The sequence below is a fragment of the Anaeromyxobacter sp. SG17 genome, from assembly GCF_022690695.1.
GTDB lineage: Bacteria > Myxococcota > Myxococcia > Myxococcales > Anaeromyxobacteraceae > Anaeromyxobacter > Anaeromyxobacter soli.
In genome coordinates, this window is the sequence record NZ_JALCYX010000034.1 from 1 (window position 1) to 45,616 (window position 45,616).

General features: G+C 73.8%; 38 protein-coding genes. 14 read left to right on the forward strand and 24 right to left on the reverse strand.

Translation table 11 applies throughout. The annotated features are described in order from the left end of the window. Positions 1-688, forward strand: a 688-nt coding sequence (locus MNY60_RS13670) for a helicase SNF2 (protein WP_242360812.1), incomplete at its 5' end; no start/stop codon positions are given. A gap of 50 nt (positions 689-738) precedes the next feature. Here the strand turns inward: MNY60_RS13670 and MNY60_RS13675 are convergent. After that, complete coding sequence (locus MNY60_RS13675; RefSeq protein ID WP_242356047.1) at positions 739-1,083, reverse strand: histidine triad nucleotide-binding protein; 345 nt, start codon at positions 1,081-1,083, stop codon at positions 739-741. Positions 1,084-1,098: 15 nt separating this feature from the next. Continuing rightward, on the reverse strand, positions 1,099-1,548 hold the full coding sequence (gene dtd / locus MNY60_RS13680; RefSeq protein ID WP_242340425.1) for a D-aminoacyl-tRNA deacylase: 450 nt from the start codon (positions 1,546-1,548) through the stop codon (positions 1,099-1,101). A gap of 195 nt (positions 1,549-1,743) precedes the next feature. Here dtd and MNY60_RS13685 point away from each other — a divergent pair, with 195 nt between their 5' ends. Together MNY60_RS13685 and MNY60_RS13690 are read left to right on the forward strand one after the other, a co-directional pair. Continuing rightward, the gene (locus MNY60_RS13685) at positions 1,744-2,769 is read left to right on the forward strand and encodes an arginine N-succinyltransferase (RefSeq protein ID WP_242340424.1); all 1,026 of its coding nucleotides are present in this window, start codon (positions 1,744-1,746) and stop codon (positions 2,767-2,769) included. A 91-nt stretch (positions 2,770-2,860) separates the two neighbouring features. Further along, a complete protein-coding gene (locus tag MNY60_RS13690) occupies positions 2,861-3,628 on the forward strand; it encodes an ion channel protein Tsx (RefSeq protein ID WP_242340423.1) in 768 nt (255 codons plus the stop codon). A 74-nt stretch (positions 3,629-3,702) separates the two neighbouring features. On the opposite strand, the gene MNY60_RS13695 is transcribed toward MNY60_RS13690, so the two are convergent. Further along, positions 3,703-4,299 (reverse strand): class I SAM-dependent methyltransferase, encoded by a 597-nt coding sequence (locus MNY60_RS13695; RefSeq protein ID WP_242356045.1) that lies wholly within the window; start codon positions 4,297-4,299, stop codon positions 3,703-3,705. Positions 4,300-4,405: 106 nt separating this feature from the next. On the opposite strand from MNY60_RS13695, the gene MNY60_RS13700 reads away from it, so the two are divergent. Then, the gene (locus MNY60_RS13700; protein ID WP_242356043.1) at positions 4,406-4,852 is read left to right on the forward strand and encodes a hypothetical protein; all 447 of its coding nucleotides are present in this window, start codon (positions 4,406-4,408) and stop codon (positions 4,850-4,852) included. 66 nt (positions 4,853-4,918) lie between these two features. Next, positions 4,919-6,817 carry a sulfatase-like hydrolase/transferase gene (locus MNY60_RS13705; protein WP_242360814.1) on the forward strand — a complete coding sequence of 633 codons (1,899 nt, stop codon included), beginning with the start codon at positions 4,919-4,921 and terminating at the stop codon, positions 6,815-6,817. A 361-nt stretch (positions 6,818-7,178) separates the two neighbouring features. Here MNY60_RS13705 and MNY60_RS13710 read toward each other — a convergent pair whose 3' ends face one another. Further along, complete coding sequence (locus tag MNY60_RS13710) at positions 7,179-8,372, reverse strand: HNH endonuclease (RefSeq protein WP_242356039.1); 1,194 nt, start codon at positions 8,370-8,372, stop codon at positions 7,179-7,181. A gap of 661 nt (positions 8,373-9,033) precedes the next feature. Next, positions 9,034-10,026, reverse strand: coding sequence for a GTPase (locus MNY60_RS13715; protein ID WP_242360816.1), 993 nt, complete (start codon positions 10,024-10,026; stop codon positions 9,034-9,036). Positions 10,027-10,186: 160 nt separating this feature from the next. On the opposite strand from MNY60_RS13715, the gene MNY60_RS13720 reads away from it, so the two are divergent. Further along, entirely contained in the window at positions 10,187-14,437 is a 4,251-nt protein-coding gene (locus MNY60_RS13720; protein ID WP_242360818.1) for a BadF/BadG/BcrA/BcrD ATPase family protein, read from the forward strand. 72 nt (positions 14,438-14,509) lie between these two features. Here the strand turns inward: MNY60_RS13720 and argB are convergent, their stop codons facing one another. Together argB and argC are read right to left on the reverse strand one after the other, a co-directional pair. Next, complete coding sequence (gene argB / locus MNY60_RS13725; protein ID WP_242340417.1) at positions 14,510-15,325, reverse strand: acetylglutamate kinase; 816 nt, start codon at positions 15,323-15,325, stop codon at positions 14,510-14,512. Then, on the reverse strand, positions 15,322-16,386 hold the full coding sequence (argC, locus tag MNY60_RS13730; protein ID WP_242340416.1) for an N-acetyl-gamma-glutamyl-phosphate reductase: 1,065 nt from the start codon (positions 16,384-16,386) through the stop codon (positions 15,322-15,324). Before argC ends, argB begins: the two co-directional genes overlap by 4 nt. A 102-nt stretch (positions 16,387-16,488) precedes the next feature. On the opposite strand from argC, the gene MNY60_RS13735 reads away from it, so the two are divergent. Then, the gene (locus tag MNY60_RS13735) at positions 16,489-17,646 is read left to right on the forward strand and encodes a M20 family metallopeptidase (RefSeq protein WP_242340415.1); all 1,158 of its coding nucleotides are present in this window, start codon (positions 16,489-16,491) and stop codon (positions 17,644-17,646) included. Positions 17,647-17,682: 36 nt separating this feature from the next. On the opposite strand, the gene MNY60_RS13740 is transcribed toward MNY60_RS13735, so the two are convergent. From MNY60_RS13740 to MNY60_RS13750, 3 genes are read right to left on the reverse strand one after another with little or no spacing between them, the layout of a single operon-like run. Further along, complete coding sequence (locus tag MNY60_RS13740) at positions 17,683-18,210, reverse strand: hypothetical protein (protein WP_242340414.1); 528 nt, start codon at positions 18,208-18,210, stop codon at positions 17,683-17,685. Between the two features lie 42 nt (positions 18,211-18,252). After that, positions 18,253-19,233 carry a transglutaminase domain-containing protein gene (locus MNY60_RS13745; RefSeq protein ID WP_242360821.1) on the reverse strand — a complete coding sequence of 327 codons (981 nt, stop codon included), beginning with the start codon at positions 19,231-19,233 and terminating at the stop codon, positions 18,253-18,255. Beyond that, positions 19,230-19,883, reverse strand: coding sequence for a DedA family protein (locus MNY60_RS13750; protein WP_242340412.1), 654 nt, complete (start codon positions 19,881-19,883; stop codon positions 19,230-19,232). The genes MNY60_RS13745 and MNY60_RS13750 overlap by 4 nt, the downstream gene beginning before the upstream one ends. Before the next feature lie 104 nt (positions 19,884-19,987). On the opposite strand from MNY60_RS13750, the gene MNY60_RS13755 reads away from it, so the two are divergent. Continuing rightward, positions 19,988-21,160: a hypothetical protein gene (locus MNY60_RS13755; protein ID WP_242340411.1), complete on the forward strand. Its 1,173-nt coding sequence runs from the start codon at positions 19,988-19,990 to the stop codon at positions 21,158-21,160. A 20-nt stretch (positions 21,161-21,180) separates the two neighbouring features. Here MNY60_RS13755 and MNY60_RS13760 read toward each other — a convergent pair whose 3' ends face one another. From MNY60_RS13760 to MNY60_RS13780, 5 genes are all read right to left on the reverse strand, one after another. Continuing rightward, on the reverse strand, positions 21,181-21,654 hold the full coding sequence (locus MNY60_RS13760; protein ID WP_242360823.1) for a DUF1003 domain-containing protein: 474 nt from the start codon (positions 21,652-21,654) through the stop codon (positions 21,181-21,183). 426 nt (positions 21,655-22,080) lie between these two features. Next, positions 22,081-23,364 (reverse strand): outer membrane protein assembly factor, encoded by a 1,284-nt coding sequence (locus MNY60_RS13765; RefSeq protein ID WP_242360825.1) that lies wholly within the window; start codon positions 23,362-23,364, stop codon positions 22,081-22,083. A gap of 228 nt (positions 23,365-23,592) precedes the next feature. Next, positions 23,593-24,156, reverse strand: a complete 564-nt coding sequence (locus MNY60_RS13770; RefSeq protein WP_242360828.1) for a DUF5666 domain-containing protein — start codon at positions 24,154-24,156, stop codon at positions 23,593-23,595. Positions 24,157-24,456: 300 nt separating this feature from the next. Beyond that, the gene (locus MNY60_RS13775; RefSeq protein ID WP_242334987.1) at positions 24,457-26,097 is read right to left on the reverse strand and encodes an AMP-binding protein; all 1,641 of its coding nucleotides are present in this window, start codon (positions 26,095-26,097) and stop codon (positions 24,457-24,459) included. 78 nt (positions 26,098-26,175) lie between these two features. Further along, positions 26,176-27,147, reverse strand: coding sequence for a quinone oxidoreductase (locus MNY60_RS13780; protein ID WP_242334990.1), 972 nt, complete (start codon positions 27,145-27,147; stop codon positions 26,176-26,178). Positions 27,148-27,266: 119 nt separating this feature from the next. Between MNY60_RS13780 and MNY60_RS13785 the strand changes: the two genes are divergently transcribed. Together MNY60_RS13785 and MNY60_RS13790 are read left to right on the forward strand one after the other, a co-directional pair. Next, a complete protein-coding gene (locus tag MNY60_RS13785; RefSeq protein WP_242334993.1) occupies positions 27,267-28,553 on the forward strand; it encodes a hypothetical protein in 1,287 nt (428 codons plus the stop codon). A gap of 94 nt (positions 28,554-28,647) precedes the next feature. Then, positions 28,648-28,929, forward strand: coding sequence for a rhodanese-like domain-containing protein (locus MNY60_RS13790; RefSeq protein WP_242334996.1), 282 nt, complete (start codon positions 28,648-28,650; stop codon positions 28,927-28,929). A gap of 170 nt (positions 28,930-29,099) precedes the next feature. On the opposite strand, the gene MNY60_RS13795 is transcribed toward MNY60_RS13790, so the two are convergent. The 4 genes from MNY60_RS13795 to MNY60_RS13810 form a co-directional block, all read right to left on the reverse strand. Next, positions 29,100-30,143 carry a 2-oxoacid:ferredoxin oxidoreductase subunit beta gene (locus tag MNY60_RS13795; RefSeq protein WP_242334999.1) on the reverse strand — a complete coding sequence of 348 codons (1,044 nt, stop codon included), beginning with the start codon at positions 30,141-30,143 and terminating at the stop codon, positions 29,100-29,102. 1 nt (position 30,144) lies between these two features. After that, positions 30,145-32,007 (reverse strand): 2-oxoacid:acceptor oxidoreductase subunit alpha, encoded by a 1,863-nt coding sequence (locus tag MNY60_RS13800; protein WP_242335002.1) that lies wholly within the window; start codon positions 32,005-32,007, stop codon positions 30,145-30,147. Positions 32,008-32,143: 136 nt separating this feature from the next. Then, a complete protein-coding gene (locus tag MNY60_RS13805; RefSeq protein WP_242360829.1) occupies positions 32,144-32,539 on the reverse strand; it encodes a bacteriohemerythrin in 396 nt (131 codons plus the stop codon). A gap of 108 nt (positions 32,540-32,647) precedes the next feature. Continuing rightward, a complete protein-coding gene (locus MNY60_RS13810) occupies positions 32,648-36,097 on the reverse strand; it encodes a pyruvate carboxylase (protein ID WP_242352812.1) in 3,450 nt (1,149 codons plus the stop codon). Between the two features lie 543 nt (positions 36,098-36,640). Between MNY60_RS13810 and MNY60_RS13815 the strand changes: the two genes are divergently transcribed. Together MNY60_RS13815 and MNY60_RS13820 are read left to right on the forward strand one after the other, a co-directional pair. Continuing rightward, positions 36,641-36,994: a hypothetical protein gene (locus MNY60_RS13815; RefSeq protein ID WP_242352810.1), complete on the forward strand. Its 354-nt coding sequence runs from the start codon at positions 36,641-36,643 to the stop codon at positions 36,992-36,994. Positions 36,995-37,266: 272 nt separating this feature from the next. Further along, a complete protein-coding gene (locus MNY60_RS13820) occupies positions 37,267-37,782 on the forward strand; it encodes a transposase (protein ID WP_242360831.1) in 516 nt (171 codons plus the stop codon). 62 nt (positions 37,783-37,844) lie between these two features. Here MNY60_RS13820 and MNY60_RS13825 read toward each other — a convergent pair whose 3' ends face one another. The 5 genes from MNY60_RS13825 to MNY60_RS13845 form a co-directional block, all read right to left on the reverse strand. Beyond that, on the reverse strand, positions 37,845-39,194 hold the full coding sequence (locus MNY60_RS13825) for a TRAP transporter large permease (protein ID WP_242335018.1): 1,350 nt from the start codon (positions 39,192-39,194) through the stop codon (positions 37,845-37,847). Continuing rightward, complete coding sequence (locus tag MNY60_RS13830; protein WP_242335021.1) at positions 39,191-39,751, reverse strand: TRAP transporter small permease; 561 nt, start codon at positions 39,749-39,751, stop codon at positions 39,191-39,193. The genes MNY60_RS13825 and MNY60_RS13830 overlap by 4 nt, the downstream gene beginning before the upstream one ends. Further along, complete coding sequence (gene dctP / locus MNY60_RS13835; RefSeq protein WP_242335024.1) at positions 39,748-40,776, reverse strand: TRAP transporter substrate-binding protein DctP; 1,029 nt, start codon at positions 40,774-40,776, stop codon at positions 39,748-39,750. The genes MNY60_RS13830 and dctP overlap by 4 nt, the downstream gene beginning before the upstream one ends. Positions 40,777-40,796: 20 nt before the next feature. Continuing rightward, on the reverse strand, positions 40,797-42,341 hold the full coding sequence (locus MNY60_RS13840) for an AMP-binding protein (RefSeq protein ID WP_242360833.1): 1,545 nt from the start codon (positions 42,339-42,341) through the stop codon (positions 40,797-40,799). A 113-nt stretch (positions 42,342-42,454) separates the two neighbouring features. After that, positions 42,455-43,441: a bile acid:sodium symporter family protein gene (locus MNY60_RS13845; RefSeq protein WP_255821094.1), complete on the reverse strand. Its 987-nt coding sequence runs from the start codon at positions 43,439-43,441 to the stop codon at positions 42,455-42,457. A gap of 92 nt (positions 43,442-43,533) precedes the next feature. On the opposite strand from MNY60_RS13845, the gene mdcA reads away from it, so the two are divergent. Together mdcA and MNY60_RS13855 are read left to right on the forward strand one after the other, a co-directional pair. Continuing rightward, entirely contained in the window at positions 43,534-45,198 is a 1,665-nt protein-coding gene (gene mdcA / locus MNY60_RS13850) for a malonate decarboxylase subunit alpha (protein ID WP_242360837.1), read from the forward strand. Positions 45,199-45,202: 4 nt separating this feature from the next. Further along, on the forward strand, positions 45,203-45,616 hold a 414-nt coding region (locus tag MNY60_RS13855), incomplete at its 3' end, for a triphosphoribosyl-dephospho-CoA synthase (RefSeq protein WP_242360839.1).

Consider the following 45,616-nt stretch of genomic DNA (forward strand, 5'->3'; position numbering starts at 1 on the left):
GGCTCCCGCGCGGAGCGCGGAGAGCGCCGCCGCCGGGACCGCCTCCGGCGCGCCGGCCGGCAACGCTGCCGCGGGCGTCGCGCGGCCGGGGGGGCGCAGCGCGGACGACGCAGGCACCGCCGCGGAGCGGGAGGCGGCCCAGCGAGAGGAGCAGCTCCGCCTCGACGCGCAGGCGCTCGACGACGCGCAGCGCACCGCCGAGCTCGAGCAGCTCCGCAAGGAGGTCGAGGACCTGCGCGGCGCGGTGGACTCGCAGCGCGCGCGGGCCGACGCGCTCGAGGCGCGGCTCGCGGCGCGCGAGGAGGAGGAGGCGCGGCGCGAGACGGCCGCCGCGGAGGCGACGGCGGGACGCGCCGAGGCGACCGGCGCCACGCTCGGCGCGCTCGACGAGGCGCTGCGCTCGCTCTCGCAGGGCGACGCGTCGGGCGTCGACGCGGCGCTCGCGGCGCAGGCGGACGCGCTCGAGCGCACGCGGCGGGACGCGCAGACGTACGGCGCCCGGGACGAGGCGATGGGGACCGGCGAGAGCGCCACCCACGTCGCGGAGGCGCGCGAGGCGCTCGCGCGCGGCGACCTCTACTCGGCGCGCCTCGCCTTGTGGCGCGCCGCCCTCGCGGCGCGGTCGGCGAACGCCCTCGCGCGCGAGGGGCCGGGGGCGGCGGCGCAGGGCATGGGCGCCGGGTACTAGCTCGGGTCACCCCCGCAGAGCCACGAGACCCCAGCCGAGGCTCTCCGAGGCTAGCCTGGAGGCCATCCCATCCGTCTACCTCCCAGCACATGCAGGTGGATGTGGAACACGCTCTGGCCCGCGTCGCGGTTGTGGTTCATGACCACGCGGTAGCCCGGGCCGTCGATGCCGCGCGCCTTCGCGATGGCGGCGCCGGCGCGGAAGAGCTTGCCGACGAGCGCCTCGTCGTCCGGGCCGAGCTCCATCATGCTCGCGACGTGCTTCCGCGGGACGACGAGCACGTGCGTCGGCGCCTGCGGGTTCACGTCCTCGAACGCGACTGTGTCCGCGTCCTCGTGGACGATCCGCGCGGGGATCTTCTTCTCGACGATCTTGCAGAAGAGGCAGTCGGACATCCCTTGACCTCCGGTTCAGAACAGACGGCGCGAGTCGAGCAGGATGGTGACCGGGCCGTCGTTCACGAGCTCGACCTCCATCTCCGCGCGGAACACCCCGGTCGCGACGGCGAGCCCCTTCTCGCGGAGCCGGGCGCAGACCCGCTCGTAGAGCGCGCTCGCGGTCTCGGGGTTCGCGGCGTCCACGAAGCTCGGGCGGTTGCCCTTGCGAGCGTCGCCGAGCAGGGTGAACTGCGAGACGACGAGCACCCCGCCCCCCACCTCGCCGGCGGCGAGGTTCATCTTGCCGCCCGCGTCCTCGAAGATCCGCAGGCCGGCGATCTTCTCGGCGAGGAGGTCGGCGTCGGCGGGGCCGTCCTCGCGCGCGACGCCGAGGAGCACGGCCAGGCCGCGCAAGATCCCACCGACCACCCGCCCCTCCACCCGGACCTCGGCCCGGGAGACCCGCTGCACGACGGCGCGCATGGCGTTCTCCATGTCACGGCGAGGCGCCCCGTTCAACGTTCCCGAGCGGGCGGCGGGACCCCGAACGGCCGGGCGGGATCCGCCGGCCGCCGGCGCCGACACCGGCGCGTCGCTCCTCGCGCGAGCCGCGCGGGGCGCCGGGTTCCCCGCGGGTGACAGCCTTCGGGGCCCGTGCTAGTCCTCCCGACCCGACGCATGCTCCTCCTCCGCGACGCGCAGAAGTCGGACCTCGCGAGCCTCGCCCGGCTCGCGAAGGTGCTGAACACCGTCAACCTGCCGTACGACGAGCGCGCCCTCGCCCGCATCATCGACGGCTCGGTCCGGAGCTTCTCGGCGAAGATCCGCGATCCCCTGGAGCGCTCCTACGTCTTCGTGGCGGAGGAGCCGCGCTCCGGCCGGATCGTCGGCACGTCGATGGTGATCGCCCAGCACGGCACGCGCGAGTCGCCCTGCACGTTCTTCGACGTGTCCGAGCGCGAGCACTACTCGTCGACGATCGACCGGCACTTCAAGCACCAGGTCCTCTCGATCGGCTACCACTTCGACGGGCCGACCGAGATCGGCGGGCTGGTGGTGGATCCGGAGGAGCGCGGCGGCGAGGAGCGCGCGGGCAAGCAGCTCGCCTACGTGCGCTTCCTCTACATGGCGATGTTCCGCGACCGCTTCCGCGAGAAGGTGCTCGCCGAGCTCATGCCGCCGCTCACGAAGGACGGCCGCAGCGCGTTCTGGGAGGCGTTCGGCAAGCGCTTCACCGACCTCGACTACCAGACCGCCGACAAGAAGAGCCGCGAGAACAAGGAGTTCATCCAGCAGCTCTTCCCGCCCGTGGACGTGTACGCCACGCTGTTCCCCGAGCAGGTGCAGCGGAACCTCGGCAAGGTGGGCCCCGCCACCGAGCCCGTGCGGCGGATGCTCGACCGGCTCGGCTTCCAGTACGTGAGCCGCATCGACCCGTTCGACGGCGGGCCGCACTACGAGGCGCGGCTCGAGGACGTCACGCTCGTGCGCGCCTACCGGCGGGCGAAGCTCTCGGAGGAGCCCCTCGAGCGCGACGGCGAGGAGCGGCTCGTGGGCCTGCACCGGACCGAGGGGAAGAGCCGCTTCCGCGCCGTGCGCGCCCCGGCGCGGATCGACGGCGAGACGGTCCGCATCCCCGCGAAGGCACGCGAGATTCTGGGCGCGGAGCCGGGCGAGCGGCTCCACCTCGTGCCCTTCGAGTAGCGGCCGCGCCCGCTCGCACGGAGCGAGCAGCGACCGCGGGTACGGGAATACCCTTTCGAGAGTCAGAGGGCTGCGCTAGAAGCGTCGCCCCATGAACGTCTCCTCTCTCCTCCGAAGCCTCCTCGCGATCGCGCTCGTCGCGCTCGCGCCCGCGGCGCGCGCTGGCGGGTTCTCCACCACCAACGTCCAGCTGCTGCAGGGGTACAACTTCGACGACGCGCTCGGAAACTACGACCACGGGCGCCTCACGACGCTGACGCTCAACCACTTCTCCACGTGGGAGCACGGCGACAGCTTCTTCTTCACGGACCTGACCCGCGGCCGGGTGGGCGGCGAGGACGCGACCGGCGCCTACGTCGAGTGGCACCCGCGCCTGTTCCTGAACGACCTGCTCGGCCAGAAGGCCCCCATCGGCGGCGTCATCCGGAACTGGGGACTCGCGGGCGAGGTGAACCAGGGCGGCAACTTCTACGCCTACCTCGGCGGCGTCGGGTTCGACTTCGTCGCGCCGCCGGGCTGGGTGCTCGGGCTCAACCTCTTCTACCGGTACGACAAGTTCGCCGATCACCAGTGGCAGATCTCGCCGTACTGGACGGTGCCGTTCGCCGTCGGTCCGGTGCCGTTCCTCTTCACGGGCTTCGTCGACGTGAACGGCACGAAGGACGGCGCGCGCGACAACGCCGTCGAGATCTGGGCGCAGCCGGAGCTGCTCGTCGACGTGCTCTCCGTCGCGGGCGGCCCGAAGGGCAAGCTCCACGCCGGCGTCGAGTGGTTCATCCACCGCGGCTACGGCTTCGGCGAGACGGAGGCGACGGTGACCTCCGCCCCGCAGGTCATGGTGCAGTGGACGATCTTCTAGTCCGGCCATCCTGACCCGCCGCACCGAAGGGCCGCGCCCTCCCTCGAGGAGGCGCGGCCCTCGGTTTTTCTGGCTCAGATCCGCACGAACGTCGCGAGCCAGGCCTTGGCGCCGCCGGTCAGGAGGAGGCTGTCGAACACCGCGGGGCGGATCCGCACCATCGCGAAGAGCGAGCGGAACGTCGCGCGGAGGTCGTACTCGGCGATGCGCCGCGGGCCCGGCCCGGGCGGCTCCGCGTCGGAGAAGCAGAGGATGTGGAGCACGCCGCCGGGCGAGAGCACCTCCGTGAGCGACTCCGCGTACGGGCGACGCTCCTCGTCGGAGAAGACGTGGAACAGCCCGCAGTCGACGACCGTCTCGACGCGCAGGCGCAGGCGCCCGAGCTGCAGGGCGTCGGCGACGTGGAACGCCACCTCCAGCCCGCGCGCCGCCGCCTTCTCGCGGGCGCGCGCGATCGCGGCGGGCGAGCCGTCCACCCCGACGACCGGCCGGCCCAGGCTCGCGAGGTGGAGGGCGTTCTCGCCGGTGCCGCAGCCGACGTCGAGCACGGTGCCCCTCACCTCGCCCTCCTCGGCGAGCTTCACGATCTCGGGCTGCGGCCGGCCGATGTCCCAGGGCGGCGTCCCTGCCAGGTAGGCGGCCTCGAAGTCGCGGCGGGGTCCCTCGGACATCTCGGCTCTCCTCGCTCGTGCCGCCGGCGGCGCGCGACGAGCGGCCACGCGCGGACGGCACCCGTCCTTCTTGTCGGCCCCGGTGCGCGCGCGCAAGATCGCGCTCATGCCCTACGAGCCCGCGTTCATGAGGCAGCTCGACGCCTTCCACGCCGCGCTCGCGGAGGTGAGGACGCTCGCCGAGTGGAGCGCCTTCAAGGCGCGCTGGTTCGCGGACCAGCCCTGGCCGCGCCGCTCGGAGCAGGCGCTCCTCGCCGCGCGGGAGGCGGGGCCCACCGTGGCGCTCGCCGGCCGCACCTTCACCCGCATGCCGCTCCCCGACGACGTCACCCCTGCCGCGCGCTACGAGTACTTCGCCGCGCTCGCCGCCGCGGGGCGCGTGCTCTTCCCCGCGCCGGAGGACCAGCCCGGCGCGGGCGGCTCGGGCGTGCGGTTCCAGTGCCCCGCCTGCGAGATGTGGACGGACGATCCCGGCGATCCCGGCTGCCCGGCGTGCGGGCGGGTGCTGCTCGAGATGAGGGTGGCGCCGCGATCCGCGCCTGCCAGCGGCTGACCGCCCGCTCGGCCGCTCCCCGCCGGGTGGCGAGCACGGGCGGGTGATGCTAGGTTCCGCGCCCGAATGTCCCGCGCGCTCGATGTCGGCGCCGGGGCGACGCGGGGCGGGGCCGGGTACCGGTTCCCCGCGCTCGTCTGGTCGCTCCTGCACGTCCCGCTCTTCCTCGCCCTGTACGCGACCTCGATCGCGGCGGCGGTCCGCAACGCGCCCGCGGCGTACCGGGCGCCGCTCTGGCCCACCTTCCTCCCGCAGGCGGCGCTCCTCGCGCTCGCCGCGTTCGCGCTCGCGCTCCCCTTCTCGCTCCGACCCCGCGCGTACCGCTTCGCCGCGCCGGCCGTGCTCGGCCTCGCGACGAGCCTTGTCGCCCTCGACAGCCGGATCTTCGGGGCGGTCGGCTTCCACGTGAACGGCTTCTTCCTGCGCGTGCTGTTCCAGCCGTACGCGCTCAAGGAGACGGGCGTGTCCCCGGCGGACGTCGCGACATTCCTCGCCGCCGGCGCCCTCTTCGTCGCGCTCGACGTCGCGGCGGGCGCGTGGTTCATCCGGCGCTTCGCGAGCGGGCGGCGTGCGTGGACCCTCGCGCTCACGCTCGTCCTGGCGGCCGCGGCGGAGCGCGTGTACGGGGCGGGGCTCGTCTACCTCGGCGGTCCGGCGATGTTCGCCGCCTCCGGCGTCCTGCCGCTGCAGGTGCCGGTGCGCATGAACGGCATCTACTCGCGCCTCTTCGGGAAGCGCGCCGTGGACCAGTTCGCCGGCCAGGAGTCGCTGCGGCTGCCGGCCGGGGTCGCGCCGGAGGAGATCCACTTCACCCGCAAGCCCGACGTGCTCTTCCTCGTCGCGGAGAGCCTGCCCGCGGCGCACCTCGCGCCGGACGTCATGCCGAACCTGTGGCGCCGCGCCGAGGCGGGCGCGCGCTTCACGCGCCACTACGCGGGCGCGGTCGCGACGCACTACACGATCTTCAGCCTCCTGTACGGGCTCCAGGCGCAGAAGCTCGAGGCCACGCTCGGCGCGGGCCGCCGGCCGGTGCTCTTCCCGGCGCTGCGCGCGAACGGCTACGCGGTGAAGGCGCTCTCCGCCTCCTGCCTCGACTGGATGGACCTGCGCGAGACGGTGTTCGCCGGCGTGTCCGCCGAGGACCTCAAGAACCGCTGCGACGGCGAGGGCTGGGGCGACCGCGATCCGCAGCTCCTCCTCGACGCGCGCAAGATGGCCGAGGCGGTCCCGCGCGACCAGCCGCTCTTCATGTTCGTCTTCCTCTACGGGACGCACTTCAACTACTTCTACCCGCGCGGCCAGGAGCCCTTCCGGCCGGTGTGGGACGGCTCGGGGGGCATCAAGGCCACCACCGCGCCGGCGGAGCAGATCCGCAACCGCGCCAAGAACGCGGCCTACGCGCTCGACGGGACGCTCGAGGAGTTCCTCTCCTGGTTCGAGCGGACCCGCGGGAAGAAGCCGCTCGTGCTCTTCACCGGCGATCACGGGGAGGAGTTCCGGGAGAAGGGCCACCTCGGCCACGGCTCGGCGGTGACGAACGAGCAGATCCACGTGCCGTTCGTGGTGCTCGGCGACGGGATCCCGGCGGGCGTGCACGACGCGCCGACGAGCCACGTGGACTTCGTCCCGACGATCTTCTCGCTGCTCGGCGACACGCACCCACCGTCGCTCCACTCCGACGGGCTCTCCGCGTTCGACTCGCCCGACGATCGCTTCGTGCTCTCGACGGTCGGCTGGGAGCCGCGCTACGCCGTGGTGGGCAAGGATCTCAAGGTGACGGTGTTCGCCGGCCTGGCGGGCGCGAGCGTCACCGACCCCGAGGACCGGCCGCTGCCCGACGGCAGCGCCCGCCTGGCCGCGAACGCCGGCAGGATCATGCGCGCGATGCGCGGCGAGGAGGTCGCCCCCGCCCACGCGGCGCGCCCGCTGCCCGCGTCGGCGACCGCCGGCGAGGCCGGGAGATAGCTCCCGGGCCACGGCGGAGCCGAACCCGAGGCGACACCCGCAGCGACGCGCGCCGACGCGTTCTGCTTCCGTCTGAGGATTCGTCACATCTTCGGCTGCTGACCGACGGAGGCGGCCCTGGTCGGACCAGCGGCGCACCGCGCGCTCCGGTTCGGCATCGACGGGGTAGGCACGGCGCGGTCCGGGAATGCTTCGCGCGGACCATTGCGGGCCGCGGAGCGGTGAGCGTCACCGGCGCAAGTGGGGCGTGGTGTTTCGGAAGCCGGGAGGTACGCGAGCGGCGAGTCATCGCTCTAGCGCGCTGCCGTGCGAACCCAACCCGGTCCGCGAAGTTAGGCGCGGCCGATACGCGGCAGCGGAATCACGGCGCCCACATTCCCAGCTGCATGACGGGAGCCGCCACGCCAGCGCACGAGAGCGGCGATGGCCCGTCGCCCGTGTCGCGGCGGAAGCGATCCATGTGTTCGCGCCCGAAGGTTCTCTCTGCGTGAAGCAGGTTGTGGGCTCGGCATGCGACCCGAAGATTTTCGACCGTGGACGGTCCCCCGAGGGCGGCGGGCTGGATGTGGTCGACCTCGAGCTTCCAGCGGCTATTGCAGCGGCAGCCGTCCTGGCCGACCCATGCGCACCGCCCGCCGTCGCGCTTCCACACGGCGCGGCGCACTATCGCCGGGATCGTGGTCCTGGCCGCCGGCGGCTCCGCCGCCACCTGCTTCGCGCCCTCCTTCGAGCCTTCCTTGGCGTCCTTGGTCTTTCGCTCTGGCGCGACCGCGCCCTTGCGCTTGCCGTGCTTCTGGATGGCGCAGCGGATCGCCTCGTGGAGCACTGCCGCGAGGTCGCCGTCCGGGACCTTGTGCGACAGAAGCGACCGGAGCGTCTCCAGGTCCTCCTTGCAGGCGCGGTCGAGGGTGACGCGGAGCGACCACTGGCTCTCCGAGATGGCGAGCGTCTCGGCCCTTCGCTTCGGCTGCGCGACGATGGGCGGGGGCGCCGGGAGCGAGGCGGTGTTGGGGCCCGGATCGAGGGTCGGAGCCTCAGGACCGGGCGCGGTCGCCGCCTCGGTCCGCTCGGCCTCCGGGAGCTGCAGCGGGGCGCTCACCGCGCCGGGCGCGCGCTCGGGCAGCTTGCGGAGGCCAGCGCGCGGAGCGGTGCGCGCCTGGACGGAGACGACGAGGTGCTCGACCTCGGCCCGGGTCCGGAAGGCTGCGCGACCGAGGAGGTCGTTCACGTTCTCCTCGGTGAGCACCTGGCCGAGGAGCGCCACGGTGGAAAGGCACAGGCGCCCATCGCGCAGCGGAGCCTCGAGGCTCGGAAAGCGGCGCAGCACGCGCATCGCCTGGATGCGCCGGCCGGCGGCGCCCTCCCGCAGGTGGAGCGCCTCCAGGCAGTAGCTCCAGAGGGACGCGTGGCCGGCCTCGACGAAGGCGCGGCGCCGATCGAACTCGTCGAGGTGCAGGAGAAAGTCGACCTGGACGTTCCGTTCCTCTCCGGCAAGCTCGCTCAGGCGGTGGGCGAGGACGTTCGATTCGAGGGTGGCCGGGGCGAGCGCAGACATGGGGTGCACCTCCAGTACACTCTTCGTAGCACGCGATTTTCGGAGCTCCGGAGACGCGCGAGGTTCGCGCCTGCGCGGCGTTCTCTCTCGCGCCCTCGTCGAGGCATCACGGCGCTCGGCGCGCGCGGCAGGCGCGAGGCGCGTGCGCGAGAGCAACCCTCCCGCGCGGGCCCGCAGGTTGAACGCAATCGCGACCAGAACGCGTCAATGAGACATGTTTCACCCACCGCAACTGGGACGCCTTGCTTCTTCGCGAGAGAAGCCGCGACGTCGGGGCGCCACTACCGCTGGCGATAGTTGTCACCATTGGTGAATCTGCTCGGCTTCCCGGCCAGCTCCGGTCCGTGCGATGGCGCGACCTGCGGATGCGCGTTCGGAAAGTCCGCATGCACCCGCGCGGTGTAACGCTGCGCGCCTCCTGCGGGCTGACACGACGAGACGTCCGCCTGCTTCACCGCCTCTGGCGCGTTCATCGTGGGAGCGCCCGGAACGCGCGCCCACCCCGTCGATGCCCGAATCCGGCATGCGCACGGTGACGGCGGTCGAAACACCTACCGCTCGTCCGCCGAGTATCTGCATTCGTGATGAATGGTGAGACTTCCGTACGCCGCAGGCGCAAGGAGCGAGGACGCCCGCCGCAGGCCGGGTATCGTGCGCCGAGTCACGCGTGTAGCTCGACCACGTCGCGGTCGGCCAGCACGTGGTGCCGATCGACCTGCTGCCCCTCGAAGCGCGCGTGGCCCCAGATGCGCGCGAACTTGAGGTGGGCGGCGACCTCGTGGTGCACGACGAGGGCGAGGTCGTGCACGGTCGCGCCGCCCGGCAGCACGAACGGCTTCCCCAGGTCAGGCTTCTTCCCCGGCTCCTTCGTGTAGACGCGCATCCGGCCGAGCGCGCGGAAGAGCTCGGGTCGCAGCGCGTCGAGACCGTCGCCGCGCGTCGCGGACACCGCGAAGAACGGCAGGTCCGCGCCCACCGCCTCGCGCGCGAGCGCCGCGAACGTGCCGTCCTCGTCGAGGTCGCGGCGCGTCGCGACGACGAGGACCGGGCGGTGGACGAGGAGCGGCGAGGCGCCCGGCGGCGGGGCGCGGCCGCGCGGCCAGACGTGCCCGTGCGAGAGGACCTCCAGCACCGCCGCGAACGCCGCCTCCACGTCGTCGGCGGTGGGGTCCAGCACGACGACGACGCCGTCCGCACCCTGCGCGAGGTTCGGCAGGTACGGCTCGGTGTGACCCGGCGCGACGGGCGGCGTGTCGACGAGCTGCACCTGCACGTCCTCGAACGCCATCATCCCCGGCAGCGGCGCGCGCGTGGTGAACGGGTACTCGCCGATCTCGGGGTGCGCGTGGGTGAGCGCGGCGAGCAGCGACGACTTGCCGGCGTTGGGGGGCCCGAGGAGCACCCACTGGCCGGCCCCCTCGCGGCGCACGTGCGCGGGGTCCGTGCGGTGGACGCCGCTCTGGCGCACGTGCTCGCCCTCCTCCTCGAGCTTCGCGAGGCGCTTCTTGAGGTCGGCGTGCAGCTTCTCCGTCCCCTTGTGCTTCGGGAGGAGCGCGATCATCTCGCGGAGCGCCTCGCGCTTGTCGTCGTGGCTCGCCGCCTCGCGGAAGCGGAGCTCCGCGTCCTTGTACTGGGCGGTGAGGTTCGCGGGCACGAGCGGGATCGTGGGCGCGGCCCCTCGAGGCGGGTGCGTGGCCATCGCGGGGTGGACCCACGAGGGATGCCCGGAGCGTGGAGGCGTGCCCCTGGCCCTCTCGCCGCGCCCGTTCTGGTCAAGCCCGCCGGGCGCGCGCTGGGCGACACTCGCCGTCAGCATGCCTCGTTTCCTCGGGGTGGACGCAGGCGCCGAGACGGTGAAGGTGGTCGAGCTCGTCGCTCGCCCGGGCGAGCTCGTGTGGCTCCGGCGCGCGCGGCTCGAGCACCACAAGGCGCCGGGCGCGGCGGTGCGCGAGCTCCTCCGGCAGTGGGGATGGGACGACGTCGGCGGGGCCTTCGCGTCCGGGCGCCTCGGGCGGCAGCTGGCCCTTTCGCGCGTCCCGGCCAAGCAGGCGCGTATCGCCGGCGTGCGGTTCCTCCACGGGCCGGGCCCCGCGGTGATCGTGGACATCGGCGCGCACGGCTTCTCGGTGGTCGAGCTGGGCGGCGGCGAGGACGCGGACTACCGGGAGAACCCGCGCTGCTCGCAGGGCACGGGGAGCTTCCTGCGCCAGCTCGTCGAGCGCTTCGGGCTCGACCCCGAGGAGGCGGACCTCCTCGCCGCGCCGGTCGAGGATCCGGCGCCGCTCTCCGGCCGCTGCCCCGTCATCCTGAAGACCGACATGACCCACCTCGCGAACCAGGGCGAGGACCGGGCGCGGATCCTGGCCGGCCTGTTCGACGCGATCTGCGACAACGTCCAGGTGCTGCTCCGGCGGCCCCCGGAGGCCGCGACCGTGGTCCTCGCCGGAGGGGTCGGACGCTCGCGCAGGATCCGCGAGCGGTTCGGGCGGATCGTGGCGGAGCGCGGGATGACCCTCGAGGAGGAGCGCGGCGACGACGCGCTCTACCTGGACGCGCTCGGGTGCGCGGTGCTGGCCGCCCGGGGGTCCGCGCCGCTCCCGCGGCCCGACGACCTCGTGGCCCCTGCGGCGCACGCGCCCGTGGAGCTGCTCCCGCCGCTCTCCGACACCCTGGGGCGCGTGCGCCGCCTGCCCGCGCGTCCGCCCCCCAGGATCGGCGCCGGCGACGCGCTCATCCTCGGCCTCGACATCGGCTCGACCGGCTCGAAGGCCGTCGCGCTCCACGCCGCCTCGGGTGCGCCCGTCTGGGAGAGCTACACGCGCACCGCCGGCGACCCGGTGGCGGCGGCGCAGGAGCTCGTGCGCCGCGCGGCCGGCGGAGCCTTCCGGGAGGCCGTCGTGGGCCTCGGGGTCACCGGCAGCGGTCGCGAGATCGTCGGGTCGCTGCTCGCGACCTGCTACGGCGCCGAGCGGGTGCACGTGCTGAACGAGATCGCCGCTCACGCCGAGGGAGCGCGCGCCTGCGACCCGCGGGTGGACACCATCTTCGAGATCGGCGGGCAGGACGCGAAGTACATCCGGCTCCTCGGCGGCCGCGTGGTCGACGCCGCCATGAACGAGGCGTGCAGCGCCGGGACAGGGTCCTTCATCGAGGAGCAGGGGCTCCGCCTCGGGGACCGCGACGTCGAGGCGCTCGCGCGCGTGGCGCTCGGCGCCGACGCCTGCGCCGACCTGGGCCAGCACTGCGCCGTGTTCATGGCCGAGATCCTCGACGAGGCGGCGGCCGCGGGCGTCACGCGGCCGCGCCTCGTCGCCGGCCTCTACGACTCGGTCGTGCAGAACTACCTGAACCGCGTGAAGGGCAGCCGCTCGGTGGGGGACGTCGTGTTCTGCCAGGGGATGCCCTTCAGCGCCGACGCGCTCGCGGCGGCGGTGGCGCGGCAGACCGGCGCGGAGGTGATCGTGCCGCCGAACCCGGGCACGGTGGGCGCGTGGGGGATCGCGCTGCTCGCGCGCGGGGCGCTGCCCGGCGGCGCTCCGCTCGAGCTCGGCCGGTTCCTCGACGCCCGGGTGGACCGGAAGGACTCGTTCGTCTGCCGCTCCACGGCCGGTTGCGGCGGGTCGGGCAACTCCTGCCGCATCGAGCGGCTCCGGACGCGCGTCCAGGGGGTGCGGCGCGCGTTCTCCTGGGGGGGAGGCTGCTCCGTCCACGAGCGCGGGACCCGCACGCGGAAGCTCCCCGCCGGCGCGCCCGATCCGTTCAGGGAGCGCGCGGAGCTGGTCGAGGCCGTGCTGCGTCCGCTGTCGGCGCGCACGGGCGCGCCGCGCGTCGCCCTCGCCGAGGCGTTCCAGCTGAAGGGGCTGTTCCCGTTCTTCGCCCACTTCTTCCGGGCCCTCGGCCTCGACGTGGTCGTGGCGCGCGGAGGAGGACGGGAGCCGCTCCGCCGCGGGACGGAGCGCGCGCACGTCCCGTTCTGCGCGCCCATGCAGCAGTACCACGGCCTCGTCGCCGCGATGGCGGAGGCGCCCGCGGAGCGGGTCTTCCTCCCGATGCTGCGCGACCTGCCGGCCGTGAAGGACGAGACCTCTCACTGGCTCTGCCCGGTGGTGGCGGGGAGCGCCGACGTGCTGCGCCTCGATCTCGGGCGAGCGCTCGACGCCGGGCGGATCCTCTCGCCGGCCATCCGCCTCGGGCCGGGCTTCCTCGACGCCCCGGCGTTCCTCGACACCTGCCGCGCGCTCGCCGCGGACCTCGGGGTCCAGCGCGAGGACGCCTGGCGATCCGCCCACGCCGTCGCGCGCGAGGAGCAGGCGCGCTTCGACGCCGCCCTCTTCCGCATCGGGCGCGGCGCGCTCTACCGCTGCCGCGCCGAGGGGCTCTTGCCCGTGGTCGTCCTCGGGCGCACCTACACGATCCACGACGCGGTCCTGAGCGCGAACATCCCCGCGCTGCTGCGCGAGCAGGGCGCCGTCGCCATCCCCGTCGACTGCTACCCGTCGGCCCCGGAGACGCCGCTCGTCCCGGGCGCGTTCTGGGGCTACACGCAGCGCGTGCTGCGCGCGGCGTACGAGGTGCGGCGCGAGCCCGGGGTGTACAGCCTGTTCGCGAGCAACTACGGCTGCGGGCCCGACAGCTTCACGCTGCACGCCTACGCGCGCCTCATGGAGGGCAAGCCCTTCGCCGTCATCGAGACGGACGGCCACGCCGGCGACGCCGGGACGAAGACGCGCGTGGAGGCGTTCCTGCACTGCGTCCGCGAGGACCTGCGCTCCGGCGCGAGCGCCGCCGCGTCCGCGGCCCCGCTGCTCGCCCTCGCCTCCCAGTCGCTCCCCGAGATCGCCCGCAGCGGCGCGCGCGTGCTCGTGCCGCCCATGGGGCCGGAGGCCGGCGCGCTCGCCTCGGCGCTGCGCGGCTACGGCGTCCCCGCCGAGGTGCTTCCCCGCGCCGGCCCGGAGGCGGTCCGGCGGGCGCGGCGCCACACGAGCGGCAAGGAGTGCCTGCCGATGATCGTGACGCTCGGGTCGCTCCTGCAGCGGCTCGAGCGGGCGCACCCGCACGAGCGGCTGGCGTTCTTCATGCCGGGCTCCAGCGGCCCGTGCCGGTTCGGCTACTACCGGCAGCTCCACCAGATGATCCTGGAGCGGCTCGGGCACGGCGCGCGGGTGGGGATCTGGTCGCCGCCGGACTCGGACTACTTCGAGGGCGTGCCGCCCGGCTTCGGGGCCGTCGTGTTCGCGGGGATCGCCGGGTTCGGCCTGCTGGAGGACGCGCTCCGCGACGTCCGCCCCGTCGAGCGCGAGCCCGGGGCCGCGGCCCGCGTGCACGCGGCGCACGCGACCGAGCTCGCGGCGCTGCTCGAGCGCGCCGCCGCGGGGAGCCTCTCGGCGAGCCGCGTGCTCATGGAGGCCGCGACCGGGCGGAGCTACGGCGTGCCCGCCCTGCTCGGTCGCGCCGGGCACGCCCTCCGGAGCCTCAAGGACCCCCGGCCGCACCCCACGGTCCTCCTCGTCGGGGAGGTCTACGTGCGCTCCGACGCGGGCGCCAACGGCGACGTGGCGGACGCGCTGGAGGAGCGCGGGATCCGGGTGCGCCTCGAGCCCGTCGCCCAGTTCCTCGAGTACTCGGACCACGTCCAGGTGCGGCGCGGCCTGCGCGACACGCCCGGAGACCAGCTCAAGACGTGGGTCCGCGGCCGGCTCCTCGGCGCGTGCCGGAGCACGATGGCGAGCGCGATGGGGTGGCCGCGCCCGGCGCGCCTCGCGGAGGCGCTCGCGGCCGCGGCGCCCTACGTGCGCGAGGATCTCGAGCACGAGGCCGTCCTCGCGGTGGGCCTCCCGGTGCTCCAGTGGCGGCGCGGCGAGATCGACGGCGCCGTGTGCGTGGGCCCGCTCGAGTGCATGCCCGACAAGCTCGCGGAGGCCCAGCTCTCGCACGCGCGCGAGCGCGAGGGGCTCCTGTCCCTGAGCCTGTCGCTGAACGGCGATCCGGTGGACCCCGACGTCCTCGACGGCTTCGCCTACGAGGTGAAGGAGCGCTTTTCGCGCGCGAGGCACACGCCGCTGTAGCCGCCGACGCCGGCGCGCGTGACGCTCCGTAGCGGCTCGTCGCTTCGGGGTTTCTCGGTGGCAGTGTCGCCGTCAGCCGACCAGCACGGTCCCGGCGCTCCCCGGGTCGAGCACCGCGCGGGCGAGATCGCCCTCGCCGAGCTTCCCGACGATGACCACCGACTTCGCGCCGGAGGCGAGGACCCCGAAGGACTCCTCGAGCTTGGGGATCATCCCGCCCGAGATCGTCCCGTCCGCGACCATCCGCTCGAACTCGGCGTGGGTGATGCGGGGGATGCGGGAGGAGGGATCGGCGAGGTCGCGGAGCACGCCCGGGGTGGAGGTGACGAGCACGAGCGCGTCGGCCTCGAGCGCGCCCGCGAGCTGGCTCGCCACGGTGTCGCCGTTGATGTTGAGCAGCTGGCCCTGCGCGTCGCAGCCGAGGCAGGCGATGACCGGGACGTAGCGCCGCTCGAAGAGATCGCCGAGGAGCGGCAGGTTGAAGCCGAGGACGTCGCCGACGAGGCCCAGGTCCACCGGCTCCGGCCCGGCCCCCTTCATCACGCGGGGCGGGCGGCGGCGCGCCTGGACCATGTGCCCGCTCGCGCCGTGCAGGCCCACGCCCATGACGCCGTTCGCGAGCAGCCGGGCGCAGAGATCGACGTTGAGCTGCCCGGCGACGACGTACTTCATCACCTCGAGCGTCTGCGCGTCGGTGAAGCGGCGGCCGGCCACCATGCGCGTCTCGAGGCCGAGCGTCTTCTGGAGCGCGGTGGCCTGCGGGCCGCCGCCGTGGACGATCGCCACGCGGTTGAAGCCGTCGACGAGCGTGCGCAGGTCGCGGGCGATGACGGAGAGCTCGGGCGCGTGGACGATCTCGCCCCCGAGCTTCAGCACGATGGTCTTCATGGCGGCCACGGGCCCGGGTCGGCGAGCGAGGCCTTCTCGTCGAGCCCGAGGATGAGGTTCATGTTCTGGATGGCCTGCCCCGCCCCGCCCTTCACGAGGTTGTCGGTCGCGCCGAAGCAGGTGACGGTGCGCCGCCCCGCGCGCGCCGGGCCGGCCGAGATGCCCACCTCGGCGTAGTTCGAGCCGGAGACCGCGGCCACCTCCGGGAGGCGCTTTCGCGGGACCCGCACGAACGGCTCGCCGGCGTAGGTCTCGCGGAGGAGCCGGTCGAGCCGCTCCTGCGTCCACTCCTCCGGCAGCTCGAGGAAGGCGGTCGCGAAGATCCCGCGCGAGAGCGGCGCCGACACCGGCACGAAGCGGAGCGCGAGGTCCCTCGCGCCCGCCTGCGCGAGCGTCTCGGTGATCTCCGGGACGTGCTGGTGCTCGAGCGGCTTGTAGGTGCGGAGGTTGTTCGCGCGGACCGGGTGGTGCGTGCCCGCCGACGGCGCGACCCCCGAGCCGGACGAGCCGGTGATGCCCTGCACGTGGACGACGCCCTCGAGGAGCCCGGCCCGCGCGAGCGGCAGGAGCGCGAGCTCGATGGTGGTCGCGAAGCAGCCGGGCGAGGCCACGAAGCGGGCGGCGCGGAGCTGCTCGCGGTTCAGCTCGGGCAGCCCGTAGACGAAGTCGCGGAGCCGCTCCGGGCAGGGGTGCGTGTGCTTGTACCAGCGCTCGTACGCGGCGACGTCCTTCAGGCGGAAGTCGCCGCTCATGTCCACGATCTTGAGGCCGGGGAGCGCGGCGAGCTCGGGGACCTTGGACGCCGCGACCGTGTGCGGGAGGCCGAGGAGGACGACGTCCACTCCCTTCGCCGCCTCGGCGGGCGGCAGGCCCTCGAAGACGAGGTCGGTCACGCCCTCGAGCGCGGGGTCCGCCGCGGCGAGCGGCTCCCCCACGAAGTCGATCGAGGCGACGCGGACGAGCTCCACGTCGGGGTGGATGAGGAGGCGGCGGATCATCTCCGCGCCGCCGTAGCCCGAGCCGCCGATCACCGCGGCCCGGTAGCGCTTGCCCGGTGCCATGCGCCGCCCTTATACCGGGGTCTCCCGCGCCCGGCCAGCGGCCGGCGCGGCCCGCCGAGGGCGAGGTCGCCCCCGCGCTCGCGCACCGGAGGTCTCGCCCTCATGGCCGGCCGCATCGACGACGCCCTCCACTGGCTCTCGGGCCAGCGCGGCGCGCTCGAGTCGCTCCTCGAGCGGCTCGTGGCAGTCAACTCCTTCACAGCGAACAAGGCCGGCGTGCAGGCGGTCGCGAACCTCGTCGCGGGACAGCTCCGCACGCTCGGCTTCGCCGTCGAGCTCCGCCCCTCGACGCGCTTCGGCCCGCACCTCGTCTTCAGCGGGCCTGCGGACGGCGCGCCGGTGTTCCTCGTCGGCCACACCGACACGGTGTTCCCGCCGGGCACCTTCGAGGGCTTCCGGCGCGAGGGGAGCCGCGCGGTGGGGCCGGGCGTCTTCGACATGAAGGGCGGCATCGCGGTGATGCTGTACGGGCTCGTCGCCGCCAAGCGCGCGGGCCTCCTCGAGCGCGTGCCGGTGAAGGGCATCCTCGTCGCCGACGAGGAGGTGGGCTCCCCGGAGTCGCAGCCGCTCATCCGCGCGCACGCGCAGGGCGCCGCCTGCGCGCTCGGCTTCGAGTCGGGCCGGCCGGGCGATCTGCTCGTCACGCGGCGCAAGGGGGTGGGCTCGATCCACGCCGAGGCGCGCGGCGTCGCCGCCCACGCGGGGAACGAGCACGACAAGGGTCGGAACGCGATCTGGTCGATCGCGCGCTTCGTCGATCGCGTCCAGGCGCTCACCGACTACGAGCGCGGCCTCACGGTGAGCGTCGGGCTCGTGTCCGGCGGCACGACCAAGAACACCGTGCCGGCCGAGGCCCGCTGCGACGTGGACCTGCGCTTCGAGACGGTGGAGGACGGGCAGCGCCTCGGCGAGGCGATCCAGGCGATCGCGGCGGAGGCGGCCGTCCCCGGCACGACCCTCGAGCTCTCGCACGGCGGCTGGCGAGATCCGCTCGAGCGCACGCAGGCCTCGTCGGCGCTCGCCAAGGAGTACGGCGACTGCCAGCGCGAGAGCGGGCTCGGCCAGGGCGAGGCGCCCCTCGTCGGCGGCGGCTCCGACGCCTGCACCACCGGCGCGGCGGGGATCCCCTCGATCGACGGGCTCGGGCCGCGGGGGAAGGGCTTCCACACCACCGGCGAGGAGGTGGACCTCTCGACCCTCGTGCCGAAGGCGACCGCGTTCCTGCGCTTCCTCGCGCGACGGGCGGGCTCCATCGCGTGACGGACGGCGGTCCGGGGCGGGCCCGCTGGACGGCCTTCAACGCGCGGGCTGCGGGGCGGCGCTCCGGCTCTTGGCGCGCCGGCGCGGCGCGGTCCCGAACGCTTCCTCCGCTGCCTTGAGCCGCCAGCGCTCGAGCTCGTCGCGATGACGCCGCGCGCGCGCCTCGAGGGCCCCGAGGTCGAAACCTTCGAGGCGGGGCTCGTGCCGCTGCGCGCGGGCCAGCGCGCTCCAGAGGCCGCGCCGCGACTCGCTGCCGGCGGCGAGCGCCTCGAGCTCCCAGACGCGCGACAGCGGCGAGTAGGAGAGGAGGCGCCCGTTCAGCTTCAGCCGCCCGGCCAGCTCGCCGAGCATGACCGCCGTCTCCTTGAGCCCGCTCGGCGTGCCGCCGAGCGCCTTCAAGACGTCGCGGACGAGCTCCCGATCCTCCTGGAGCTCGGGAAGGAGGCGCTCGAGCGGCTCCGCGTAGGGCGAGCCGCGGTTCGAGGCTAGCGCCCGGCGAGCGAGCCGTACGCCGCCGAGCGACAGGGCGAGGTGGTCTTCCACGTACCGCGCGATGAGGTCCACGCCGGGAAGATGCGGCCGGAGGCGCGCCGGCGCCCGGAGGTCTCACCGCGCCAGCACCGCCGCCCGCCCCCAGCACGCCAGCACGCGCCTCCCGGCGGCGAGCGCTCCTGCGCGATCGCCGGGCGCGAAGCGCGCGAGCGTGAAGCGCGGACCGCGCGCGGGGAGCTCACCGAACGAAGGGTCGACCGGGACGTAGCGATCCCCGTCGCGGAGCTCGGCCCACGCGTGCCAGACGAAGCCTCTCCCGTCCCAGGCCACCCCGAGCGCGGTGCGACCCACGTGTCCGCGGCCCCTTGCGCGCGCGAGGTAGGCGGCGGTCTTCTCCCGGCAGCTCGCGCCCGGCGCGGCAGGCGCGGGGAGCGGGGTCGCCGGCGCGGGCGCCGGCGGGTCGAGCGACACGCCGCAGAAGCTCGACGCGAGGACGGGATCGACCGGGCCGGGGACACGAACCGACAGGCGCGGCGGCCGCCCGGGCACTGCGGCTCGCCCGTCGCGGACGAAGCGCGTCCCCTGCTCGGGGAGCTCGATCGCGGCCGGGAAGCCTCCCGGACCGGGCGTGACGCGCTCGCGCACGCCCAGCACGGTCGCGTCGAGCGCGCCCGACGCCCAGGCGCCGCACGCCCGACCGGCGGCGAGCGTCTCCTCCTCGAACGCCTCGAGGCAGGCGGTCCCCTCGCCCTCCCTCGCGGCGGAGGCGAGCAGGAGCTCGGCGAGCGCCGCCGGGACGCGCCCGGCCGGCGCGGCCTCGTGCGTGACCACTCCGTCGCGCGTCCTGAGGATTTCGCCGGTGGCGACGCCCTCGCGATCGACCTCGGTCTCGAAGCGGCGGGCGGTCACCGCGCCGCCGGCCTCCTCCGGGAGCCGCAGGCGCGTCTGCAGCACCGCCCGGCAGCGCGGCCCCTCGCAGCGCACGGCGAGCTCGGCCGCGCCGACCGGGACGCCGCCCACCTCGACGCGGTAGCGCGCGCTCCCGTCGGGCAGCGCGAGCCCCACGACGAGCACGAGCGCGGCGGCGAGGCTCACCGTCCCTCACCGGCGCGGGCGGCCCGCCGCGCGGCGCGCCGGCGCCACAGCACGGCCGCGAGCGCGAGCGCGGCGACGATCGCCACGACGATCCAGGCGGCGCGCGTGTAGCGCTCGAAGAGGAGCAGGAGCTCCTCCACGTTGTGCGCGACCAGCGCCCCGGCCCCGAGCAGCACGGCGTTCCAGAGCGCCGCGGAGAGGCCGCCGTAGAGGAGCACGCTGCGGAGCGGGATCCCCGACGCGCCCGCGGCGAGGAAGAAGAAGGCCCGGAGCCCCGGGAAGAAGCGGTTCGCGACGAGGAGGAGCGCGCCCCAGCGCCGGTAGCTCGCCTCGAAGCGCAGCAGCCGCTCCTCCGAGAGCGGCCGCCGCTCTGCGAGGCGCCGATCGAGGCGGCGCCCCAGGGCGGCGCCGATCCGGTAGTCGACCCAGGCCCCCAGCACCGCGCCGGCGGTGACCGACACGAAGGTGACGGGCCAGGAGAGCTCTCCCTGCACCGCGTACCAGGCGCCGAGCACGACGACGAGATCGCCCGGGAACGGCGGGAACACGTACTCGACGAAGCTCGCCGCGAAGAGGATGAGGGGCGCCACCGGCCCGGTGCGCGAGACGGCGTCGGCGAGCGTCTGGGCGAGCCCGGTGAGCGAGGCCACGCGCCGATGTTACACATCGATGCACGCCGGGGCGATCACCTCCTCCGGCGCCCCATCCGCTCCATCGCGCGACCGGCCGCCGGTCGGCGTGCTATTCCCTCGCCGTGGATCGCCGCTCCCTCGCCGTCACCGCCGCGCTGGCGGCCCTGTGGCTCGCGGCCGGCTACCTCAACGTCGCGCGCGGCGCTGCGCACGCCGGGGCGGGGTACCGGTTCTGGTCGTTCCAGCACCACTGCTACTCCGACGTCATCGCGCTGCACGGGGATCGCTACCTCGGGGGCGCGCACCCGCTGCCCTACCTCGAGGATCGGATCGAGTACCCGGTCCTGCTGGGGCTCGCGCTCTGGCTGCCGTCGTACGTCCCCGGCGGCGCGCTCGGTCACTTCACCGCCACCTACCTCTTCCTCGCGGCCTGCCTCGCGGTGACGCTCCTCGCGCTCGCGCGGCTCCCCGGCGCGCGCCCGTGGTGGCTCGGCGCGACCCCGGCGCTCGTCTACTACGCCGGGCTCAACTGGGATCTCCTCCCCATCGCGCTCCTCGCCCTCGCGCTCCTCGCGGAGGAGCGCGGTCGCGTCGCCGGCAGCGGCGCGCTGGCGGCGCTCGGCGTCTCGGCGAAGCTCTTCCCGGCGGCGCTCGTCCCGCCCGCCCTCGCCGCGCTGGCGTCGAGGCCCGGTCCGCGCCTGCGCGCGCTCCTCCGCTACGCGGCGGCGCTCGCCGGCGTCGTCCTCGCCGTGAACCTCCCCTTCGCGCTCGCGGCGCCGGAGCGGTGGAGCTGGTTCTTCCGGTTCAACGCCGGGCGAGGCGCGGAGAACTCCATCTGGGACGCCTTCGCCATCCCGCGCGGGCCGCTCCTCGAGGCGCTGTCCGCGGGGCCGCTCGCGCTCGCCGCGCTCGCCGGCGCCGCGGCGACCTTCCTCGCGGCCCGCCGGGGCGGGGATGCGGCGCGGGCCGCCCGGCTCGCGACGGCGCTCGCGCTCGTCGTGTGGATCGCGACGAACAAGGTGTGGAGCCCGCAGTACGCGCTCTACGGCTTCCTCGCCGGCGCGCTCGCCGCCGCGCCCGCGACGCTGTTCGCGGCGCTCACGGCAGCGTCGATCTGGGACTTCCACGTGGCGTTCGAGGTCCGGGCCCGGCGCTGGGAGCCTTGGTTCCGCGACCACCTGTTCCACCCCACCGCGGTGGTCCGCACCCTGCTCTGGCTCGTGCTCGCCGCGCTCGTCGCCCGCGCGCTGTGGCGCGAGGCGCGGGGCCTCGCCCCCGGGGCCGCCGAGCCCTGACGGTGGAGCGGCGGCGGCCGTCACGTGGGCGGCGGCGCGCCCTCGCGCGGCTCGTCCCCCTCGGCGCGCTCGATGCGGTCGAGCACGGCCTCCGGGCGGACGTCGCGCCCGAGCTCCTCGAGCTCGGCGCTCCGCGACTCCTCGATGCCCATGCGCTCCGCGATCGCGGCGACGAGCCGGATGAGCCGCGTCACCTCGTGCTCGCCGAGCAGGCTGATCTGCAGGTCGAGATCGGCCCGCCGGTCGGCCACCGCGGCCATCCGGTTCTGCATCACGAGCACGAACGTGGAGAGGAAGATCGCCTCCACGGACGCGGCGGTGGCGAGCTTCACGAAGTCCGCGTCGAAGCGCGGGGCGCCCGGCAGCAGGCCCACGTTCGCCGCGATCCAGAGGGCCACGATCACGAGGTGCAGGTAGACGAACGTCATCGAGCCCGCGAAGCGGCCGATGCGCTCGGCGAGCCGGTCCTGCAGCGCCGCGCGCCGCTCGTCCACGCGCCGCCGCGCGAGGATCGAGGCGATGTTTCGCTCGAGGACGCGCGCGAGCCCTGCGCCTCGCCCCTCGACCTGCCCTGGGATGTCATCCGCTCCCCCTGAGCGGGAAGCTAGGCACCAGCGGCTCGCCCCGTGCAGCCGGGCCGTCCGGAGCACGGCGCGCACGCGGCGGCGGGGGGCGCGGCACGCCCGCCCGTTCGCTGAACGGCCAATCATGACTCGCGAACAGGCGAGCGAAGCGAGCCCGCCGGGGCGACGCCGCGGAAGCGGCGAAGCCGCTCGCGGCGGCGCACGGGACCCGGCGAGCAGGGGTGGGGCCCCGACGAGCTTCGCCCGGCGGGGCGGGGGCGCAGCCCCCGTTCGAACATGGCTAAACGACAGCGTGATTCGCGTCACCGAAGGTGATCGCGAAGCACGAACTGTCGTTTAGAACGCCTCCAGCACGAGCACGTACACCTCGACGCCCGTCCGGCTCGCGGCCAGGTCGAGCCGGATGTTGGCGCCCTCCTCCGTGAGCCGGAAGCGCAGGCCGGCGCCGCCGGTGACCTGCACGGTCCGCAGCGAGAGGTCCCGGAGCCCCGGGGCGACGGCGCCCGCCGCCGCGAAGGTGGTGGCGCTGATCCGCTGCCAGACCGGCACCCGCAGCTCCGCCTGCGCCGCCCAGTCGAGCCGGTCGCGGTAGCGGCCCTCCCGGACGCCGCGCAGGAAGTGGGTGCTTCCGAGCTTCGGCAGCAGCGTGAACGGTGGGTCGCCGTGGGCGCCCTCGGCGTAGCCGTCGAGCCCGAGCACGCGCCCGCGGCCGAGCCCCAGGAACCGGCTCACCTCCAGGACCCCGCGCCCGAAGCCGTGGCTCCGGCCGAACCCCTCCGGCGCGTAGACGTACCAGGTCTGCGCCAGGGTCCCCGTGGTGGGCCAGAAGGCGCTGTCCCGCGAGTCCCAGCGCGCGCTCGCGCCGAGCGCGGCCGCGGAGTAGCCGTTCCACCCGGTGACGTCGCCTTCCGCGAGCGCGCTTCCCGGCCGCCGGTCGCGGATCTCCTCCGCACGGAGGTCCAGGCGCGGCCCGGCGCTCAGGTGCGCGACGATCGGGAACTCGGCGGCGATCACCAGCTCGGCCGCGCGGCGGGTGAAGTCCTCGCGCTGCGCGGTCGTGGTGTGCGGGCCTATCCCGTAGAACACGTCGGGGAAGTGGACGACGCGCGCGCGCCCGGACAGGAGCGCACCGCCCGGGAGGTAGACGTCCCCCGCGACGTCCAGCGAGCCCTGCCGCTGCAGCGTGTAGACGGCGCCGGCGAAGAGGCTGCTCGTCCGCGGAGCGCCGTCGAGGTGGAGATGGAGGCCGCCGCTCACGCCGAAGCCGAGCCGGGTCTCGGGAAGCCAGAACAGGACCGGTAGCGCGAACCAGCGGCTCCCGCGGTGCGTCGCCTCGGCGGCTGCGACGTGCCCGGACTGATGGGCGGAGGTCTCGGCGGACCGCTCTCCGGGCTCGGTCGGCGGCGCCGGAGGAGGCGGCGGCGGAGCTGCTCGAGGGCGTGACTCCTGCGGCGCGGGGTCCGTGGCCTGCGACGCCGGCGCCGCCGGCGCGCTGCGCGGTGCGTCCCCCGCCTGCGCGCCCTCCGCGGGCGCCGCCGCGGCCGAGGGATCCGGCGGAGGCAGCTCGGGCGCGCCGGCGCACAGCGCTGCGGATGCGAGGAGGACCAGGGCGACGCTCATGGGTCGAGAACGAAGCTACCGCCGGGCCAGGCGCTGCGCAGGGCGAGGAGCGGGGCCTCCCTCATGGCGCAGAGAAGGCGTCCTCCGGCGCACGGCCCCCGCGGACACCCGCGAGGAGCGGGTCGAGGAGGAGGCCGCGGAGCCGGCGCTCGCGCCAGGCGCCTCGCAAATGCAAGGGGCTCCCCGGAGACGTCCGGGGAGCCCTTCGAGCAAACGCCGCCTGCGGCGCTACTTCATCTTCTCGGCCTTGATCTCCACGGCCAGCGGCTTGTCGTCCTTGAGGTTGAACGACGCCTTCACGTCCTGCCCCTGCTTCAGCTGGGACGCGGCGACGTGCTGGCCGTCGAGCTCGATCTTCGTGTTGTGATCGACGCTCAGCTTGGCCGCCGGCAGCTCGTCGCGACGGACGGTGATCGAGCTCGCAGTGACGGCCTCGATCTTGCCCTTCACCTCGTAGTTGTCCTTGCCCTCGAACATCGGGTGCTTCCGCTCGTCGCGCGCCGCCATCGAGCCGGTGCCCGTGCCCGCCGCGGTGCCCTGGCGCATCTCGTCCCTGCGCGCGTCCTGCACCTTCTCCTGAGCCTCCGCCTTCTCCTTGCGGACGTCCTTCTGCGCCTCGGCGGTCTTCTTCTGCGCGTCCGCCTGGGCCTCTGCGGTCTTCTCGTGCGCCTTGGCCTCCGCCTTCTGGACCTTCTCCTGCGCCTCGGCCTCCGCCTTCGCCGGATCCTCCGCCCGGACGCCCTGCGCCCAGGCGAGCGCGGCCAGCGCGCCCACGATTGCGATCTTTCTCATGGTCAACTCCCCTCCCTGTGGCGGGCGTCGCGCCCGCAAGCGAGAAGGTGCGCACTCTCCCGCCGTCCGGGAAACCTGGCGTCTGCGAGCGGGTCGATGCACGCCAGGGGGCGGAGGCGGACGCAGCGGCGCCCGTCCACCCCTCGACGTTCCATCCGCCCGCGCGGCGCGCGAGGGAGCGAGCCCCTTCTCCGAGCGTGCACCTTCGACTCGGCTCGCCGCGATCGCGACGGCAGGCGCGGCGCGCCTATTCAAGCGCCCCGCGGGCTCCCTCCGCCGCGGGGCTCGAGGGTCGAGGTGCTAGGCGGTTTCGATCCGGGCGGCCTTCTCGAGCCCGAGCTCCTGGATCGCCTGCTCGCGCATGCGGAACTTCTGGACCTTGCCGGTGACCGTCATCGGGAACGCGTCCACGAACTTGTAGTAGCGGGGGATCTTGTAGGTCGCGATCTTGCCGCGGCAGAGCCGCCGGAGATCGTCGCCCGTGAGCGTCACGCCGGGGCGCAGCTTCACCCACGCCATGAGCTCCTCGCCGTACTTCGCGTCCGGCACCCCGATCACCTGCACGTCGGAGACGCCGGGGAGCGTGTAGAGGAACTCCTCCACCTCGCGCGGGAAGACGTTCTCCCCGCCGCGCAGGACCATGTCCTTGATGCGGCCGACGATCTTCACGTAGCCGTCGGCGTCCACCGTGGCGAGATCGCCCGTGTGCATCCAGCGCCCGGTGTCGATCGCGTCGCGCGACGCGGGCGCGTCGTTCCAGTAGCCGATCATCACCGAGTAGCCGCGCGTGCACAGCTCGCCCGGCGTGCCCCGCGGCACGACGCGCCCGGTGGTCGGATCGACGACCTTGATCTCGACGTGCGGGTGGACCTGGCCGACGGTGGTGACCCGCTTCTCGAGCGGATCGTCCGGGCGCGACTGCGTGGACACCGGCGAGGTCTCGGTCATGCCGTAGCAGATCGTGACCTCCGGCATGTGCATGTCCCGCTGGACCCGCTTCATCACCTCGATCGGGCAGGGCGAGCCCGCCATGATGCCGGTGCGGAGCGACGAGAAGTCGAACGCGGAGAACTCCGGGTGGTCGAGCTCGGCGATGAACATCGTCGGGACGCCGTAGAGCGAGGTGCAGCGCTCCTCCTGCACGGTCCGCATCACCGACTGTGGCTCGAAGCTCTCCGCCGGGATCACCATCGCCGCGCCGTGCGTGGTGCAGGCGAGGTTCCCCATCACCATGCCGAAGCAGTGGTAGAAGGGCACCGGGATGCAGACGCGGTCCTCCTCGGTGTAGCGGAGGTACTGCGCGACGAAGTAGCCGTTGTTGAGGATGTTGTGGTGCGAGAGCGTCGCGCCCTTCGGGAAGCCGGTCGTGCCGCTCGTGTACTGGATGTTGATCGGCTCGTCGAACTGCAGGTCGCGCTCGACGCGCGAGAGCTCCTCCTCGGAGAGGCGGCGCGCGTCCTGCCGGAGGTCGGTCCACTCCTCGTCGATGACGATCGTCTGCCGCAGCTCCGGGCAGCGGAGCCGGACCTCCCGCACCATCGTGACGTAGTCGGCCTGGCGGAACGCGCGCGCGAGCAGGAGCGTCGAGACGCCCGCGTGCCGGAGCGCGTACTCGAGCTCGTGCACGCGGTAGGCGGGGTTCACGTTCACGAGGATCGCGCCCACGCGGGCGCAGGCGTACTGGAGCACCACCCACTCGAACCGGTTCGGCGACCAGAGCCCGACGCGGTCGCCCTTGCGCACGCCGCGGACGAGCAGCGCCCGCGCGATCTCGGAGGTCTGCTCCCAGAGCTCGCGGTACGTCGCGCGGTACCCCTGCTGGACCGAGACGAGCGCCTCGCGCTCCGGGAACCGGGTCACGGTGCGGCGCAGGTTCTCCCCGATGGTCTCGCCGAGGAGCGGCGCCGAGGACGGGCCGCTCAGGTAGGAAGGTGCGTACAAAGAGATGCCTCCCGCGCGCGGTTCGCGCAAAGGTCGGCATCGTATTTCGGCGGGCGAGCGGCCGCTAGACCCTGCGCGTCAGGGCAAGAGCACCACCGACCCGGTGGTCTCGCGCGCCGCGAGCGCCCGCTGCGCGTCGGCGGCCTCCGCGAGCGGCAGGGTCCGGCCGATCTGCACCCTCACCTTCCCGGTCCGCAGCATCTCGAAGAGCGCGGCGGCCCCGCGCTCGAGGTCCTCCCGCCGGGCGATGTACGTGAAGACCGACGGCCGCGTGAGGAAGAGCGAGCCCTTCCGCCCGAGCACGGCGGGGTCGAACGGCGGGACCGACCCGGAGGCGTTCCCGAAGAGGACCATCAGCCCGAGGGGCGAGAGGCAGTCGAGCGATCCGTCGAAGGTGGCCTTGCCGACGGAGTCGTAGACGACCGGGACGCCCGCGCCGCCGGTGATCTCGCGCACGCGCCTCGGGAAGTCCTCGCGCGTGTAGACGATCACGTGGTCGCAGCCGTGGGCGCGCGCGATCTCCGCCTTCTCGTCCGAGCCGACGGTCCCGATGACGGTCGCGCCGAGCGCCTTCAGCCACTGCACCGCGATGAGCCCGACGCCGCCGGCGGCGGCCTGCAGGAGCACCGTCTCTCCCGCACGGACCGCGTGCGTGCGCCGCACCAGCGCGTGCACCGTGAGCCCCTTCGTCAGGACCGCCGCGGCCGTGCGATCGGCGATGTCGTCGGGCAGCTTCACGAGCCGGTCCGCCGGGACGAGCCGCACCTCCGAGTACGAGCCCGGCGGCCCGGTGTAGGCCACGCGATCGCCGGCGTGCACGTGCGTGACGCCGGCGCCGACCGCCTCCACCACGCCGGCGCCCTCGACCCCGACGCCGGACGGGAGCGGCAGCGGGTAGAGCCCGGAGCGGTGGTAGATGTCGACGAAGTTCACGCCGATCGCGGTGTGGCGGACGCGCGCCTCGCCCGCGCCGGGCGCGCCGACCTGGACGTCCTCGAGCCGGAGCACCTCCGGCCCGCCGGTCTCGTGGAAGCGGATGGCCCTGGGCATGCCCGGCTCCTAACCTTGGGCGGCGCGGCACGCCAGGGCCCGCCCGGCGCGGGCGAGGCCGAGAAAATCAGGGGAGCAGGCAGGCGGAGCCCCATCGGCGTGCCGACACTGTCCCCGCCATGCGCCCCGCCAACCACCTCCTCGCACCTCGGCCGTCCGTCCTCCTCCTCGCCGCGTCGGCCCTCGGGGCGCTCCTGGCGTGCGGCGGCGCGGGCGGTCCGCCCTCCTCGGGCGCCACCGCCGGCGCGGCGGGTCCCGATGTGCCACCGCCGCCGTCCTCCAGCCCCATCGCCGCGTCGGGCGCGCCCGGAGCGGCCTCCCTGGACCTCGAGCGGCTCGACGCCGCCGCCGAGTGCGACGCGCTCGTCCCCACCGCTGCGCCCGAGCCGGTGACCGTCCGGCTGACCGCCCCCGCGGGCGGTACCTGCGTCGCCGGCAGCGCCGACGGGACCGGCGCGGTCGCGCTCGGCGTGCGCGACGCGGCGGGTGCGCTCACCTGGCAGGCGCGCTCCCGCGACGGTAGCCCGCTGGGCACCTTCGCGGCCGAGGCGCTCGTCGCCGCGCCGGACGGCTGGCAGGGGCTCGCCGGAGCGGCCGGCACGGTCGAGCACGTCTCGATCGCGCCCGACGGGCGGGTGCGCCGCGCCTCCCCGATCTCGCCGGACCCGGCGCTGCGCACCGGCTTCCGCTCGAGGCTGGCGCAGGATCCCCAGGGCGGGAGCGTGGTGCTGTTCCGCTCGGTCACGGTGGCCGGCAACCACTGGAACGCGCTCGACGCGTTCCGCTTCGACGCGAGCGGGGCGCCCCGCTGGCCCGAGGCGGTGCCGGTGTCGTCCGACCCCGACGCGGCGGAGCCGTACTTCATGGCCGCCGGCGTCTCCATCACCGGCGCCGCGCTCATGCTCTTCCAGGACTCCGCCTACCTCCGCGCGCACTGGGTCGAGCCCTCGGGCGCGGCGGTGGCCGACGCCGGCGAGCCCGAGGCCTCCGCCGCCGTCGTCGGCGAGGGGCTCAGCCACGACGTGGACGTCGCGCCGCTCCTCGACGGCGGGCTCGCGGTCCGCTCGGACGGGAGCTGGCTGCGCCGCTACGCGCCGCTCGCCGCGCGCTCGGAGCCCCTGCCGGCCTGGCTCGCGGAGCGCGCGCGCTGGGGGTACCGCCTCACGCGCGGCAACGCGGGCTACGCCGCCCTGGAGCCCGCCGGCGTGGCCGCGCCCGACTGCGTGCAGCGGATCGAGCTCGTCGCGCCCTCGGGCCGGCTCTGCGGTCGCATCACGATCCGTGAGGGCGCCCAGGGCTGCACGACCGGCGCCCTCGACCAGGGCTGGGACGGGACGGTGGTGCAGCAGTCCGGCAAGGACGCGTGCACGTTCCGCTGGTGGCCCGCGCTGCTCGCCCGCGGCTGAGGGCCCGACGGCCGGCCCCGGCCGAACCCTCCATCCCTCCCGCGGCTCTCATCGGGCGGCGGCCTCTCGCCGCCCCCGCAGCCGGAGGAACGCCGTGCGCTCGAGCCTCATCGCCGTGGCAGCCGTCCTCGCCGCGCTCGTCCTGCCGGGCGCGGCCGGCGCCCAGGTCAGGACCGTCGGCGCCGACGAGGTCCGGGCGCTCGTCTCCGGCGCGCGGAAGGCCGTCCTCGTGGACAGCCGCAGCCCCGAGGAGTACGCCGAGGCCCACCTGCCGGGCGCCATAAGCATCCCGGCGGCGTGGACGAAGGCGTACCAGGGCTCCCTCCCGAAGGACCGCGCGGCGCCCATCGTCTTCTACTGCCGCGGCGGCGGCTGAACGCTGAGCCAGGAGGCCGCCCGTGCGGCGGCCGAGATGGGCTACAAGAACCTCCACGTCTACCAGGGCGGCCTGCCGGACTGGCTCGGCCGTGGATTGCCGGTGGAGCGCGGCGGGCCGGCGGCGAAGCGCGGCTGACCCTCGACGTCCGCGCCGCGGCCGCCGGTGGCTCAGCGGAGCGCGTCCATGAGGGCGTCGAGCACCTCCCGCGGCGGCCGCACCGCCTCCGCGGGCAGCGTCGCGAGCGGCGCGTCCACGAGGTTCAGGAGATCGACGAGGCTCGGCGCCTTCGCGTCCACGAAGAGCACGCCGGTGAGCACGTCGCCGCCCGCCTGCGCCTCGACGAGGCGCGACATCGCCCGGCCGCGGTCGCGCGGATCGTACCCCTCCTCCAGCTTGCGCAGCCGCAGGTGCGAGCCGTCGTGCATCGTCACGTCCACGGTGGTCCCCGGGTCGTACTCGACCGCGAGGTCCTCGAACGCCGGCACGAACTGGAGCTCGTGCAGCGGGACGTCGTGCTCCTTCATGTACGCGTAGGACTTGGTCGAGCCCTCGTGGTCGTTGAACGTGACGCAGGGCGAGACCACGTCGAGCATCGCCGTCCCCCGGTGCGCGAGCGCCGCCCGCAGCATGGCCGAGAGCTGGCGCTTGTCGCCCGAGAAGGAGCGGCCGACGAACGTGGCGCCGAGCTGGATCGCGAGCGTGCAGAGGTCGATGGCGGGCAGGTCGTTCTGCACGCCGGTCTTGAGCTTCGCCCCGAGATCGGCCGTCGCCGAGAACTGCCCCTTCGTGAGCCCGTACACGCCGTTGTTCTCGACGACGTAGAGGATCGGGAGGTTCCGGCGCATGAGGTGCACGAACTGGCCGATCCCGATGGAGGCGGTGTCCCCGTCGCCGGAGACGCCGAGCGCGAGGAGCTCGCGGTTCGCGAGGACCGCGCCGGTCGCGACGGACGGCATGCGCCCGTGCAGCGCGTTGAACGCGTGCGAGCGGCTCATGAAGTAGGCGGGGCTCTTCGACGAGCAGCCGATCCCGGAGAGCTTGGCGACGCGCTCGGGGGGCACCCCCATCTCGTACATCGCCTCCAGGATGCGCTCGGAGATCGCGTTGTGGCCGCAGCCGGCGCAGAGCGTGCTCTTCGCGCCCTTGTACTCGACGACGCTGAGGCCGAGCCGGTTGGTGCGCGGGGCGGCGGGGGTCGCGGGGGTGGCCATGTCAGCGCGCCTCCTCGGCGCGGATCGCGTCGGACACCGTGCGGGCGTCGAGCGGCAGCCCGTCGAGGTGCGGGACGGGGCGGAGCCGCGGGACGAGCGCGGCCGGCAGATCGAGCTTCAGCAGCGCCGCGAGCTGCCCGTCGCGGTTCTGCTCCACCACGTACACCCGCTCGTGCGCCTCCACGAACTCGCGCACCTCGCGCGAGAACGGGTAGGCGCGCACGCGCAGGTAGTCGGAGTCGAGCCCCGCCTCGCGGCGGAGCTGATCGCGCGCCTCGCGGAGCGCCGGATCGGAGGAGCCGTAGGCGAGGAGGCCGAGCTTCGCCTCGCCGGAGCCCTCCCGCACCGGCGCGGGCAGGAGGTCGCGCGCGCCGTCGAGCTTCTTCTCGAGCCGGGCGAGGTTCCGCTCGAACGTGCGCGGGTCCTCGCTGTAGGCGGCCTGCTCGTCGTGGCCCGTGCCGCGCGTGAAGTAGGCGGCCTTCGGGTGCGGCGTGCCCGGCAGCGTGCGCCAGCCGATCCCGTCGCCGTCCACGTCGGCGTACCGCGCGAATCCGCCCAGCCGGTCGAGGTCGTCCTTCCCGAGCACCTTCCCGCGATCGAGCGGGCGCGCCGGGTACGGGAAGGGGTCGGACATCCACACGTTCATGCCGAGATCGAGGTCGGTCATCACGAACACCGGCGTCTGGAGGCGCTCGGCGAGATCGAACGCGTCCACCCCCATCGTGAAGCACTCCTCGACCGACCCCGGGAAGAGCAGCACGTGGCGCGTGTCGCCGTGGGAGAGGAACGCCGTCGAGAGCACGTCGCCCTGGGCGGTGCGCGTGGGGAGCCCCGTCGACGGGCCGACCCGCTGGACGTCGAAGATCACCGCGGGGATCTCCGCGTAGTACGCGAGCCCGGCGAACTCGCTCATGAGGGAGACGCCCGGTCCGGCCGTGGCGGTCATCGCCCGCGCGCCGGCCCAGCCCGCCCCGATGGCCATCCCCACCGCCGCGAGCTCGTCCTCGGCCTGCACCACCGCGAAGGTCGCCTTGCCGTCCGGGCCGATGCGGTACCTGCGGAGGTGGCCGATGAGCGTCTCGACGAGCGAGGACGAGGGCGTGATGGGGTACCAGGCGACGACCGTGACGCCCGCGAAGAGGGCGCCCATCGCCGCCGCGGCGTTGCCGTCCACCAGGATCTTCCCCGCCGTCCGGTCCATCCGGCGCACGACCAGCGGATCGCGCTTCTCGAGCGTCGCCGCGTGGTCGAAGCCGGCCCGCGCCGCCGCGACGTTCAGGTCGCGGGCCCTGGGCTTGCCCGGAAACTGCTTCTCGATGGCGTGCTCCACCTCGCCGAGGTCGAGGTCGAGCAGCCGCGCGAGGACGCCCACGTACGCCATGTTGCGGAGGAGCCGCCGGAGCTTCGGCTCCTTCGTGAGCGGCTCGACGAGCGCGTCGAACGCCACCGGGTAGTACACGAGGTCGGGCCGGAGCTCCGCGAGCGCGAGCGGCGCGTCGTAGACCACCGCCGCGCCGGCGGAGAGCCCGAGCACGTCGTCGCGCGCCGTCTCGGGGTTCATCGCGACGAGGAGGTCCACCTCCTTCTTCCGCGCGATCCAGCCGTCCCGCGAGGCGCGGATCGTGTACCAGGTCGGCAGGCCCGCGATGTTCGACGGGAACAGGTTCTTGCCGGAGACCGGCACGCCCATCTGGAAGATCGCCCGCAGGAGCACGGTGTTCGAGCTCTGCGAGCCCGAGCCGTTCGCGGTCGCGACCTGGATCGAGAAGTCGTTCACCCGCGCGCCACCGTCCGGCCGGGCGGCCGGCAGTGGCGCGACGGAGCTGTCCGGGGACGCCATCGTGCGCTCCTCCATCTGCTTCATAGAGGGAGCGACATCTGGCCGCAGGAGCTTCTGCTGGGCGGGGTCGGCGGGCGGGTCGAGCGGGCCCTGCCGCCCGGAGTCCGCCGGGTGCGCGCTCCCTCCGAGGGGCGTCGCGATCGGGCCTCGCCGGGGAGGCCTAGCGCCCGAGATGCAGCGCCAGGTCCCGATCGAGCCCGGCGAGGTGCTCGCGCAGCCAGTCGGAGAGCCAGTTGTGGAGCGCGAGGCCGGCGGCGGCGCTGCCGCCGTCGCGCGCGTGGGCGCGGAGGTGGCGCTCGAGCTCACCCCGGAAGCGGGCGTGCGCGGCGCGGTGCTCCTCGAGGCGCGGGTAGCCGGCGGCGGCCATGAGCCGCTCCTCCGCGAGGAAGTGCCGCTCCGCGTAGCCGGCGAGGTACGTGAACAGCGCCTCGACCCCCGCCCGATCGCCCGTGCGCAGCGCGCGCACGAGCCGCTCGGCCCGGTGGAACAGCTCGACGTGGTCGGCGTCGATCTCCGCGACCCCGACCGCGAGCGACGGGCTCCACTCGAGCGGCATGCCCGACGAGTGCGCCCATCGCGACGATCCGTCAACGTCGCGGCCGCGCGCCTTTCGGGCATGCGCCGCGGCGCGCAGCGGGGCCGCCTTCCCGGCCGGCCCGGCGGGTCACGCGAGCACGAGGAGGAGGTCCTCCTTCTCCACCTTGTCGCCCTCCTTGAAGCGGACCTCGGCGACGGTGCAGTCCGCCTTGGCCTTCACGTTCGTCTCCATCTTCATCGCCTCGGTGACGAGCAGCACCGCGCCGGCCTTCACCTGCTCGCCGGCCTTCACGTTCACCTTCACGACCTTGCCGGGCATGGGGGCGCCGACGTGGGCGGGGTTCCCGCGCTCGGCCTTCGGCCGGGCCTGGGCCCCCTGCGCCGCGGACTGGTCGCGCACGGTGATGGTGCGCGCCTCGCCGTTCAGCTCGAAGAAGAGATCGCGCGTGCCGTCCTTCTCGAGCTTGCCGACGGTCACGAGGCGCACGATGAGCGTCTTGCCGGGCTCGATCTCGATGGAGGTCTCCTGCCCCGGCTCGAGCCCGTAGAGGAACACCGGCGTCGGGACGACGGAGGTGTCCGAGAACTCCTCGCGGTGACGCACGAGGTCCGGCCACACGTTCGGGTAGAGCAGCCACGACACGAGCGCCTTGTCGTCCACCGGTACGCCGGCGCGCTCCGCCGCGCGCGCCCGCTCGCGCTCCAGGTCGGCGGGCTCGAGCAGCTCGCCCGGGCGGCGCGTGATGGGCTCCTGGTCCTTCAGGATCACCCGGCGGAGCTCCTCCGGGAAGCCGCCGTGAGGCTGGCCGAGCATGCCCCTCGCGAGGCCGACCACCGACTCCGGGAAGGCGAGGTCCCTGCCCTTCTCCGTGAAGAGGTCCTCGGGCTCGAGGCCGTTCTTCACGAGGAACATGGCCATGTCGCCCACGACCTTGGACGACGGCGTCACCTTGACGATGTCCCCGAAGAGCAGGTTCACCTTCCGGTACATGTCCTTGCACTCCTCCCACCGGTCGAGGAGGCCGAGCCCGGCCACCTGCGGCTTGTAGTTGGAGTACTGGCCGCCGGGGATCTCGTGGCGATAGACCTCGGCGGTCCCGCTCCGCAGCCCGGACTCGAAGGGCGCGTACCACTCGCGCACCGTCTCCCAGTAGGCGGCGAGCTCCTGCAGGCCGCCCTCGTCGAGCGCCGGGTCCCGCTCCTCGCCGCGCAGGACGGCCGCGAGCGAGTTCAGGTTGGGCTGGGCGGTGAGGCCGGAGAGGGGCGCGAGCGCGGCGTCCACCACGTCCACGCCCGCCCGCGCCGCCTCGAGCAGCGTCGCGGACGCCACGCCGGAGGTGTCGTGGGTGTGCAGGTGGACGGGGATGCCCACCGCCTCCTTGAGCGCCTTCACCAGCTTCGCCGCGGCGAAGGGCTTCAGGAGCCCCGCCATGTCCTTCACCGCGAGGAAGTGTGCGCCCATGCGCTCGAGCTCCTTCGCGAGCTTCACGTAGTAGTCGAGCGGGTACTTGTCGCGCCGCGGATCGCTGATGTCGCCCGTGTAGCAGAGCGCCGCCTCCAGCACGGCGTTCTTCTGCCGCCGCACCGCCTCGCAGGCGACCGTCATGCCCTTCGTCCAGTTGAGCGAGTCGAAGACGCGGAAGACGTCCACCCCGCTCCTCGCGGCCTCCTCCACGAACCGCTCGACCACGTTGTCAGGGTAGTTCGTGTACCCGACCGCGTTCGAGCCGCGGAGCAGCATCTGGAAGAGGACGTTCGGGATCGCGGCGCGGAGCTTGTGGAGCCGCTCCCAGGGGTCCTCCTTGAGGAAGCGCATCGACACGTCGAACGTCGCGCCTCCCCACAGCTCGAGCGAGAAGAGCCCTGCGGCGAGGCGGGCGGTGGCGGGGGCGATGCGGACCAGGTCGTCGGTGCGCACGCGCGTCGCGAGCAGCGACTGGTGCGCGTCGCGCATGGTGGTGTCGGTGAAGAGCAGCCGCCGCTCCTCGAGCGCCCAGCGCGCGAGCCCCTCCGGCCCGCGCTCGAGGAGGAGGTCGCGCGATCCCTTCGGCGGGCGGCCCGACATCTCCACCTTCGGCAGGCGCGGCTCGCGGAGCTCCGCCGAGCGGAGCGGCTTCGCCACGCCGGGCGAGCCGTTCACGATCACCTCGCCGAGGTAGCGCAGGAGCTTCGTGCCGCGGTCCTTCTTGACCTTGGCCTGCATGAGCTCCGGGTGCCCCTCGATGAACGACGTGTCGCAGTCGCCCGCCAGGAACACGGGGTGGCGCGCGACGTTCTCGAGGAAGGCGATGTTGGTCTTCACCCCGCGGACGCGGAACTCCTGGAGCGAGCGGTCCATCACCCGCGCCGCCGCGCCGAGCGTCAGCCCCCAGGTGGTGATCTTCACGAGCAGCGAGTCGTAGTGCGGCGTGATAACCGCGCCGGTGAAGGCGCTGCCCGCGTCGAGCCGCACGCCGAACCCGCCCGGCGAGCGGTACGCCTTCAGCACCCCGTAGTCGGGCGCGAAGCCGTTCTGCGGGTCCTCGGTGGTGATGCGGCACTGGATGGCGAAGCCTCGGCGCTGCACGTCCTCCTGCCGCGCGATGCCGATCTCCGGATCGGAGAGCTTCTTCCCCTGGGCCACGAGGAGCTGCGCCTGCACGAGGTTGCGGCCGGTGATGCTCTCCGTGACCGTGTGCTCCACCTGGATGCGCGGGTTCACCTCGATGAAGTAGTGCCGCCCCTCGCGGTCCACGAGGAACTCCACCGTGCCGGCGTTCCGGTACGCCACGCTGCGCGCGATCTTGAGCGCGTCCTCGCAGATCGCCGCGCGCTGCGCCTCGGAGAGCGCGAGCGAGGGCGCGAACTCGACGACCTTCTGGTGCCGGCGCTGGATCGAGCAGTCACGCTCGAACAGGTGGACGAGGTTCCCGTGGTGGTCGCCGAGGATCTGCACCTCGATGTGCTTCGGCCGCTCGATGTACCGCTCGAGGAAGACGGCCGGGTTGCCGAACGCCGCGCCCGCCTCGCTGCGCGCCGACACGAGCCCCTCGACGAGCTCGCGCTGGTTGCGGGCGACGCGCATGCCGCGCCCGCCGCCGCCCGCGCTCGCCTTGATGATGATGGGGTAGCCGTGCTCGCGCGCGAAGACGAGCGCCTCCTCGTCGTGCGCGATCGGCTCGGCGGTGCCGGGCACGACCGGTACGCCCGCCGCCTGCGCCGCCTTGCGGCCCGCCACCTTGTCGCCCAGCCGGCGCTGCATCTCCGGCGTCGGCCCCACGAAGACGATGCCGGCCCGCTCGCACGCCTCGGCGAACTCCGCGTTCTCGGAGAGGAAGCCGTAGCCGGGGTGGATCGCGTCCACCTCGAGCCGCTTCGCGAGCGCGACGATCTCCTCGATGCCGAGGTACGCGTCGATGGGCTTCTTGCCCTTGCCGACGAGGTACGCCTCGTCCGCCTTGTAGCGGTGCAGCGAGAGGCGGTCCTCCTCCGAGTAGATCGCGATCGTCTGGATCCCGAGCTCGGTGCAGGCGCGGAAGATGCGGATGGCGATCTCGCCACGGTTGGCGGCCATCACTCTCTTGAACGGGACGGGCATGTGCGGCTCCTCGAAGCGAACGGTGGACGCCCACCCGTCGCGGCGGCGCGGGCGTCGGGGTCTCGGGTGTCGTTCGCTGCTGGCCGCCCGGCCTGCCGGAGCAGGCGCGGTTGCGAGGAGGATCAAGTCGGGCTTGGCGAGCCTCGGCTCGGTCCAGCGCGTCCTACGTGCGGCAATGGAGCACAGTTCGACGCGACGTGTCGAGGGGTCCGTGAGCCACGCGGACGTGATTCTGGAGTCGAGCGGCGGGGGATGGGCGGGGCCGCCGCGCCGGCGGCCCGAGGACGGGGGAAACGGGCCGGCGAGCGGTGATTCCGGGCTTTGTCCGGGGATTTCGAGGCCCTGGGGCGGCCGGATGGCGCGGCGTCGGCCCCGCGGGCCATCGAAAGCCGGACGACGAATCTTCACCCATCGTGACTTGATTGAGCGGACGTCGACCGCCACCGTGCGCCGCCACCCTCGCGGCGCTCCGCGGGCAGCGCAGCTCTTTGCCGCACGACACGGCTGCACGGGCCTGACGGAGCGGCGTGGCAGGATCGCGCAGTGGGCAAGATCTCCGCTGCGATTCTCGACACCGCCGAGCCCTTCATCACGGCGCTACCAGATCACGCCTCGGCCGTGGCGCGCGAGGACGCCATCCGCCTCGGCGTCCTCATCTGGAATGCGCTCGTGTGCCAGCGCCTTGGCGATCCCGAGCCCTTTCGAGAAGCGCTCGCGCGGTTCCGCGCGCTGCCCGAGCCGCAGTGCACGGTGATGGCCACGCTCGTGGCCCAGGTCGTCGAGCGCAAGGTGGAGCGATACGCCGACGACGTACGGATGGTGCGCGACTGGAAGCTCACCCAGCGCGAGAACGGCGAGGCGACGCTCTGGGCCGAAGCCGTCACGTCACGTCCGTAGCCTGACCCCGCGCACAATCGCATCGAGATGGGGCGCGCGGCGGGGGGCGAGCTCTTCGATGCCGAACGTCAGGGGCACGTGGCAACGTTCGCCCAATCAAGTTGCTCAGGGTGAACCCCATGGCCTCCCGCACCCCTCAGCTGCCCCTCCTGCTCCCGCCCCGGCCAGGCTGGGGCGGTGCGCGTCCGAACGCTGGGCGGAAGCCACGCGGTGAGAAGCCGGGGCTGCCGCATCGGACGCGCGTTCAGGTCGACCCGCGCACGCCGCTCCACGTGACGCTTCGCACGCGAGCGCACGTGTGGAACCTGCGGAGCCGGCGCTGCTACGCGATCTTCGCGGGTGCGCTTCGCGCCGTCGCCGGACGAACGGACTTCCGCGTCGTGCACTTCTCCGTCCAGGGGAACCACCTGCACCTCGTCGTCGAGGCGGACGACGCGCGAGCGCTCGCGGGCGGGATGAAGGCGGTCTCGGGACGGGTCGCGCTGGGGCTCAACGCGCTCATGGAGAAGCGCGGGCCCGTCTTCACGGATCGCTATCACGCGCACGCCCTCCGCACGCTGGCCGAGGTCCGAAACGCGCTCCGGTACGTTCTCGGCAACTTCTCGAGTCACGCGTTGCGGCGCGGGGAGGCGGTGCCGGCGAGCTACGTGGACGCCTACTCGTCCGCCGCGGCGCGCTGCCCCGACGGCGAGCCGCCGCCGGTGGCGGCGCCGCGCACGTGGGTGCTGCAGGTGTGCGGCGGGCCGAGTTCCGCGCGGAGCTCGGCCGGCCTCGCGGCCGGCTCGTGAGGCGGAGGGAGGCGAGCGCGTCGCCCCCCTCCGCCCGAGCACGGCGCGCGGGCGCGGCCGCGTCAGCGCATCCCCATCACCGCGTCAGGGAGCCAGGTCGCGATCCCGGGGAAGACGCACAGGAGCACGACCGCCACCACCATGAGGCCCACGAACGGCATCACGCCCCAGACGACGTCGCGGAGCGGGATGTCCGGCGCGACGTTGTTGATGACGAAGATGTTGAGGCCGACCGGCGGGTGGATGAGCCCCATCTCCATCACCACCGTCATCACCACGCCGAACCAGACCAGGTCGAACCCGGCCGCCTTGAGGGGCGGCAGGATGATCGGCGCGGTCATGAGGATGATCGAGACCGGCGGCAGGAAGAAGCCGAGCACCACCACGAACACGAGGATGGCCGCGAGGAGCACCCAGCGCGAGAGGTGCATGGCCACGATCCACTCGGCGGCCGACTGGCTGATGTGCAGGTAGCTCATCACGTACGAGTACAGGAGCGACATGCCGATGATGAACAGCAGCATGGTCGACTCCTTGAGCGTCCCCGCGAAGATCGGCTTCAGGTCGCGCGGGCGCCACATGCGGTAGATGATCCCCACCAGCACGAGCGCCAGGATCGCGCCGAGGCCCGCGGTCTCGGAGGGCGTGGCGAAGCCGCCGTACAGCGCGACCATGACGCCGACCAGCAGGACCACGAAGGGGAGGACCTTCGGCAGCATCCGCGTCTTCTCGGCGAGCGAGAGCTCCGGCTCGTCGAGGTGCGCGGCGCGGACGCCGGTGCGCTCGTAGGTGGCGAGGGCGGCGCGGTACTCCTTCTTGAAGCGGAACACCGTGTAGCCCGCGAACAGGAGCACGAGCAGCGCGCCCGGGCCGATGCCGGCCAGGAAGAGCCGCCCGAGCGACTGCTCCGACGCGACCGCGAAGAGGATCATGGTGATCGACGGCGGCAGGAGGATCCCCAGCGTCCCGCCCGCGGCGATGATCCCCGCCGCGAGCCGGGGGGAGTACCCGCGGGACCGCATCTCGGGGATGCCGGAGCTGCCGATGGCGGACGCGGTCGCCGGGCTCGACCCGGCCATGGCCGCGAACAGCGCGCACGCGAACACGTTGGCGATGCCGAGGCCGCCCGGGATGCGCCGGATCCAGGCGTGGATGGCGGAGTAGAGGTCCGCCCCGGCGCGCGACTTGCCGATGGCCGCGCCCTTCAGGATGAAGAGCGGGATGGAGAGCAGCGTGATGCTCGACATCTCCTCGTAGACGTTCTGGGTGACGGTGTCGAGCGCCGCGCCGGGCATGAAGAAGTACATGAAGACGACCGCCACCATCCCGAGCGCGAAGGCGACCGGCACGCCCGAGAACATCACGAGCAGGGTGGCCGCGCCGTAGAGACCGCCGACGACGGAGACGCTCATTCGGTTGCTCCTTCCGGCGCGAGGCGATGCAGGACCTGCAGCACGAGCTGGAGGGTGAGGAGGGTCATCCCCACCGTCATGAGCGAGTACGGGATCCACATCGGCGGCCCCCACGACGACGACGACGTCTGGCCGTCCACGACCGCCTCGTGGAGGAGCGCCCAGGACTTCCAGGTGAAGAACGTGCAGAACAGGAGCGACACCAGGTCCGCGACGAGCGCGCGGGCCCGGTTCACGCGGGGCGGCAGGATCGAGGCGAGCGCCGCGATGGCCACGTGCCCTCGCTGCGCCTGGACCTGCGCCGCCGTCAGGAAGGTCGCGCCGACCATGAGGAACACGGCCGCCTCGTCCTGCCAGTCGGTCGGGACCTTGAAGAAGTAGCGGGTGACGACGCTGCCCGTGAGGACGGCCGCCGCGCCGAGGATCGCCAGGGCGGAGACGATCACGGTATGGCGGTTCAGGGCGGCGAGCGCGCGCATGGCCACGCCGAGGGCGCCCGCGCGCGGCAGCGCCGGCAGCTCGGCTGCCCTGGCCTCGAGCTCGAATCCGTGGCTCACAGGGTCTTCTCCGCGAGCGAGAGGAGCCGGGCGCAGCGCTCGTTGCGCGCGGCGAAGTCCTTCCAGGCGGTGGCGCGGGCGATGTCCTGCCAGCGACGGACGGTGGCCTCGGACAGGTCCACGGGCTTCGCGCCCGCCTTCGCGAACGCCGCCGCGACGAGCTGGTCGTCCGCCTTCGCGGAGTTGACGCCGAACGACTCGAGCTCCGCGCCGACCGTCATGATCACCGACTGCAGGTCCTTCGGCAGCCCGTCGAAGATCGCGCGCGACATGATGAGCGGCTCGAGCATGAACCAGTAGGCCTTCCCGCGACCCGTGACGAGCTGCTTCGCGACCTCCTCCAGGCGGAAGGAGATGAGGCTCGTCGACGAGGTCATGGCCGCGTCGAGCGCCCCCGTCTGCATGCCCGCGTAGATCTCGTTCGAGGGGAGCGAGACCACGGTGGCCCCCGCCTCCTTGAGGACCATGTCCATCTCGCGGCTGCCGCCGCGGACCTTCTGCCCCTTCGCGTCCTGGGGCTCGACGATGGCGCCGCTGCGGCAGGCGACGCCGCCCGCCTGCCAGACCCAGCTCACGATGACGATGCCCTTGTCGGCGAGGAGATCGGTGAGGTACTTGCCCACCTCGCCGTGCTTCCAGGCCATGCCCTGCTCGTACGAGGTCACGACGCCCGGCATGAGGCCGATGTTGAGCTCGGGGACCTCGCCGCCCGCGTACGAGAGCGGGAAGAGGCTCATGTCGAGCGCGCCCTTGCGGGCGGCGCTGAACTGCGCGTTGACCTTCATGAGCGAGGAGCTCGGGTAGACCGTCCCGGTCAGCGCGCCGTTCGTCCGCTTCGCGATCTCGGCCGCGAACCGGCGGCACAGGCGGTCGCGGAAGTCGCCGTCCGTGAGGGTGCCGCCGGGGAACTGGTGCGAGATCTTGAGCTCCGTCGTGCCCGCCGCGAGGGCGCGCCGGCCGACGAGCGCCAGCGCCGGCGAGGCCAGCATTCCGAACAGCAGGTTCCTGCGGGTGAACTGGTGCACGATCGCCTCCGCGCTGCGGGTCAGTGGGTTGGGACGACGGGACGGGACGCTTCGACGGCATACGTTTCGCGCAGCGCGCTCTTCAGGACCTTCCCCATCGCGTTGCGGGGGAGGTGGTCGACGAAGTGCACGTGCTTCGGGACCTTGTAGGAGGCGAGCCGGGCCTTCAGCGCGCCCACGATCCGGCCGGCGTCGAGCGCCGGATCGCGCCGGACCACGACGGCGGTGACCGCCTCGCCGAGGTCGCGGTGGGGCACGCCGATGACGGCCGACTCGACGACGCCGGGGAGCGCGTCGAGGGCGAGCTCGACCTCCTTCGGGTAGACGTTGAACCCGCCGGAGATGACGAGATCGCTCGTCCGACCGACGAGCGTCACGTACCCGTCCTCCGCCACGGTCCCGAGATCGCCGGTGCGGAACCAGCCGTCGGCGGTGAAGGCCTCCGCCGTCTTCTCCGGCTGGCGCCAGTAGCCCTTCATCACCGCGGGGCCGCGGATCTGGAGCACGCCCACCGCGCCCCGGGAGAGCGGCCGGCCCTCGGCGTCGGCGACGCGCAGCTCGACCCCTTCGATGGCCCTCCCGACGCTGCCCGGACGGCGCTCGCCGTCGAGCGGGTTCGAGGTGATGACGACGGCCTCCGTCATGCCGTAGCGCTCGAGCACGGCGTGCCCGGTGCGCTCCGCGAAGGCGCGGCTCGTCTCCGCGAGCAGGGGCGCCGACCCCGAGGTGAAGAGCCGCACGGACCGGCACGCCTCCGGGCCGAACCCGGGCAGATCCAGCAGGCGGGTGTAGAACGTCGGGACGCCCATCATCGCGGTGGCGCGAGGCAGGAGCTCCGCGACGCGCTCGGCCGAGAACCTGGCGAGGAACAGCATCGCGCTGCCGGAGAGCAGCGCGCAGTGCGCGGCGATGAAGAGGCCGTGGGCGTGGAACATCGGCAGCGCGTGCAGCAGCCGATCGCGCTCGGTGAACCCCCACAGGTTCGTCAGGGCCCGGGCGTTGCTCGCCAGGTTCCCGTGCGTGAGCATCGCGCCCTTCTGCCGCCCGGTCGTCCCGGACGTGTAGAGGATCGCGGCGACGTCGTCGCGCCCGCGGGGCGCGGTGGGGAACGCGTCGTCCTCGGCGGCGGCGCGCTCCGCGAGCGTCCCCTTCCCCGCGGCGTCCAGCGTGAGGCAGGCCGGGACGCCGCACGCGGCGGCCAGCGGCGCCTTGCCCGCCGCGTCGGCCGGATCGAACACGAACGCGGCGGGCGCGGCGTCCTCGAGGAAGTACCGGAGCTCCGCCACCGTGTAGGCGGGGTTCAGCGGGACGTAGATGCCGCCGCGCCGGAGCACCGCCAGGTACAGGCAGTAGGCCTCGGGCGACTTCTCGACCTGGACGGCGACCCGGTCGCCGGGCTCCACCCCGTGCGCGGCGAGCGCGTTCGCGTACCGCCCCGTGAGCGACCGCAGCTCGGCGTACGTGAGCCGCCGCCCGCCGTCCGTCTCGATGAAGGTCGCGTCGGCGCGCCCGCGCTCCGTGAGGACGTCGAACAGGTTTTCGCTAGGTGCGTCCGTTCGTCGCATCGTCCCGTCCGTTCGGTCGGCATCGTGCATTCTGTACGCTGTATACAAAGCAACCTGCGACAAAGCGGTCAACCCCCCGTCCGCCCCCTTGTTGGGGCGGGCGGACGAGCGACTCAGGTCCGGACGGCGGGAGGGGCCGCGGCGGCGCGGCGGGCGTAGCGCTCGGCGAGGACCGAGCACGCGAAGAGCTGAAGCTGGTGGTAGCACATGACCGGCAGCACGATCAGGCCGAGGCCGGGCTGCGCTCCGAACAGCACCTTCGCCATCCCCACTCCCGAGGAGAGCGCCTTCTTCGAGCCGCAGAACACCGCCGCGATCTCGTCCTCCTTCGCGAGCCCCACCCAGCCCGCCACCGCCGTCGTGAGGACGAGCACGAGGGCGAGGAGCACGGCCGCGCCGGCGAGCGTCAGCGCGAGGACCCCGGGGCCGTGGTGCGACCACAGGCCCGAGCTCACCGAGTCACAGAACGCCACGTAGACGATGACGAGGATCACCGCCTTGTCGAGGCGGTGCGCCTGGCGCTCGTGGCGCGCGTAGAAGCCCCCGAGGAGCGGACGGAGCGCGAGGCCGACGGCGAGCGGGACGAGGATGAGCACGCCGATGGTGAGGATGGAGCGCGCGAGCGGCAGCCGGCCGCCGCCGGACGCGCTCCCGGCGAGGGACACGAGGAGCGGCGTCACGAAGACGCCGAGCACGTTCGACGCGATGGCGTTGAAGATCGCGCCGGGGACGTTGCCGCGCGCGATGCCCGTCATGGCGACGGAGGACGAGATCGTGGACGGCAGCACGCTCAGGTAGAAGAAGCCGAGCAGGAGCGGCCGCGGGAGGAAGCGGCCGAACGTGGCGCCGAGCGCGAGGTACAGGACCGGGAAGACACAGAACGTGAACGCCTGCACGACGGCGTGGAGCCTCCAGCGCAGGAGCCCGGCCTTCAGGCGAGCGGTGTCGAGCCCGAGCCCGTGCAGGAGGAAGATGGCGAAGATCCCGGCGTCGGCCACGCGATCGCCGTGCATGGGACCGCCGGTCCTCCCCGCCCCCGGGAGCGCCGTCGCGAGCACCACCGCGCCGATCATCCCGGCGAGAAACCCGTGTCGCCGCAGTGCGTTTCGCTGGCGACCCCCACCTGAGCTCCCGCCTGTCCGCCCGTTCTCCGGTTGAGCTGGCATGTTGCCTGTTGTATACAGCATGCAGAATGCTGAATACCACCATCCGCGCGCCGGTTCCCGCTTCGCCCTGGAGAACACGCCCCGCCGAGAAGGCCCGCCGGCTCGGGCGCGTCGCTCCCTTCGTGGACGGAAAGGCGCTCCGCGCCGACCGGCTGGTGGAGGCGCTCGAGGCGCTCGTCTCTCCCGGCGACCGCGTGGCGCTGGAGGGCGACAACCAGAAGCAGGCGGACTTCCTGTCGCGCTCGCTCGCGCGGGTGGACCCCGCGGCGGTGCACGACGTGCACCTGCTCATCTCCAGCATCAGCCGGCCCGAGCACCTCGCCCTGTTCGAGCACGGGATCGCGCGCAAGGTGGACTTCGCCTTCGCCGGCCCGCAGAGCCTCCGGCTCGCGCAGCTGCTCGAGGACGGGAAGCTCGAGATCGGCGCCATCCACACCTACGTCGAGCTCTACGCGCGGATGTTCGTGGACCTCACGCCGAACGTGGCGCTCGTCTGCGCGGACAAGGCGGACGCGCACGGCAACCTCTACACGGGGCCGAACACCGAGGACACGCCCACGATCGTGGAGGCGACCGCGTTCCGCCACGGCGTGGTCGTCGCGCAGGTGAACGAGATCGTGGACGAGCTGCCGCGCGTCGACGTCCCGGGCTCCTGGATCGACCTCGTCGTGGTCGCCGACAGGCCCTACGCGGTCGAGCCGCTCTTCACGCGCGACCCGCGGCACATCAACGAGCTGCAGATCCTGATGGGGATGATGGTCATCCGCGGGATCTACGAGCGGCACGGCGTCACCTCGCTCAACCACGGCATCGGGTTCGACACCGCGGCGATCGAGCTCCTCCTGCCGACCTACGGCGAGTCGCTCGGGCTGCGCGGCCGGATCTGCCGGAACTGGGCGCTGAACCCCCACCCCACCCTCATCCCCGCCATCGAGCGCGGCTGGGTGGAGAGCGTCCACTGCTTCGGCAGCGAGGTCGGGATGGAGGACTACGTGCGGGCCCGCCCCGACGTGTTCTTCACCGGCAAGGACGGCAGCCTGCGGTCGAACCGCGTGCTGTGCCAGCTCGCCGGGCAGTACGGCGTGGACCTCTTCATCGGCTCGACGCTCCAGATGGACGCGGACGCGAACTCCTCCACGGTCACGCTCGGCCGGCTCGCCGGGTTCGGCGGTGCGCCGAACATGGGCCACGATCCGCGGGGACGCCGTCACGCGAGCGCGCCGTGGCTCGACCTCATCACGGCGGAGGGCGACGTCGTCCGCGGGCGCAAGATCGTCGTCCAGCTCGCCGAGACCTACCAGAAGGGCGGCCAGCCGGTCTTCGTCGAGTCGCTGGACGCGGTGCAGGTCGGGAAGGCGAGCGGGATGCCGGTCGCGCCCGTGATGATCTACGGCGACGACGTCACGCACGTCGTGACGGAGGAAGGGATCGCCTACCTCTACCGCGCGGACGGGCCGACGGAGCGCCGCGCGGCCCTCGCGGCGGTCGCCGGGGCGACGCCCGTCGGGCTCGGAGCCGATGCCCGGCGGACCGAGGGGCTGCGCCGGCGCGGCCTCGTCGCGTTCCCCGAGGACCTCGGCGTGCGCCGCCTCGACGCGAGGCGCTCGCTCCTCGCGGCCCGCAGCATCGACGACCTCGTCGCCTGGTCCGGCGGGCTCTACCGGCCCCCCGCCCGCTTCCGGTCCTGGTGAACGCATGATCGCGATCGCGCACGCGCCGCCCCCTCACGCCTCGCGGCGGGCCGACCGGCTCGCGGACCTGGCGGTGTCGGCGCTCCTCGACGAGGCGGAGCTCACGCCGAAGCCCGGCCTCGTCGACCGTCGCGGCAGCGGCGCGCACGCGGACCTCGACCTCCCGACGATGCGCCGCTCCGCCCACGCGCTCCGCGGCGCCTTCGCCGAGATGGCCCGGGCCGCCCGCGGCTCCCGTCCGGCGGACGCGCTGCGCACCACGCTCGGCGCGATCGGCCGCGAGGGCGAGGCCGCCATGCTCGCCGCCACCGGCGGCGCGAACGCGCACCGCGGCGCGATCTGGGCGCTCGGCCTCCTCGTCGCCGGCGCCGCCATCGAGGGCGCCCGCGGCGGGCCCGCGGCGAGCGCGGCGCGCGCC

What these genes read in the sequence shown, in the direction of transcription:
- dtd (WP_242340425.1), bottom strand. Translation starts at nt 1,548, where the DNA reads ATGCGCGCCGTCGTGCAGCGGGTCTCCCGGGCCGAGGTCCGGGTGGAG.
- argC (WP_242340416.1), bottom strand. Translation starts at nt 16,386, where the DNA reads ATGGCACCGGGCAAGCGCTACCGGGCCGCGGTGATCGGCGGCTCGGGC.
- MNY60_RS13785 (WP_242334993.1), top strand. Translation starts at nt 27,267, where the DNA reads ATGCGCCCCGCCAACCACCTCCTCGCACCTCGGCCGTCCGTCCTCCTC.
- MNY60_RS13690 (WP_242340423.1), top strand. Translation starts at nt 2,861, where the DNA reads ATGAACGTCTCCTCTCTCCTCCGAAGCCTCCTCGCGATCGCGCTCGTC.
- MNY60_RS13800 (WP_242335002.1), bottom strand. Translation starts at nt 32,007, where the DNA reads ATGAAGCAGATGGAGGAGCGCACGATGGCGTCCCCGGACAGCTCCGTC.
- MNY60_RS13710 (WP_242356039.1), bottom strand. Translation starts at nt 8,372, where the DNA reads ATGTCTGCGCTCGCCCCGGCCACCCTCGAATCGAACGTCCTCGCCCAC.
- MNY60_RS13675 (WP_242356047.1), bottom strand. Translation starts at nt 1,083, where the DNA reads ATGTCCGACTGCCTCTTCTGCAAGATCGTCGAGAAGAAGATCCCCGCG.
- MNY60_RS13705 (WP_242360814.1), top strand. Translation starts at nt 4,919, where the DNA reads ATGTCCCGCGCGCTCGATGTCGGCGCCGGGGCGACGCGGGGCGGGGCC.
- MNY60_RS13695 (WP_242356045.1), bottom strand. Translation starts at nt 4,299, where the DNA reads ATGTCCGAGGGACCCCGCCGCGACTTCGAGGCCGCCTACCTGGCAGGG.
- MNY60_RS13700 (WP_242356043.1), top strand. Translation starts at nt 4,406, where the DNA reads ATGCCCTACGAGCCCGCGTTCATGAGGCAGCTCGACGCCTTCCACGCC.
- MNY60_RS13825 (WP_242335018.1), bottom strand. Translation starts at nt 39,194, where the DNA reads ATGAGCGTCTCCGTCGTCGGCGGTCTCTACGGCGCGGCCACCCTGCTC.
- MNY60_RS13770 (WP_242360828.1), bottom strand. Translation starts at nt 24,156, where the DNA reads ATGAGAAAGATCGCAATCGTGGGCGCGCTGGCCGCGCTCGCCTGGGCG.
- mdcA (WP_242360837.1), top strand. Translation starts at nt 43,534, where the DNA reads ATGCTGAATACCACCATCCGCGCGCCGGTTCCCGCTTCGCCCTGGAGA.
- MNY60_RS13840 (WP_242360833.1), bottom strand. Translation starts at nt 42,341, where the DNA reads ATGCGACGAACGGACGCACCTAGCGAAAACCTGTTCGACGTCCTCACG.
- MNY60_RS13765 (WP_242360825.1), bottom strand. Translation starts at nt 23,364, where the DNA reads ATGAGCGTCGCCCTGGTCCTCCTCGCATCCGCAGCGCTGTGCGCCGGC.
- MNY60_RS13720 (WP_242360818.1), top strand. Translation starts at nt 10,187, where the DNA reads ATGCCTCGTTTCCTCGGGGTGGACGCAGGCGCCGAGACGGTGAAGGTG.
- MNY60_RS13735 (WP_242340415.1), top strand. Translation starts at nt 16,489, where the DNA reads ATGGCCGGCCGCATCGACGACGCCCTCCACTGGCTCTCGGGCCAGCGC.
- MNY60_RS13810 (WP_242352812.1), bottom strand. Translation starts at nt 36,097, where the DNA reads ATGCCCGTCCCGTTCAAGAGAGTGATGGCCGCCAACCGTGGCGAGATC.
- argB (WP_242340417.1), bottom strand. Translation starts at nt 15,325, where the DNA reads ATGAAGACCATCGTGCTGAAGCTCGGGGGCGAGATCGTCCACGCGCCC.
- MNY60_RS13780 (WP_242334990.1), bottom strand. Translation starts at nt 27,147, where the DNA reads ATGCCCAGGGCCATCCGCTTCCACGAGACCGGCGGGCCGGAGGTGCTC.
- MNY60_RS13685 (WP_242340424.1), top strand. Translation starts at nt 1,744, where the DNA reads ATGCTCCTCCTCCGCGACGCGCAGAAGTCGGACCTCGCGAGCCTCGCC.
- MNY60_RS13805 (WP_242360829.1), bottom strand. Translation starts at nt 32,539, where the DNA reads ATGCCGCTCGAGTGGAGCCCGTCGCTCGCGGTCGGGGTCGCGGAGATC.
- MNY60_RS13795 (WP_242334999.1), bottom strand. Translation starts at nt 30,143, where the DNA reads ATGGCCACCCCCGCGACCCCCGCCGCCCCGCGCACCAACCGGCTCGGC.